The sequence below is a fragment of the Metabacillus flavus genome, from assembly GCF_018283675.1.
Classification (GTDB): Bacteria; Bacillota; Bacilli; order Bacillales; family Bacillaceae; genus Metabacillus_B; species Metabacillus_B flavus.
On record NZ_JAGVRK010000001.1, the window covers coordinates 170856 to 226890 of the forward strand.

The window sequence follows — 56035 nt, forward strand, 5'->3', positions numbered from 1 at the left end:
TTTGATTTGGTTTATTTCCGTTATCAATTCTTCGGAGACTCAGGTTCTCTCCTTCCGTATATATGGCCGGCTGCCGGGTTTTTCGCTGTATGCCTGGTTATTGCTTACTTTAAGCAAAAGGATACAAATAAAGCAGCATTCATTCCAGCCCTGTTTTTTATGTTTGTAGGAACCGCAGTCGAGTGGTTTCCTGCCTTAAGAGAGAACGATCAAAACTGGCTCTACTTCATGCTCGTTTCCCTAGTATGCTGCAATGCCTATCAGCTTATTATGCTTCCGCGGTTCAGCGGTTCATCGCAGAAAAAGATGGGACAGCGTAAAGCAGCTGAAGGATAAAAAAGGTCTGACTCCGATAACCGGGGTCAGACCTTTTTTAACGGTCTAATTTGACAAGCTCCGCGTCTTCATTGGGTTTGTTCAGGATTAAATCCTTTAAAATATGGGAACCGAGCATACTGTAAACCGTTCCGTTTCCTCCATATCCGAGCAAATAATACTGACGTTTTTTATGCGGATGCCTCCCTATAAAAGGAAGGTTATCAAGCGATTCGCCGAAGCTTGCTCCCCATGCATAGGCAATTTTCAGAGGGAGCTCAGGAAATAGCTTCCTTAATTCATGAAGGAGCCGGTTTGCCCGGTTCGCAATCCATTCCTCGCTTTGAGGGGCTTCAGCTTTGTCTTCATCTAAACCTCCTGCAATAATTCTGTTATCAGCCGTTGTGCGAAGATACAGATAAGGGCGTTTCGTTTCCCAAATCATAGCTTTGTCCTCCCAGGAAGATAAATCTTCAATGGGTTCTGTTGCAATGGCATAGGAGCGGTTAATATCAGCACCAATTTTTTCATCAATAGGAGGGGAGTCATATCCTGTAGCAAAAATAACGTGAGATGCAGATAAGGTTCCTTTTGAGGTATGAAGTGTTACGTGATCCTCATGCTCTTCAACCTCAATTGATTCGGTGCGTTCGAACAAATGGACATTTTTCTGCTCCGCGTACTCCAATATTCCGTGGATGAAACGGTACGGGTTCACTTCAGCATCTTCATATGTAATAAGAGCGGCGTGTTTTTTGAAAGGCATGTGCGCCGCCACTTCTTCCTCCGTCCAATAATCAACGGGAAATCCATGCTTTGCTAAAGCTTCATATTCTTTTCGCAGTTTCGGTACATCCTCTTTAGAGCTTGCATAACAAATGCTTTTCCGCCGAATCAAGTCTGGATCCCTTGGCAGGGTTTTAGAGACTTTATCTAGCTGGTCCACCGCATTCCGGCAAAGCTTATAAAATTGAACCGCTTTTTGCTCTCCGATTTGATCAATTAGTTCATGAAGCATAATATCATTTGAAAATTGAAGCAGGCCGGTATTGGCTGAAGAACTTCCTGCAGCCATCTCTCTCTTATCCACTATGGCAATATGCAATCCTTCTTGTACCAAGGTATAGGCGGCTAAAGCACCTGACATTCCTCCCCCGACAATTACCACATCATAATGCTGATCCAAGTCTCTTTTTCCTCTTATCCTTTTATCGGGATTTAATGTTGTCGGCCAAAAAAGGTTTCCATTATGCAAGTCCATAAACTTAGTCCTCCTGAAATCATATTACGTTTGTACTAGTTTTACCCTGTGAATATAGAATATTAAACAGGAAGTATGCTTCAGTTGAAAAATAAAAACCCGCAGCGGGAGAATTCCTCTGTCGGGCAGGTGTGGTTATTTCACTTCTTTTGATTTGGATTCCGTATTGCTGACCAGTTCATTTACAGTCACATTTTCCAGACCTTTGCTTTTTAAGTCTCTGATGATCATTGGAATTGCGTCCTTCGTTTGTTTCGCTGAGTCTGAAGCGTGCAGCAGAATGATGTCTCCTCCGCCGGTTTGAGATGTAGCATTCTGGGCAATTTTCTGCACTCCCGGGTTCGTCCAGTCGTTCGTATCGATACTGTAATGCACAACAGAAAGTCCGTACCTATCCGCAATATCTATTACTTGCTTGTTGAAATTTCCTGTAGGAGGCCGCAAGTACTGGATCTTTTTGATATTGAGCTGTTCGAACGTTTTTTGAGCGAGCATGAGGTCCCTTTTAATTTCTTCCGGTTTTAAGGAGGTGTAATTTTTATAGGCATATCCCATGCTGCCGATTTGGTGGCCATCCTTGACTATTCTTTTAACGATGGCCGGATGCCGTTCAGCCCAGGATGCAGATACAAAGAAGGTGGCGTTGGATACTTTATTTCTCTTAAGTGTATCAAGGATCGGTACAGCCTTTTCGTCGCCCCAGCTGATATCAAAGGTAAGGGCGACTTTATTTCCTTTGGATTCTCCTTTGTAAATAGCCTTCGGTCCGGAAATAGCAGAAAATACGGGGTATTGAACCACATTCTCTACATATAAAATGCCTGCTGTAAATAGAGCTGCAATCGCTACGATAAATGTTTGCTTTATTTTCTTGCCCTGTATGATGTAGATCCGATTCATTATCAGGATGCCTCCTTGTCCTAGATGGTTCTTGTCTTATAGGTATGCAGAGGAGGAGACATCCATGAATCGAAACAAATATTTAGGGGAAGATAATTCAATTGCAGTAAAAATTAAAAAGAGTATTGACCCGGTTTCCGAATACATGGTATATTTATTTGCGTCGCTGTTAACAACGACTAAATATGTTTAAAAAAACATTTAAAGAAGTTGTTGACTGAGATGGAACATCATGTTATATTATTAAAGCCGCTAAACGAAGCGGGAAAAAATGATCTTTGAAAACTAAACAAATCGAAGTGCCAACGTTAATTCAAGAGCAACAAACAAGAGCTAGTCAAACTACTTTTTGGAGAGTTTGATCCTGGCTCAGGACGAACGCTGGCGGCGTGCCTAATACATGCAAGTCGAGCGGACCTCTTCGGAGGTCAGCGGCGGACGGGTGAGTAACACGTGGGCAACCTGCCTGTAAGACTGGGATAACTCCGGGAAACCGGAGCTAATACCGGATAACTTTTCGAACCGCATGGTTCGAAGATAAAAGACGGTTATGCTGTCACTTACAGATGGGCCCGCGGCGCATTAGCTAGTTGGTGAGGTAATGGCTCACCAAGGCGACGATGCGTAGCCGACCTGAGAGGGTGATCGGCCACACTGGGACTGAGACACGGCCCAGACTCCTACGGGAGGCAGCAGTAGGGAATCTTCCGCAATGGACGAAAGTCTGACGGAGCAACGCCGCGTGAGTGATGAAGGTTTTCGGATCGTAAAGCTCTGTTGTTAGGGAAGAACAAGTGCGGGAGTCACTGCCCGCGCCTTGACGGTACCTAACCAGAAAGCCACGGCTAACTACGTGCCAGCAGCCGCGGTAATACGTAGGTGGCAAGCGTTGTCCGGAATTATTGGGCGTAAAGCGCGCGCAGGCGGTCTTTTAAGTCTGATGTGAAAGCCCCCGGCTCAACCGGGGAGGGTCATTGGAAACTGGAGGACTTGAGTACAGAAGAGGAGAGTGGAATTCCACGTGTAGCGGTGAAATGCGTAGAGATGTGGAGGAACACCAGTGGCGAAGGCGACTCTCTGGTCTGTAACTGACGCTGAGGCGCGAAAGCGTGGGGAGCGAACAGGATTAGATACCCTGGTAGTCCACGCCGTAAACGATGAGTGCTAAGTGTTAGAGGGTTTCCGCCCTTTAGTGCTGCAGCTAACGCATTAAGCACTCCGCCTGGGGAGTACGGTCGCAAGACTGAAACTCAAAGGAATTGACGGGGGCCCGCACAAGCGGTGGAGCATGTGGTTTAATTCGAAGCAACGCGAAGAACCTTACCAGGTCTTGACATCCTCTGCCACTTCTAGAGATAGAAGGTTCCCCTTCGGGGGACAGAGTGACAGGTGGTGCATGGTTGTCGTCAGCTCGTGTCGTGAGATGTTGGGTTAAGTCCCGCAACGAGCGCAACCCTTGATCTTAGTTGCCAGCATTCAGTTGGGCACTCTAAGGTGACTGCCGGTGACAAACCGGAGGAAGGTGGGGATGACGTCAAATCATCATGCCCCTTATGACCTGGGCTACACACGTGCTACAATGGATGGTACAAAGGGCTGCAAAACCGCGAGGTTAAGCGAATCCCATAAAACCATTCTCAGTTCGGATTGCAGGCTGCAACTCGCCTGCATGAAGCCGGAATCGCTAGTAATCGCGGATCAGCATGCCGCGGTGAATACGTTCCCGGGCCTTGTACACACCGCCCGTCACACCACGAGAGTTTGCAACACCCGAAGTCGGTGGGGTAACCCGTAAGGGAGCCAGCCGCCTAAGGTGGGGCAGATGATTGGGGTGAAGTCGTAACAAGGTAGCCGTATCGGAAGGTGCGGCTGGATCACCTCCTTTCTAAGGAAGAATTATCAGCACCCATGCGGTGCACAATTAACGGACGCACTTCGACTTTGTTTAGTTTTGAGAGATCATTCTCTCTTTTTGATACCTTGTTCTTTGAAAACTAGATAACGATATGAATGTCAAACATTCACACGAGTAAGCAAGTAACCTTACGATTTTCTTCTGCGCTTGCGTATGAAGAGAACATCAAGTCTGAAAACATCTGTTTTCAGCTCTAACGAAGATAACTTCCGTTATCAGGTTAAGTTAGAAAGGGCGCACGGTGGATGCCTTGGCACTAGGAGCCGATGAAGGACGGTACGAACACCGATATGCTTCGGGGAGCTGTAAGTAAGCGTTGATCCGGAGATTTCCGAATGGGGAAACCCGCTGCTCGTAATGGAGCAGCATCCTGATCTGAATACATAGGATCTGGAAGGCAGACCCGGGGAACTGAAACATCTAAGTACCCGGAGGAAGAGAAAGCAATAGCGATTCCCTGAGTAGCGGCGAGCGAAACGGGATTAGCCCAAACCAGAAGGCTTGCCTTCTGGGGTTGTAGGACACTCAACATGGAGTTACAAAGGAACGGGGTAGAAGAAGCGGTCTGGAAAGGCCCGCCAAAGAAGGTAACAGCCCTGTAGTCGAAACTTCGTTCCCTCCTGAGTGGATCCTGAGTACGGCGGGACACGAGAAATCCCGTCGGAAGCAGGGAGGACCATCTCCCAAGGCTAAATACTCCCTAGTGACCGATAGTGAACCAGTACCGTGAGGGAAAGGTGAAAAGCACCCCGGAAGGGGAGTGAAACAGATCCTGAAACCGTGTGCCTACAAGTAGTCAGAGCCCGTTAACGGGTGATGGCGTGCCTTTTGTAGAATGAACCGGCGAGTTACGATTACGTGCAAGGTTAAGTTGAAAAGACGGAGCCGCAGCGAAAGCGAGTCTGAATAGGGCGATTGAGTACGTGGTCGTAGACCCGAAACCAGGTGATCTACCCATGTCCAGGGTGAAGTTCAGGTAACACTGAATGGAGGCCCGAACCCACGCACGTTGAAAAGTGCGGGGATGAGGTGTGGGTAGCGGAGAAATTCCAATCGAACCTGGAGATAGCTGGTTCTCTCCGAAATAGCTTTAGGGCTAGCCTCATGGTTTAGAGTCTTGGAGGTAGAGCACTGATTGGACTAGGGGCCCTCATCGGGTTACCGAATTCAGTCAAACTCCGAATGCCAAAGACTTATCCATGGGAGTCAGACTGCGAGTGATAAGATCCGTAGTCGAAAGGGAAACAGCCCAGACCACCAGCTAAGGTCCCCAAGTATCCGTTAAGTGGAAAAGGATGTGGGGTTGCTTAGACAACCAGGATGTTGGCTTAGAAGCAGCCACCATTTAAAGAGTGCGTAATAGCTCACTGGTCGAGTGACCCTGCGCCGAAAATGTACCGGGGCTAAACGGATCACCGAAGCTGTGGACTGTTCTTACGAACAGTGGTAGGAGAGCGTTCTAAGGGCTGAGAAGCCAGACCGGAAGGACTGGTGGAGCGCTTAGAAGTGAGAATGCCGGTATGAGTAGCGAAAGAGGGGTGAGAATCCCCTCCACCGAATGCCTAAGGTTTCCTGAGGAAGGCTCGTCCGCTCAGGGTTAGTCGGGACCTAAGCCGAGGCCGAAAGGCGTAGGCGATGGACAACAGGTTGAGATTCCTGTACCACCTCTTTTCCGTTTGAGCAATGGAGGGACGCAGGAGGATAGGGTAAGCGCGCTGTTGGATATGCGCGTCCAAGCAGGTAGGCTCAAGGGATAGGCAAATCCGTCCCTTGGTTAAGGCTGAGCTGTGATGGCGAGGGAAATTAAGTACCGAAGTTCCTGATTCCACACTGCCTAGAAAAGCTTCTAGCGAGGAAAATGGTGCCCGTACCGCAAACCGACACAGGTAGGCGAGGAGAGAATCCTAAGGTGATCGAGAGAACTCTCGTTAAGGAACTCGGCAAAATGACCCCGTAACTTCGGGAGAAGGGGTGCTCTTTAGGGTGAATAGCCTTGAAGAGCCGCAGTGAATAGGCCCAGGCGACTGTTTAGCAAAAACACAGGTCTCTGCGAAGCCGCAAGGCGAAGTATAGGGGCTGACGCCTGCCCGGTGCTGGAAGGTTAAGAGGAGAGGTTAGCGCAAGCGAAGCTTTGAATTGAAGCCCCAGTAAACGGCGGCCGTAACTATAACGGTCCTAAGGTAGCGAAATTCCTTGTCGGGTAAGTTCCGACCCGCACGAAAGGCGTAACGATCTGGGCACTGTCTCAACGAGAGACTCGGTGAAATTATAGTACCTGTGAAGATGCAGGTTACCCGCGACAGGACGGAAAGACCCCGTGGAGCTTTACTGCAGCCTGATATTGAATTTTGGCACAGCTTGTACAGGATAGGTAGGAGCCTTGGAAACCGGAGCGCCAGCTTCGGTGGAGGCATTGGTGGGATACTACCCTGGCTGTGTTGAACTTCTAACCCGCGGCCCTGATCGGGCCGGGAGACAGTGTCAGGCGGGCAGTTTGACTGGGGCGGTCGCCTCCTAAAATGTAACGGAGGCGCCCAAAGGTTCCCTCAGAATGGTTGGAAATCATTCGCAGAGTGTAAAGGCACAAGGGAGCTTGACTGCGAGACCTACAAGTCGAGCAGGGACGAAAGTCGGGCTTAGTGATCCGGTGGTTCCGCATGGAAGGGCCATCGCTCAACGGATAAAAGCTACCCCGGGGATAACAGGCTTATCTCCCCCAAGAGTCCACATCGACGGGGAGGTTTGGCACCTCGATGTCGGCTCATCGCATCCTGGGGCTGTAGTCGGTCCCAAGGGTTGGGCTGTTCGCCCATTAAAGCGGTACGCGAGCTGGGTTCAGAACGTCGTGAGACAGTTCGGTCCCTATCCGTCGCGGGCGCAGGAAATTTGAGAGGAGCTGTCCTTAGTACGAGAGGACCGGGATGGACGCACCGCTGGTGTACCAGTTGTCTTGCCAAAGGCATCGCTGGGTAGCTATGTGCGGACGGGATAAGTGCTGAAAGCATCTAAGCATGAAGCCCCCCTCAAGATGAGATTTCCCATCGCAAGAGTAAGACCCCTGGAAGATGACCAGGTTGATAGGTTCGAGGTGGAAGCGTGGTGACACGTGCAGCTGACGAATACTAATCGGTCGAGGACTTAACCTTTATTCAAGTAAGGCTGCTTTACTCGTGCAGCAATCGTTATCTAGTTTTGAAAGAGCAATCTTTCAACAAAATATCTGGTAATTATGGCAGAGAGGTCACACCCGTTCCCATACCGAACACGGAAGTTAAGCTCTTTAGCGCCGATGGTAGTTGGGGGTTTCCCCCTGTGAGAGTAGGACGTTGCCAGGTTATATTGTTCCGCAGTAGCTCAGTGGTAGAGCTATCGGCTGTTAACCGATCGGTCGCAGGTTCGAGTCCTGCCTGCGGAGCCATGCTTCCATAGCTCAGTAGGTAGAGTGCTTCCATGGTAAGGAAGAGGTCACCGGTTCGAGCCCGGTTGGAAGCTTACTAAAAAGTATATGGCCCGTTGGTCAAGCGGTTAAGACACCGCCCTTTCACGGCGGTAACACGGGTTCGAATCCCGTACGGGTCACCATTTACATATGGACAAGCTACCAGGCTTAAAAGAGCGAAGCTCACCGGAAGCCGAAGCAGCGATTATTGCCGTCCAGTGTAAGAGGGTTGGGAGGAGCAAGTAGTGCTAGGAGTCGAAGGAGCGACCACCGGAGCGCACATAAGTGCGTGAGGATGGAAGCTAGTGAAGACGACAGCGCAATACGCCGCTCATCACAAGCCGAAACCTAACCAAACAAAGTAAATGCAAGAGGGTTGGGAGGAGCAAGTAGTGCTAGGAGTCGAAGGAGCGACCACCGGAGCGCACATAAGTGCGTGAGGATGGGAGTGAGTGAAGACGACAGCGCAGTACGCCGCTCATCACAAGCCAAAACTATTGGAGGATTAGCTCAGCTGGGAGAGCATCTGCCTTACAAGCAGAGGGTCGGCGGTTCGATCCCGTCATCCTCCACCATTTATTTTATCGATAGATTTATATATATGCCGGTGTAGCTCAATTGGTAGAGCAACTGACTTGTAATCAGTAGGTTGGGGGTTCAAGTCCTCTTGCCGGCACTGTCTTTTCTTATTGTGGAGGGGTAGCGAAGTGGCTAAACGCGGCGGACTGTAAATCCGCTCCTTAGGGTTCGGCAGTTCGAATCTGCCCCCCTCCACCATTTATCTGTATCATGATGTTTAAAACTGAATGGTTTGGACATGTTAATATAGTACGAATTTGAAATAGGATTTTACATCATTGGGCTATAGCCAAGCGGTAAGGCAACGGACTTTGACTCCGTCATGCGTTGGTTCGAATCCAGCTAGCCCAGCCATCCGAGCCATTAGCTCAGTCGGTAGAGCATCTGACTTTTAATCAGAGGGTCGAAGGTTCGAGTCCTTCATGGCTCACCATTTACATTTTAATATGCGGGTGTGGCGGAATTGGCAGACGCACTAGACTTAGGATCTAGCGCCTTATGGCGTGGGGGTTCGACTCCCTTCACCCGCATCTTACTATTATTTTAACATCCAGGGGCCTTAGCTCAGCTGGGAGAGCGCCTGCCTTGCACGCAGGAGGTCAGCGGTTCGATCCCGCTAGGCTCCACCATTTTCATTTAACTGCTTATTGTCTTTCACATGGTGTAAGGCTTTTTTTGTGCATTCATTTTCCTTGTTCTGTAAGAATTTTCTGTATTTTTATACATAATTTTGTCGAGTTGAGTCATAGGCCTTCTTCTATGTAAAATAGGAGAATAGAGAGTAGAGGAGGAAGACAGATGGCTGCGGAAAAAATCAATATCATTGGGGTACCGATGGATTTGGGACAAACAAGACGAGGAGTGGACATGGGCCCAAGTGCCATCCGGTATGCAGGCGTTGTAGAACGGCTGGAAAATCTCCATTTCACGATTGAAGACAGCGGAGATATAAAAATCGGCAAAAGGGAAAAAGCTATGGAAGAACCTTTATATAATTTGAAAAATTTGAAAGCGGTATCAGAAGCCAGTGAACTGCTGGCATCCAAGGTAGACGAAGTGATTAAAACCGGGGCTTTTCCTTTAGTACTAGGCGGAGATCACAGTATCGCGATTGGGACTCTTGCCGGACTGGCGAAAAATTATAAAAATCTCGGTGTTATCTGGTATGACGCACACGGGGACTTAAATACAGCGGATACTTCGCCTTCAGGAAACATTCATGGCATGCCTCTTGCGGCAAGTCTGGGAATAGGCGATGAATCTTTAACAGGCATTGCCGGGTTTTCTCCAAAGATTAAGCCTGAGAATGTGGTGATCATCGGTGCCCGTTCCCTTGATGAAGGGGAAAGGGAACTGATCAAAGAAAAGGGAATCCGCGTTTACACCATGCATGAGGTCGACCGTCTTGGAATGACCCGTATTATGGAAGAAACCATTGAATATCTGAAAGACCGGACGGACGGCGTCCATTTGTCGCTGGACCTTGATGGGCTGGATCCGCATGACGCACCGGGTGTAGGAACACCTGTAATTGGCGGGATCAGCTATCGTGAAAGTCATTTAGCTATGGAAATGCTGGCTGAATCTGAAATGATAACGTCTGCTGAATTTGTAGAAGTTAACCCGATTCTGGATGAGAGAAACAAGACAGCATCTGTTGCTGTAGCCTTAATGGGGTCCCTGTTTGGAGAAAAGCTTTTATGACGATTATGCCCGCTTGATTCAATCAAGCGGGCATTTTGTGTCCTTCACATTGGATGCTCCCATACTCTTTTGATATCAGGAATGGAGCCTTCAAATTCCAATAAGTATAGATCAGGATTTGAGAGAGCTTTCCACTGCTCAAAACCGTAAGATTCATCGTAATGATTCAGAATCAAGGAAATCAGGTTTCCATGAGAGACGATGGCTGCTGTCTGATAAGAGCTATCCAGAAAAGACTGAATCACCTCTAATCCTCTTGAGGCTGCAGCCATACTTGATTCACCGCCTTCAAAGACAAGCGTTTTATCCTCAAAAGTTTGAGAAAGTTTGTCTATCCAATCCTGCAGGTTTTTTATAGAGAGAATTCTCTCAGCGAGTCTTTGATCCAGTATGACGTCCAAATTGCATGCCCGCGAAATCGGGAGGACAGAATCTATTGCCCGCTTAAACGGACTTGAGTAGATCACATCAATGCTTTTGCCGGCTAAAAACGCAGCCAAGGAAGCTGCCTGTGCTCTTCCTTCCTGTGTTAATGGAGCTTCTAAATCCTGTCCGCTTGCTTTACAATGACGTATTAAATAGATCTTTTTTTTCATGCTTTCCCCCTGTATATTATTATCCTCGCGATCTTCCAACTTTTCCAACTTATTTCCCCGAATATGTGTAACTTACCATCTACATATTGGAAAAAATTTGTTAAACTGATTTTATGTGAAAAAATGAAACCTTTTGGTCTTTAGAACGTATTCCTACAGACCCGTGAAAGAGAAGAGGGTAATATAGATGGAGACTATGGTAAAGAAAAGGATAAGAGAGGTTATAAAAGGAGATCAAAATGCTTTTGCAGAAATTGTTGATCTCTATAAAGATAAGATCTATCAATTGTGCTACAGAATGCTTGGAAATGCCCACGAGGCTGAAGATATAGCTCAGGAAGCATTTATAAGGGCATATGTAAACATTCACCGATATGATCTGGACAAAAAGTTTTCCACTTGGCTCTACCGGATTGCCACGAATCTTTCCATCGACCGCATACGCAAGAAGAAGCCTGATTATTATTTAGATGCAGAAATAGCAGGGACAGAGGGGCTAACTATGTATTCACAGGTTGCTGCAGACATTGCCCTTCCTGAAGAAGAAGTGGAGACGCTTGAGCTGCAGGAAACGATTCAAAAGGAAATTTTAAAGCTTCCGGATAAGTATCGCAGTGTAATCGTGCTTAAGTATATCGACGAGCTTTCCATTATTGAAATCAGCGAAATATTGGAGATTCCGAATGGCACGGTTAAAACCAGGATACACAGAGGAAGGGAAGCACTCAGAAAACAGCTGAGGCATTTATAAAGTGGGGTGTAATAAAAATGGCATGTGCTGAACATATTGTGTCATTGATGCATAAATATCTCGATCACGAGACGAATCACCAGGAAGAAACAGAATTAAGAGGGCATCTAAAGGAATGTGAAGCGTGTAAAGTTCACTTTCAGGAGCTCAAAAAAACGATTGCGCTTGTACAAAGCACATCGCATGTTGCCGTTTCGGATGATTTTACGGCACGGGTTATGGCCGATCTGCCGAAGGAAAAAAGACGAATTGGCGCTGGCAGATGGTTTAAGGCACATCCGCTGTTAATGGCGGCCTCTTTATTTGTTATCATGATGAGCGGAAGTCTTGTATCGGCATGGTCAAGTGATCATCAATTCAGCGTAACGAAAAATCCTAAACTTATTGTTCAAAATAACACGGTCACTGTACCTGAGGGAGAAGTAGTAGAGGGCGATATAACGGTCCGAAACGGAACGCTTCAAGTTGACGGTAAGGTAAACGGAAATGTAACGGTCATTAACGGGGAAGAATACACCGCGGCGGCAGGCGAAGTGACTGGGGATATCAGTGAAGTCAACGAGCTGTTTGACTGGCTCTGGTATAAAATGAAATCCTTCGGCAGCGAAGTGGTCGATGTGTTTCAATAGGTGGCAGGAGTTTTTTTCCCAATCCTTCAATAGAAGGGGATAAAATCAGATATACTAATGCAAAGGTCATCTTTTAGGGTGGCCTTTTGGTTTCTTTATTTACTAAAAAAATTTTGTGCTATAATGGGGTAGTTGATAACAGCACCGGATGCCTTTTATAGCTGCTGACAGAGGCTCGGGATATACATATAGGTGCGATCTGTCCTAGTCTTGCGGGACTCTGTGAATTTTACAATTTTATTGAACTTGATGGAGGAAACAAGTATGGCATTTGAAGACATATCTGTACTTAGGTACTTAGGCACTGCCATTGATATTCTCCTAGTTTGGTTCGTTATATATAAACTGATTATGGTAATTAGAGGAACAAAAGCCGTCCAGCTTCTTAAGGGTATTATTGTGATTCTGCTGGTAAAAACAATAAGCGGATTTTTGGGACTCAATACAATCTTCTGGTTAATGGATCAAGCTATATCATGGGGATTTATCGCAATCATTGTCATTTTTCAGCCGGAACTGAGAAGAGCGCTGGAACAGCTCGGACGTGGAAGACTGTTCTCGAAGAGTGCTTTTCCTGAAGAGGATGAACGGGTTAAACTGACAGACGATATAACCAAAGCTACTTCCTATATGGCGAAACGCCGTATTGGTGCACTCATGACGATTGAGCGGGAAACAGGAATGGGCGATTATATAGAAACGGGAATTCCTATGAATGCCAATGTTTCATCTGAACTGCTAATCAATGTGTTCATTCCTAATACCCCGCTTCATGATGGAGCTGTCATTATAAGAGGAAGCCAAATTGCAGCTGCAGCCTGCTATCTTCCGCTATCCGAAAGTCCGCTCATTTCAAAGGAACTTGGAACGAGACACCGGGCAGCTGTTGGAATCAGTGAGGTTACAGACAGTATAACAATCATTGTTTCTGAAGAAACCGGCAGTATTTCGGTAGCGCGAAATGGCGAGCTGCACAGAAATCTGGATGAGGATGCACTGAAAAACATTCTATCTTCTAACAACCGGCAGGGCCGAGCACGTTCTGCTTCCTCAAGCCGCTGGCAATGGAGGGGGAAGAAGAATGGATAAATTGATGAATAATACATGGTTTATGAGAATTATCGCTCTTTTAATTGCGCTGATGATTTATCTATCCGTGAATCCGGACTCTTCCAGAAACGCGAACCAGGTTAGCGAAAACCAACCGCAGAGCAGTCAGATTTTCCCGAAACCGCCAGGGACGAAGAAAACGGATCAGCCGGCTCCAAATGAATCATCTGCAACCATTGAAAATGTTGAACTGAAAGCAGAAACAGGCAACGAAAATTATGTGGTTTCAGGACTGCCGGATACCGTTTCAGTTGATATTTCAGGTCCATCCAGTCAGGTCACAATTGCGAAACAGCGCAGAAATGTTGAGGTTTATGCAGATTTGACAGGATTCGAACCTGGGGAGCATGAAGTAGAGTTGAAATACAGAAACCTTGACAGTTCTTTAAAAGTAGGAATTGATCCAGGTTCTGTAAAAGTGAAGATTGATGAAAAAACGACAAAAGAGTTTCCAGTAGAAGCTTCTTTTATAAATGAGGAACAGATTGCAGAAGGCTATAAGCCTGGTGATCCTGTTCTGAACCCAAAAACAGTTAAGGTAACGGCCTCTAAAGAGGTAATCAAGCAAATTTCATATGTAAGAGCCAGGGTGAACCTGCAGGGTGCAGATCAAGATTTAAAACAGCAGGCTCAAGTCATCGTATATGATAAGGCCGGCAATATCCTGCCGGTTCAAGCGTCGCCTGGAACCATTGAGGTGACCGTTCCAATTCAGAGTCCAAGCAAAACACTGCCTGTGAAGCTGAATCAGACTGGGGAACCGCCTGAGGGAGTGACCATTCGCTCGATCAGCATTTCTCCAAGCGAGGTGACGGCATACGGACCTCAAAATATTCTCGAGGGGCTTAAGGAAATAACCGGTCCTGATTTGGATTTAAGCAAGATCAAAGATGACAGTGTGGTTGAATTGGGTCTTCCGCTGCCGGAAGGAGTAAAAGAACTTTCAGAGCAGAAGGTCCAAGTAAAAATAGATGTAGATAAAGAAGGGGAAAAAGTGCTGAAAGGCATCCCTATTGAAACGGCGGGACTGGATGAAGGAAAGTCGATTGAATACCTTGATCCATCGGCACAAGCATTTGATATTACGGTAACCGGACTGGAAGAACAGCTGAAAAAGATATCTTCAAAAGATTTTCAGCTGCTGGTCAATGCATCCGGCCTGGAGGATGGGGAGCAAACAATTAAGGTTGAGGTAAAGGGACCGAATGATGTGAAATGGTCATTACCCCAAGAAGAAGCAACAATTCGAATTTCGGGAACTCAATCTTGAGGAACAGAAAAAAGGAGCGATTCTAACATGGGTAAGTATTTTGGAACAGATGGAGTAAGAGGAGTGGCCAACAGCGAGCTAACGCCGGAACTGGCTTTTAAAATCGGCCGTTTTGGCGGATACGTCCTTACTAAGGATAAAGATCGTCCAAAGGTATTGATTGGCCGTGATACGCGCGTATCCGGACATATGCTGGAAGGAGCGCTTGTTGCCGGACTTCTTTCCATCGGAGCAGAGGTAATGCGTTTAGGCGTAATTTCTACTCCAGGTGTTTCTTATTTAACCAAAGCTTTAGGAGCTCAGGCAGGTGTTATGATTTCTGCCTCTCACAATCCGGTTCAGGACAACGGAATCAAGTTTTTTGGACCTGACGGATTTAAGCTTGTAGATGAACAGGAGCTTGAAATAGAAGGGCTGATGGATCAGGCTGAAGATCACCTTCCAAGACCCGTCGGAGCCGATCTTGGACAGGTTAACGACTATTTCGAAGGCGGTCAGAAGTACCTGCAATTCCTTAAACAGACAGTTGATGAAGAATTTTCCGGCATTCACGTAGCTCTTGATTGCGCACATGGTGCAACCTCTTCTCTTGCCACTCACTTGTTCGCCGATCTTGAAGCGGACGTTTCGACTATGGGTACTTCTCCAAATGGACTGAACATAAACGATCGCGTAGGATCTACACACCCTGAAGCTATGGCTGCTTTTGTCCTGGAAAAAGGCGCTGATATCGGACTTGCATTCGATGGAGACGGAGACCGTTTAATTGCAGTAGATGAAAAAGGAAATATCGTAGATGGCGATCAGATCATGTTTATCTGTGCCAAATACTTGAAAGATCAAGGACAGCTGAATCAGGATACAGTTGTATCAACGGTTATGAGCAACCTTGGTTTCTATAAAGGGCTTGAAGCAGCAGCAATTCAAAGTATCCAAACAGCTGTAGGCGATCGTTATGTAGTAGAAGAAATGAAGAAGAATCAGTATAACTTGGGCGGAGAGCAATCAGGCCATATTATCTTCCTTGACTACAACACGACAGGTGACGGTCTTCTCACAGCAATTCAGTTAGTGAATATTTTGAAAGCAACAGGCAAAACCCTTTCTGAACTGGCTGAAGAAATGACGAAATTCCCTCAGCTTCTGATCAATGTCAGGGTATCAGACAAGCATCACGTAACGGATAATGCTAAAGTGAAAGCAGTCATTGAAGAAGTAGAAAAAGAAATGGCTGGAAACGGAAGAATTCTTGTACGTCCTTCCGGAACAGAGCCTCTAGTCCGCGTAATGGCAGAAGCACCGACTGAAGAGCTTTGCCGTCAATACGTAGAGCGCATCGTAGCCGTTGTTAAAGACGAAATGGGTATCGAATAACCTACATAGAATTCGAGGGAAACGGGGCCTTAATGGCCTCGTTTTTCGTTTATTCACCTTTTCTTATGTGATGATTTGAGCATTTAAATTTTCTTTCTTGCTGTGATGATTTTCCCTTGTAAAGGAAAAAAGAAGTATTGAAAATCCATCTATTTTTCAAAAATAGGTTAGAAAACCTCTCAAACAGGGTAAAAGTCATGTTGCATCTGTCCTTAACAAGACATCCTTTAGCAACATATACTAAAGGGGTCGGGGGGTAAAGAGCAAGCCGTGGGGAAATATTAGGATTGACGGTTTTCTCCGATGTATTGTAATATAAACCTTGTGTTTCGCTTTATGAACCCGGGCAATGAGTAAAGTGAAATACAGAGCAGCACAAAGCGCCTGAACTAAGCACGGACGACCCATCGCTTAGTTGACGAGGAGGAGGTTTATCGATGAATCGGCGGATACCTCCCGGCTGTACGATAGCAGCCGCAAGTCTTTCTTTAAAACAGCGGGGCAACCTGCTGGACAAAGAGAGGGACACTAATCGAATCCTATAGAATAAAACATCTAACATGTGTGAGGGGACAGTGAAGGTCCCCAAAGTTGCGGCATTCCTGTCCCCTTCGCAGAAGCGGGAGGAAAACGATTATGTGTGGTATTGTAGGTTACATTGGACTGAATGACTCGAAAGAAATTTTGCTTAAAGGTTTGGAAAAGCTTGAGTACCGCGGATACGATTCTGCTGGTATCGCTTTATCCGGCGAAGAAGGCGTAACAGTCTTCAAAGAAAAAGGACGCATCGCAGATCTTCGTTCCATCGTGGATTCAAGTGTGATTGCACCGGTTGGAATCGGTCACACGCGCTGGGCTACACATGGTGAACCAAGCCGTGTAAATGCGCATCCGCATCAAAGTGCATCTTCACGTCTGACTTTGGTTCATAACGGAGTTATCGAAAACTACGTACAGCTTAAAAAAGATTACCTTCAGGATGTTGAACTTCAAAGTGAAACAGACACTGAGGTAGTCGTACAGGTTATCGAAAAAATGATGGAAAAAGGCGCTGGCGTAGAAGAAGCTTTCCGTCAAACTCTTTCCATCCTAAAAGGATCTTACGCTATCGGATTGCTTGATAATCAAGATCCAAATACAATTTATGTAGCAAAAAACAAAAGCCCGCTTCTAGTTGGACTTGGAGAAGACTTCAATGTCATTGCTTCTGATGCAATGGCAATGCTTCAAGTGACGAACCAGTATGTTGAGCTTATGGATAAAGAAATGGTTATCGTGACTCGTGAACAGGCAGTCATTAAAACACTGACTGGAGAAGTCGTTGAACGTGCTCCTTACACAGCAGAAATCGATGCAAGCGATATTGAAAAAGGAACATACCCTCACTACATGTTGAAAGAAACCGACGAGCAGCCGCTTGTATTGCGGAAAATCGTTCAAAAATATCAAAACGAAGACGGCAAGCTGACAATCGATCAAAACATCGTTGATGCGATCGACGAAGCTGACCGTATTTATATTGTGGCATGCGGAACAAGCTACCATGCAGGTCTTGTTGGGAAACAGTTCATTGAAAGATGGGCAAAAACACCAGTAGAAGTGCACGTGGCAAGCGAATTCTCTTACAACATGCCTTTGCTTTCCGAAAAGCCGCTATTCCTTTTCATCTCCCAAAGCGGAGAAACAGCGGACAGCCGTGCCGTTCTTGTTCAAATTAAAGAACTTGGCTACAAAGCATTGACGCTTACAAACGTACAAGGCTCCACGCTTTCCCGTGAAGCTGATTTCACCCTTCTTCTTCATGCAGGCCCTGAAATCGCAGTAGCTTCTACAAAAGCGTATACAGCCCAGCTGGCGGTTCTAGCCATCACAGCTGCTGTAACAGCAGAAATGAAAGGCCACGAACTTGAGCTGGATTTAGTGAAAGAGCTTGGTATCGCTGCAAACGCAATGGAAGCCCTTTGCGACCAAAAAGAAGAGATGGAGTACATCGCACGCGAGTACCTGTCTACAACACGCAACGCCTTCTTCATCGGCCGTGCGGTTGACTACTATGTAGGCCTTGAAGGCGCATTGAAACTGAAAGAAATCTCTTACATCCAGGCAGAAGGATTTGCCGGAGGAGAGCTTAAACACGGAACGATCGCATTGATCGAACAAGGCACACCTGTTATCGCTCTAGCTACACAAGAACACGTTAACTTGAGCATCCGCGGAAATGTGAAGGAAGTTGCTGCCCGTGGAGCAAACCCTTGCATCATTTCCGGAAAAGGACTTGAGCAGGAAGACGACCGTTTCGTCCTTCCAGAAGTACACGAAGCCCTTTCACCGCTTGCTTCTGTTATTCCGCTTCAGCTAATTGCTTACTATGCTGCTCTGCATAGAGGCTGTGACGTGGATAAGCCGCGTAATTTGGCGAAGAGTGTGACGGTTGAATAAAAAGAGGTTCTAAAAAATCCTGTTGTATTTACGCAACAGGGTTTTTTTAGTATATTCCCCGACTGGATTTATTTGGAACGGGAGGCAGTCTCTTATTGGGCTGTCTTTTTTAGATTGTGTTAGAATAGTTTAGATATAAGCTGCCTGCTTTCTGATAGCTATTTGCAGGGGAGGTCCCATAATTACAATGAAAATGATAAAAACCATCCTATTTGCCTCAATCGGTGCGATCGCTCTCCTAATTGGAATCGCAGGAACCTTCCTTCCTGTTCTGCCAGGAGGTCCTTTTTACTTAATCGCGGCCTTTTGCTTTGCGAAAAGTTCAAAGAGGATCGATAATTGGTTCAAGAGCACCTGGATCTATAAAAAATATGTTTTGGCATTCCTGCAGAAAAAAGGGATGAGCCGAACGGAGAAAATCAGAATTAATGTGATAGCGGATATTTTTATTTTGGCCTCTGTGCTATATGTAGATATTTTGTTAGTGAGAATCTTGCTGATTCTTCTTGCTTTATATAAGCATTATTATTTTATATATAAAATTAAGACGATCCACCTGGAGGATGCTGAGGCTTCAAAGAAGTCCAAATCCATGTAAAATTCTCAGTGAATAAGGCTTGCTATGCTGGCAGTAAACGTTAGAACAACATTGGGTAACCATGGTGTTTAAACATATAATTCGCAAAAAGTAAGCGTCCCTAATAGTGTTTCACGAGGATTGGGTTTCAATGCCTGCAGTTTTAAGCTTTTTTGACGCTTATAATTTACGGCAAAAGACATAAGCTATAAAAGATATTCCTCCGAATATCAAGGCACTAGATCCTAACTACGAGGTGATTAGCGAATGAGTTACCGAGAACAGTTAGACCAGCATTCAGCCCAGTTTCATCATAATTGGACAAGGCCAAAGCGTTCAAAATCGCAAGTGTGCGGTCATACCGAGATGTCGCAGACCAACATCATTCTGCGCAGTAATGCCAAAGCCCATCGCTGGTAAGGAAATAGCGTTAAGGTAGAAGGATAGGAATTCAGCAAGACAGAAGAAGGCCTGGAGTTAATCCAGGTCTTCTTTTTGTTAGCCCTTCTTTTTTAAAACTGCTGTTATAATGAAAAGAACAAAAGCAAAGTGAGGAGGTTGTTTTTTTTGCTGCGTGCATGTCTCAGAGTGGAGGAAGGGCACGGTTTTGCTCAGGGCGCCTTCATCCCGTTTAAGCGAAACAGAATGCTGATTGGACGGTCGTCTGAAGGAAATCATCTGGACGTGCATTTTTCCAATCCGTACATATCCAGAAAACATGCGGTCATTCAATGCGAAAATGGAACCTATACCATTACCAACTTAAAGAGTAAGCACGGTGTAGAAGTGAACGGTCTTTCCCTGGAGCCGCTTCAGCAGATTCCGCTGGGGGATCAGGACTTCATCTCCCTTGCGAAAGGGGCAGTAAAGCTGACCTTTATTAATCAGTATGAAGACGAGATTGAAACAACAAAGGACCTGATTTGCCCTGAACGGCAGGTGTTTAAGATTTGCAAAGAAAAGCGCTTAGTGCTGATCCAGGGGCAACCGCTGCGGCTGAACGGAAAGTATATGGAGCTGCTGCTTTTCCTGGAGGAACATTGTAATAAAGTGGTCAGTTACGATGAAATAAAAAAACGAATTTGGCCTGAAAGATTTTCCGATAACAGCGGGATGCTTCATGAGGTCGGGCAGGAAGAGCTGAGTGCGCTCGTATACCGGCTCCGTAAAAAGCTTGGCAAATCCGGCAAAAAGATTGTTACGGCACCAGGAGCGGGATATATGCTAGAAAAATAATTAACTGAAAATTAAGAACTTTATTAGGTGTATTCTATTTTCCTTCTATGTTTTTATAGATTTCCGGCTGATAGAATGAGGCTGTAAAAACAAAAGAGGAGGAAGAGAAGAATGAAAAAATTAAGAAAGCAAATGATTTTTGCTGCTTTGGCAGCAGCAGTGATTCTGGCAATATGGGTGAAACCTGACGCAGAAGCACTTGCTGGCAAGGAGGAAATCAGAAAGCTTGAGGCAGAAGAGTTTTTTACCTCTCATTCGGGGACATTTGTTCTTCACGATGTGAAAAAAGACCGGACTTTTGTTTTCAACGAAAGTCGTGCAAAGGAAAAAACCGCTCCTGAATCCACATTTAAAGTTCCGAACGCTCTGATTGGCCTTCAAACGAAAGCCGTTGAGGATGAATACGACATCAAATACTGGGACGGAGTGGAAAGGGAGATTCCTGTATGGAATCAGGATCATACCTTAGGTTCTGGGATGAGACATTCGGTGGTGTGGTACTATCAGGCGATGGCCCGGGATATCGGAGAGCAAAGAATGAAAGAGTGGGTAGACAAAATCTCTTATGGTAATAAGGATATCAGCGGTGGAATCGATCAGTTCTGGCTGAACAGCACTCTTAAAATATCACCGCTGGAGCAGACTGAATTTATGGAATCGCTGTATAAGGAAGAACTGCCTTTCGATCAGGCAGTGATGAATACAGTAAAACGGATGATGGTTCAGGAAGAAGGAAATCATTACACGATTTATGCGAAAACCGGACAGGGGGGCGGAAAGGGATGGTATGTGGGAATCATTGAATCTGGAAAGAGTACCTATACGTTTGCAGCCCATATTGATGGAACATCAGCGGATGCAAAAAAGATAACGAGAGGCATTTTGCAGAAATATAAGCTGATTACGAATTAAATCTATTATTAAAAGCATTTGTAATCGATTGAATCCTGAAAAAGGGTCCGGTTTTTAAGCTGCACCCCAAAAGTTAGAGTGAAAACTAACTTTTGGGGTGTTTTATTTATGGCTAAGTATAGTGACCAATTTAAGTTGATGATAGTAAAGGAATTTCAGGAAGGGCATCTAGGATATATCCTGCTGGCAAATAAACATGGCATGCCTAGTAGTTCACCCATCAAGAGGTGGGTCAAACTCTATGAGAAGTTTGGATTGGAAGGTTTAAGAATGAAACATCATCTCATGTCATCAAGCTTCGGAATTTCTTCCCTTCAAGCAATGCCAGGGGAATCCATAAAGGGAAGCAGATGGCGCTCTCTATGCAGCCAAAAGAAATGGAAGAAATTGCGTTAAAATTTATGAGCAGGCAATTTGAGCGGCCAATTTAATTTATGGCTTCCTGTCTGCTCATGAGCCTTTTTCCAAATAAAAAAACCTGATCATGATGGATCAGGCCGTATCAGGTATCTTAATTTTTTGCTGCAGATGTATCATCATTGCTTGAAAGAACCGTATCTTTTTCTTCATCTTCATCATCATCATCAGATGCACTGCTGTTTTTTTCACGGCCCGTGTATTCTTCTTCGTCCTCGTCTTCATCTTCATCTTCATCTTCGTACTTGCTCATTTTTGCTTCAAGCTCTTTCATTTGCTCCTGCAGTCTCTTCTTTTCTTCTTTTAATGAATTGTAATCTTCGTTGTCCTCATCAGAATCGTAGCTGTTATCATCCTGAACATCTGTGTTTTCCTCATATTCACTGTCATCGTACTCTTCATCCTCAGAGCTCAATTCCTGTTCATCTTCATTCTCGGGGAATTCATTATCCTCTTTTTTGCGTTTTTTCATGAAATTTAGTTTGCCGATGGCCTTTTTGGATTTTTCTCCAACGCCTTTGAAACGGTCAAGCTTGCTTGTCACATCTTCCATGTCTGCGTCGATGCCTGCGTTCTTAAGTGCTTCATTTCCCATAAGGGACAGAAGTTTTTTGCTGCGTTCAGGTGTGGCAAAATAGCCGACTGTTGCTCCTAAGATTCCTCCGGCCACTGTCCGTTTCACCGTACCGCCCTTGAACATATCTTTTGCAAGTTTTGATTTATTCATTGTTTTTCGCCTCCGTAAGCTATTAGGTAATCATTTATTCAAAAGAGAAGGTCTTTTTCCAAGATCTCTTAAAACGAAACTTCATCCTGATTTGTCACGATTAATAGTACTTTTCCTTTATCCAATTCTTCTTCCAGCTCCTCGGCCTTTTTTGTGTCAAAGCCGATTTTTTGCATCTTAACGACGAGTTTGTCGTCTTTGCTTCTGAATATATTTTTTGTAGCCGTTCCAAGACCGGTCACCTTTACGCCTACCTTATTGGCGTCTGTTTCCTTTCTTGAACGTCTTACATGGTCATTGTCATGGGAAAGGATATAAATATCCTCATCGCGCACCCCGTCTTTGCGAATTTTATCAATGGATTCTTTTAAATGTTCGTCATTATGGAATAACTTGAATTTCGGACTCATATATATCGCCTCCTGAAAAAGAGTTTCCCCAATGCCCGGAACATAAACCCATAAAAGAGGTATTCCCAATACTTTAATAAAATATGAGTGAATAGTCCTTTGTCTTACCAGGAATATACTGTAAATTCAGGAAGATTTAGCAGAAGCAGAAAAAAGACTGCACGAAGGCAGTCTTTTTTTGAACAAGTTCTATCTGGCACCCCAATAATGAGGCGGCTGAAAATAGTCAATAGAAGCATTCGGCTGCAGCGCCGGGGGAGTTCTTTCCTCACCTGTACAGTCTTCATAAGGTCCGATGTACGTACTGGGCTTGACGGGCTCTGTTACCTGCTTCCATTCGTTTTCGCTGATGCAATACGTTTGAGACATGATGCTTGCCGGAGTGAATTTCAGGATGTCGGAGCCGAGCACCACTTCGGGGTTCGATGCATTAAAGATGGCAAGAAGATGTGTGTTATCCTCTATAGCTTGTTCATAGTGCCACCATCCTTGGGGGACATTAGCGACCTGCTGGGGGGAGATTCGATAGGTAAGGAGCTGTTTTGTAAAGGGGTTTAAAATGGAAACGTCAGCAGAGCCTGATATGCAGTAGACGAGTTCCGCTGCATTTTGGTGGTAGTGCGGTTCTACGAGGTTCCCTTTGCTTAAGAAGATATCAAGCAGGGACGTCTTAACGGTGTTCAGCTGTTTAGATCCCATAATTGTAATGTAATTTTCGTCGTTCTTTTTAAACAGGAAGCTATTGCGCATGTCGAACGCAAACTGCGGTGAAGCCTGGCTCTCGTACATAATCTGTTCCCTCCTGACAAAACCACTCTGAAGACAGAATATGTACATTCGCCCAGATTGGTTCCTGAACAAAAGTTTTGACACGCTATTCTGCGACAAAGTCATATTTCCTATTCGTTGAGTGGAAGCGTTTTATAAAGTACACTTAAATCAAGATATATGATATTTTTTCAGAAAGGAAGAGCGCATATGGCTCAAAATAATATAAAAGTTGGCGTTCAGAAGTTCGGCAACTTCCTAAGCTCGATGGTAATGCCGAATATCGGTGCGTTTATCGCCTGGGGTTTGATTACGGCATTATTTATTCCTACCGGCTGGCTGCCGAATGAAGGGTTCGCCAAGCTTGTAGATCCAATGGTTACTTATTTGCTTCCATTACTGATTGGTTACACTGGAGGTAAGCTTATTCATGATCAGCGGGGAGGCGTGGTCGGTGCGATCGCCACGATGGGTGTCATCGTAGGATCAGGCATTCCGATGTTCCTCGGTGCCATGATTATGGGACCTCTGGGCGGCTACGCTATTAAGAAATTTGATCAGTGGGTTGAAGGAAAGGTAAAAGCCGGCTTTGAAATGCTGGTGAATAACTTCTCTGTCGGAATTATCGGCGGTATTCTAGCACTTCTCTCGTTAGTAGGTGTAGGACCTGCTGTATCAGCGTTCACTGGAATTCTGGTAGCAGGAGTAGACTGGATGGTAGGATTGGGCATTCTACCGCTGACCAGCATTCTGATCGAACCAGCGAAAGTTCTTTTCTTAAATAACGCAATCAACCACGGCGTACTGTCTCCGATTGCATTGGAGCAGGCAAAACAGCATGGACAATCGGTTCTGTTCCTGCTTGAAGCGAATCCTGGTCCGGGACTTGGAATTCTTCTTGCTTATACGTTCTTTGGCAAAGGATCGGCTAAACAATCTGCACCGGGAGCAGCCATCATTCAATTCCTGGGCGGAATACATGAAATTTATTTCCCTTATATTTTAATGAAACCTATGCTGTTTGTGGCCGCAATCCTTGGCGGGATGAGCGGAGTATTCACACTTGTCCTATTTGGCGGAGGTCTTGCTGCTCCAGCTTCACCGGGAAGCATCATCGCCATTCTGCTTGCAACACCAAAGGACGGCGGAACATACATTGCTAACATTTTGGGAGTACTCGTCGCTGCAGCAGTTTCCTTCATCGTTTCTGCACTTGTCTTGAAAACAAGCAAAGACAAAGAAACAAGTATTGAAGATGCAGCGAACAAAATGCAGGAAATGAAGGGCAAGAAAAGCAGCGTTGCAAACACGTTTGCTGCTTCTGCTTCAGCCGGTGAATTCCCTAAGGATGTAAACAAAGTTATTTTCGCATGTGATGCCGGAATGGGCTCAAGTGCGATGGGTGCATCGATTCTAAGGAAGAAATTTAAAGAAGCGGGATTAAGCATTACCTCTGTAAACTCGGCGATTTCCACTCTTCCAAGCGATGCGGAAATCGTGATTACACAGGAAGAATTAACTCCGAGAGCGAAAAATAAGGTTCCGAATGCGCATCATATTTCAGTCGACAGCTTCCTTGCGAGTCCTGAATACGATAAATTGGTAGACCGTTTGAAAAATGGATCGAATGAAGAGGCTCCGGTTGAGGAAGCTCCTGCTTCAGCCCCTGTTGAAGAACCGGCTTCCGATTCAGATGTCCTTCTTAAAGAAAACATCTTCCTGAATCAGCGTTTTGCAGACAAAGATGAAGCAATTCGTTTTGCCGGCCGCGTTTTAGTAGATGGAGGCTATGTGAAGGAATCCTATATTGAGGCTATGATTGCAAGGGATGAAATGACGTCTACCTATATGGGGAATGATGTGGCGATTCCTCATGGTACAGAGGATGCCAAGAAAGATGTCATTAAGTCCGGTGTAACCATTCTTCAAATTCCGGAAGGCGTTGATTTTGGAGGACAAAAGGTACGACTTCTATTCGGAATCGCCGGAAAAGATGGGACGCACCTTGAGATTCTCTCAGGTATTGCCGTAACATGCTCGGATATGGAGAACATTGAAAAAATGGCTTCTGCATCCACGAAGGAAGAACTGATGGATGTAATCGGAGGACTAAATAAATAATAGAAGGGAATAGAAAGGTGAAATCCACCTTTCTATTCCTGTTTTACATATAAATTGTCCGCTTGAAATGAGGGATGTTATGTTTGTTACCGCTAGGGAAAAAGCAATAATAGAGCTCATTATTAAGACGTCAGGCAAACATACCGCTCATTCAATTGCTGCTTTTCTTCATGTCAGTGTCAGAACTGTGCAGCGGGATCTGAAAAACATTGAACCGATTCTGAACCGGTTTGACCTTTCCCTTGCGAAGTCACAGGACAAGGGGCTTTCCATTACCGGAAAGAATGAGAATATCTTCAAGCTTGTTCAGATGATGGTGAATATCAAGCTTGTCGATCTGACAGCTGAAGAAAGAAAATTACTCCTTTTGATTGAATTAATGGAAGAGAAAGAGGCCATTAAGCTTGCTCCGCTCGCGAATGATCTTGGAATAAGCGTTACGACCCTTGTCACCTATATGGACGAGCTTTCAGGCTGGCTCAGCAGCTTCGGAATGGAGCTCTCCAGGAAAAAAGGAGTAGGGGTGGAGATTGTTGCGCGGGAGGACTCCAGACGGAAAGCGCTGGCCAGCTTTTTCCTTATGTATTTTAATGAAGAACTGATTGAAAATGTTTTTCGCCTGAGTCAGAAGGAAAATGAGGATCAAAAGGTGCTTCATTACTTTGACCCGGCGTACTTAAGAGCAGTAGATGAACAATTAAGCTTTCAGAACAATGGCTATTTAAAGCTCGCGGATAGCGCTTATATCGCCCTCATTGTCCATATTTGCATCACGATCCAAAGGCATGAAGGCGGGTTCCGGCTGTCTGAGGGGGAAGAAGACCCTAACATCCATGAATATGAAGAGTATAAGAGGATTAAAGAGGTCAGCCGCGGAATAGAGGAAATTTTTTCAATCGTCCTGGATGAGGCGGAAATTCATTTTCTATCTGTCATCTGGAGAGGATCCCGAGTCCAGGAAGCCGAAGAGGTTTACTATGACAGCGTCGTGATTGGCCGTTCCATTAAGAGAATCATTCAGCATGTTTCTCAAAAATTGAACATCGATCTAACCTCGGATTTTTCTTTGTTTCAAGGGTTATTTGCCCATATGGAACCGTCGCTTTTCCGGATTCAGCAGGGACTTGGATCGTTTAATCCGCTGACAGACGATATAAAAAAGAAGTATCCGGTTCTTTATATGGCTGTAGCACAGAGTCTTGAATTAGAGTTTAACGATATCGAGTTTCCCCCCGATGAAATAGCCTATATTGTGCTGCATTTCGGATCGGCGCTTGAGCTGAGGAAAGAAGACCTATCCATTCGGGCTCTCGTTGTATGTCCGACCGGCATCGGAACATCCAAGATGCTCGCCAGCCGGATAAAGAAGGAAATGGCGGAGATTTCATCAATTGAGATCTCATCCCTAAAAGAAATTCAGGAAATCGATTTGCAGCAATTTGATTTAGTCATATCGACCGTCAGGCTGCCTTTTTTTCAGCAGAGCTACGTGCTGGTCAACCCATTGCTGAGCGATGAGGATATTGGTTCGATTCGGCACTTCTTAGGGGAGCACATTCAAACGTTCACAAGCAAGCAGCATTATGCAGACCAAAGTCCGCTGAAGGCTTTTAATGAAACAATGGAAGCATCCTCCTCCTTGGAAGCCCTTTTGCAGGAGATGGAGGACACCCACGCTTCCATTCGAATGATTTTAAAGAACTTAGCAGTGTCTGACCGGAAAAAGGCTGACAGTCATCATCGTCTTTTGGAAGAAATGGCAGCCGAATGCGAAGCCGAGGGCCTGCTGAACGGAGCGAAAGCAGTAGCGGAACAGCTGCTGGCACGGGAACGGCAAGCGGGTCTTGGCATTCCGGATACAAACATGGCCCTTTTCCATGCAAGGCATGAGGGCGTAAAGGAGCTCATCTTCCGTGTTGTCCATCTCGACGAACCCTATCAAATCAAAGGGATGGACCGAAACGATATGCAGGCGAGAAATATCCTGCTCCTTTTAGCACCGATGCATTTACGGCCCAAGCAGCTTGAAATTGTCAGCTTAATTAGTACCGCAATTGTAGAAAGCAAAGAAAATATGCTCATCTTTTCATCCTCGAATGAACAGATGATCCGCCGGAAATTAGGAGAAACGTTTTACGCTTACGTACAAAATAAACGGATAAAGGAATGATGAAGATGAAAAACACGATTCATTTTGGCGCAGGAAACATAGGCAGAGGCTTTATCGGGGCCCTTTTCTCTCAATCAGGCTACCATGTAACATTTGTGGATATTGCAGATGACATCATTAACAAGCTGAATGAGGAAAATGGCTATAAGGTAAAAACAGCGGCAGATCCACAGAAAGTGATGGAAATCACAAACGTTTCCGGCTTGAACAATATGAAGCAGGAAGATGAAGTAATCGAAGCGATTGGTCAGGCTGAATATGTAACAACAGCGATTGGCCCGAACATTCTTCCGAGAATCGCCCCGCTGATTGCAAAGGGTATCGTGAAGCGCTTAAAAGGAAATGAAGCGCCTCTTTATATTATTGCCTGTGAGAACCAAATTGGTGCGACTGATATTTTAAAAGGACATATCCTTGAGCAAATGGATGAAGAGACGAAGGGCAAGCTAGAAGGCCGGGTATTTTTCTTCAACTCCGCTGTGGACAGGATTGTTCCGATTCAAAACAACCAGGGGTCACTTGATGTCCTCGTAGAAACGTATTATGAGTGGGTCGTTGAGACGGACCAGGAAATTCCGAATGTAGATGGGATGATTACCGTTCCGGACCTTGCTCCATTCATCGAAAGAAAGCTCTTCACTGTAAATACTGGCCATGCTGTTACCGCCTATTTTGGGTGGCTTGCAGGGAAAGAAACCATTGATGAAGCTCTCAATGACGAAACCATTTCCGTTCAGGTCAAAAACACACTGAAAGAGACGGGTGCATACTTAGTAAAAACATACGGACTGGACCAGGGCGAGCACGACAAGTATATCGAAAAAATCATTGGCCGCTTTCAAAATCCTTACCTTCATGATGGCGTATCAAGGGTTGGGCGGTCCCCGCTCCGGAAGCTTGGATCAGAAGACCGCCTTGTCAAACCGGCAAGAGAGTCTGCCCGTCTTGGATTGCCAACTGAAAACCTGGCGAAAGCCATTGCTGCGGCTCTTCTTTTTGATGTGAAGGACGATTCCGAATCCGTTGAACTGCAGAAGATGATCAGCGAGCATGGTGTCGAGTACGTTCTGACTGAGGTAAGCAAGCTTGATCCGAACAGCTCATTAGTGAAAGAGATCGCTGCTCAGTACGAACAGCTGAAAAAATAAACAGCAGGCTTTGCCGCTTCTACCGGAGTATACGGGGGAAGCGGTTTTTTTATTCGCTCTGTTAAAGCCTGAGGTTGATTTTAACACCTGTTGATTGGAGTGGAAGGCGCGAGACTCCTGCGGGAGCAGCGGGACAGGTGAGACCCCGCAGGCGCAAAGCGGCGAGGAGGCTCACCGCCCGCCCCGCGGAAAGCGAGCGCCTGCAACGGAAATCAACAGCAAAGTTTAACAGAGCTTTTTTATTAGGACGTACAGCTTCCTTTTTTCTTTAATAAAAGCAGAGGTACATAAAAATTAGCAGAAGCAAAGGAGGCTATACGATGAATAAGGACCACCTTGATGCATTGTGCAAAGCTCAGAAAGGCACTTTCCATAATTACCAGCCGGATTGGCAGGCAGACCGCTATCATGTTGGCGGAAAAATGTTTGCTATGCTTGGAAGCGATGCAAAGGGAAAGCCGATTATCACATTAAAGTGCGATCCAGTTCGGGCTGAAGAATTAAGGGAAGAATATGAGGGCATTATACCGGGCTATTACATGAACAAAACCCACTGGATTTCCATCTGCCTTGATGCCTCTTTGCCGAATGATTTTGCCGAAAGTCTAATCGAACATTCCTATCAATTGGTTTTTGACAAGCTGCCGAAGAAAGTCCAAAGAGAAATTGTTTCTGAGTGAGGGCGGCATTCTCTTATCGTTTTTCTATTGATTTCCTACCAAACACAAAAACAGGATAAAACGCCTCACTCTTCCGCAATCTAAAGATGGACGAAAAACGGATAGGGTGATACGTCATGCAAAACGATTGGTTTTCGGTTATCCCATTTTTAATTGCCATTCCCATTGCCATCAAAACGAAGCAGGTGCTGCCGGGCCTGTTTGCCGGATTGCTCGCTGGGTCTTATTTATTGCAGCCTTCTTTAGTCGGAGGCCTCACGAAAATGATTGAAATCCTCGTGAAGGGAATCATTGATCCGGGGAACATCAAAATTTTTATGTTTTTGTATGCCTTTACGGGCTTAATCGGAATGATTAAAATAGCAGGTGGTATTCGCGGGTTCGTAGAAGCGGCATCTGCAAAGGTTCAGACAAAGAAACAAGCACTTTTTCTCACTTACATATCGACGATCGGCACCTTTGCGGCCCCGAGCTTCCGGTTCGTCACCATTGCTCCGATTATGAGAGCGCTATTGAAAAAGGTCAAAATGTCGACACAGGAATTGGGGTTTGTTATTGAAACAACGGCTACTCCGATTATTGTCCTCATTCCAATTGCGACTGCGTTTGTCGGATACATGACCTCACTCATCGACCTTGCCCTTGAAAACGAAAAAATCAAGGCGGACTCCTATCAATTGTTTCTCCAAAGCATCCCATTTAATTTCTTTTCCTATGTCCTGATTTTAGTCGGAATTTATTTGAGTTTTTTCCATCATTCAAAATCGACAGAGGAGAGCGATCCGGAAGAGATCGGCGATGGATCCGGTGAAGACGACTGGCACAATTGTGATCCATCGGTAGGAAAGGATCTCCCGGAGCGGCCATGGAATTTATTTGTACCGCTTATCCTCGTCATTGGCCTGACCTTTCTGTTCACATGGTGGGATGGACACCAAAAAGGAGGGGGCTTCTTTACAGCCTTTATTAAAGCAGACGTCCTCACCGCTATGCTGACGGCGCTGCTTGTCGCATTGATTTTAACTTTCCTTTTTTTCAGATTTCAGAAAATCAAAACAGGAGAACTGCTGAATAACTTTATCCTTGGCGGAAATGATTTAATGTCTGTCATTGTGCTGCTTTCTTTCGTTTGGGGGCTTTCGTCTGCGAGTGAGGAGCTTGGGTTTTCCCGTTTTGTTACGAGCCATTCACAATGGATTCCCTCATCCCTGCTGGTTCCGATTCTCTTTATGTTTGGAGCGGCGGTATCCTATTTCATTGGCTCCGCCTGGGGAACATGGGGAATTCTCATGCCGCTCGGCGTTTCCATTGCGATTGCCTCTGATCTGTCGCTGCCTCTGGTCATTGGGACAGTGTTTGCGAGCGGAACATTTGGAGCATTTGCCTCTCCGTTAAGCGACGATACCAATACGATTGCACGGATTCTTAATTTATCGGTGCTGAAGTATGCAAGATATAAGCTGAAGCCGGCTCTCATTGCGGCCGGGATAACGGTGGTTTTGTACGGAGCGGTTTCATTTTTTTTGTAAAGTAGTGGGTGGGATTGGGATTGGGGTCAGTCCCCAACTCCTTCACCGCAGAAGGGGACAGAGGCTTAGGGCGTTGAGGCCTTGTGTACCAACGGTTTGAAGAGCAGGTGCCGGAGCTTTCGTTCGCTAGCACACAGCGGGTCAGGCACGGTGCCAGTCCTCAACTCCTTCACCGCAGAAGGGGACAGAGGCCTAAGTCATTGAAGCCTTGCGTGCCAACGGCTTCAAGAGTCGGTGCCGGAGCTTTCGTTCATTAGCAGACTGCGGGTCAGACACACATACGTAAAAACTTGAGGCCTCGCTGATGTACTGGCTGAGCGAGGCCTTTAGTATTGGCGGGAGAAGAGAATTACCTTTTTAAAAAAGGACTTTTGGAAGGAATCTTGAAATGATTAAAAATGAAAGGAGTGTATGTGCATGTCCAATCCAATTACACCATTCCTCATGTTTTCCGGCCAGGCAGAGGAGGCGATGAACCACTACCTCTCCATCTTTGATGATTCGAATATTCAGCAGATTTTTCACCATGAAGATGGCAAAGTGATGTATGCTATTTTCACACTTAAAGGACAAACGTTCATGTGCATCGATAACACGAATGGCGACCATCATGCCTTTACCCCGGCTTTGTCATTGTTTGTGGCCTGCAAATCTGATGAAGAAATCGAGACCGTTTTTCGAAAGCTATCTGATCATGGAAAGGTGCTGATGCCGCTTGCCCCAACACCCGTGAGCGAGAAGTTCGGATGGGTGGAGGACAAATATGGTGTCTCATGGCAGCTGAATCTGGAGAAAAAACAATGAGCCCAGTAATAGAGGACCTCTTAAAGCATAGAGGACCATTAGCGGTCATGATGTGCGGGGTCGCGGGCTCAGGAAAGACGACCTTTGCCCAGCAGCTCGAAAAGGAAGGTTTTACTAGGCTCTCCATTGATGAAGAAATATGGGCTGTTCATGGGCGGTTCGGAATTGACTACCGTGAAGAAGAGTACGAGAAGTTCAAAGAGGAAGCAGAAATAAAGCTTCGGAAACTACTAGAGGAGCTAATACAAAATGGGCAATCTGTAGTCATTGACTTTAGTTTTTGGCAGCGTGCGAGAAGAAATGCGTATAAACAGCTGATTGAAGAAACAGGCGGTGAGTGGAAGCTCATTTATTTGAAGGTGCACCCGGAGGAACTGCGAAAGAGGCTGAAGATACGAAGCAAGCGCTTTGATGCCAACGCAGCCTTTCCAATTACAGAAGAGATTTTAACTAATTTTTTAAATGGTTTCGAAGTACCGTCAGGAGAAGGGGAAATCGTGATTGAACCGTAGGCCCTGAATGGGGCTTTTTTTGTATTAGCTATGTTAAAGCTTGGTGTTGTTTTTTAACACCTGTTGATTGAAGCGGAAGACGTGAGACTCCCTCGGGAGCAGCGGGACAGGTGAGACCCCGCAAGCGCCTGGCGATGAGGAGGCTCACCGCCCGCCCCGCGGAAAGCGAGCGTCTGCAGCGGAAATCAACAAGCCAAATTTGACAGAGCCTTTATATTTATAAAATTCCTTATACATACTCTGCGATTTTCTAATTTGTATTATGGATCAGATGGGACTAGAATAGGGTCTGTAAAACAAATTCAACCATTCACATGAGGAGGAACCAAATCATGGCGAAACATATATTAATGGTCGTAACAACGGCTGACAAAATGAATAATGGTCACAGCACAGGCTTGTGGCTTTCAGAGTTCGGAGAAGCGTACGTAGAGTTTGCAAAACTCGGATATGAAGTAACGGTTGCAAGCCCGCTTGGGAAAAAAGCTCCGGTTGACGACCGCAGTCTGGAAGGCGGAGAAACTTCGCAGGAAATTCTGGATACAGCGAAATATCTGGAAAACACTGTGAAGCTTGAGGACATTGAGGACCTGTCTGTATTCGATGCGGTCTTCATGCCCGGCGGACACGGTACGATGTTCGACCTTCCGGACAACATTAAGCTTCATGAAATTGTCCGCGATATGTATGAAGCGGATAAAATCGTGGCAGCTGTTTGCCACGGTCCGGCTGGTCTTGTTGGCGTGAAGCTTTCTGACGGAACACCTCTTGTAGCCGGCAAAACGGTAACAGCTTTCACAGATGAAGAAGAAAGAGAAACGACATTGGATCAATACATGCCATTCCTGCTTGAAACACGTCTTCGCGAGCTTGGTGCGAACGTTGTGACAAAAGATAATTGGACGGATCATCTTCAAGCGGATGGGAACCTGATCACAGGCCAAAATCCGCAGTCCACAATCAGCGTGGCAAAAGAAGTTATTAAACAATTGAGCTAAGAAGAAATCAAGACCTCTTGCACAGCAAGGGGTCTTTTTTTGCAGCCGAAGGACATATGCAAACCAATCCTTCCTGTTTTTTAATAAGAGGCGGGGATTGTGGTTTATAAGTGGCAGGTGCACGGAAAAGTTAGTGAAGACAAGGAACAAATTCAATCAGTACAAGAATGAAAAACCGGAGAAATGGATCTCCGGTTTTCGTCTTCATACAGCCTGCGGCTGGCTCAAATCCACAGCCGGCCCAAAAAACTCATAATGAATCCTGTTTTCCTTAATACCCAGCAGTGATAAAGCTTCAAGCATCGCCTTCAAAAATGGAACAGGCCCGCACACATAGAAGTCTCCTTTTTTCGTAAGAAGGATTCGCTGGAGCTGTTCGAATGAAAGTCTTCCATCCGTATTCTCATAGAAAACAGCAGCCTCCGCATTTGTCATGCTTTCTATTAGGTTATTTACTTCCTTCTTAAAAGCATGAACCTGTTCATTTTGGGCTGCGTGGATAAACTGCACATTCCGTTCCGGGTCTTTTTTTGCAAGATCGTTCAGCATGCTGATGAATGGAGTCACTCCTACTCCACCGCTTAAAAAGGTAATGGGCTCCGTACCGTTATCAACGAGGGTGAAATCTCCAGCGGGTGCACTGACCTCAATGAAATCCCCAATGTTCAATTGATTATGGAGGAAGCCGGATACCGTTCCTAGCTGTTCTTTTTTAACTGATATTCTAAAGGTTCCGGTGCCGGGCGCATTTGATAAACTGTACTGCCTGTTATGCCAGAAAGCATCTCCGTCAGGTTTGACTCTGACTGAAATATACTGTCCCGGCAGAAAATCCGGAAGGGATTGGTGATCAGCCGGGGTTAAGTAGAAGGAGGTAATAACGTCACTTTCTTCCACCTTATTTGCAATCTTAAAGGTCTTGAAACCGCTCCAGCCGCCATCTTGATTTTCAGCTTGGTAATACATTTCCTCTTCTTCTCCAATGAAAACTCCAGCAATGACTCCATAGGCTTCTCCCCATGCAGAAATGACTTCGTCTGTTGCTTGATCACCTAAAACCTCCTTCATTGCTTCTAATAAATATTTTCCTACAATCGGGTAATGTTCTTTCTTTACTCCGAGACTCCTGTGCTTATGTCCTACCTGCTTGACGACGGGCAAAATTACCTCAAGATTGTCGATGTTCGCAGCGGCTGCAAGTACAGCTTGAGCAAGTGCTTTCTGCTGTCTTCCCTGCTTTTGATTCGATTGATTGAATAAGTTTAATAGTTCAGGATGATCGTGAAACATGTTTTTGTAAAAGCAGGATGTAATGGCTGTTCCATGTTGGATTAAAACAGGTACGGTAGATTTAACAATATATTTGGTTTTTTCGCTTAGCATGAGAATCTGCTCTCCTTTATAAACAAGTATTTTTAATACATCTTAAAAATACTCTTGTAAATAGATTAAAACAATATTGTAAATACATCTTTAAAACAACTGACACAAACCTATGACAATTAGGTGAAATATGGAAGGGTAAGTCATTTTTTCACAGTTTTCCAATTTTCATATTGACAGCATAAGGAAAATATTCTAATGTACTAATTGTACTATTTGTAGTAATACAGTTAACACAAATAAGATTATAGGGAGTGTTCATTTTGACCTTTCGCAAGCTGGCGCTGAATAACGTTCTCCGCAATTGGAGGACGTATGCCGCCTATTTTTTGAGCAGTGCCTTCTCTGTGTTTGTATTTTTTACTTATGCTGTTCTTGCGTTTCATCCGGAATTAACTGCTGCGAGGCTAAGAGATGCTTCTACAGGAATGCATTTTGCCGAATCGATTATTTATGTGTTTACGTTCTTTTTCATTTTGTATTCCATGAGTACGTTTCTGAAAACAAGGAAAAAAGAGTTCGGGCTCCTAATTATGCATGGGATGACGAAGCTTCAGCTGAGAAAGCTCGTTTTTCTGGAAAATATGATCATCGGCATGCTTTCCGTTTTATCTGGAATAGGAGCTGGACTGCTTGCATCAAAGGGGCTGCTGATGCTCGGATCGTCTGTCATCGGACTTACTCCGAGCCTGCCGTTTTATTTTCCTCAAAGCGCCATTGCTCTGACATTAACGGCCTTTACTATTTTATTTTTAATCATTTCGTCTTTCACTGCAGCCGTCCTGAAAGGAAATAAGCTGATTGATTTGCTGACAGGCACTGAAAAACCGAGACCAGAACCGAAGGCATCTAAAATCCGGACAGGGCTTGCGGCTATTCTGGTTCTCGGAGGATATGCAGCGGCCATTGCTGCGAAGGGAGTCATGGTGGTAACTGCGATGATTCCCGTTACGATCGCGGTTGTCATCGGTACGTATTTCCTGTTCACGCAAGCCAGTGTCTGGATCATTTTAAGGCTGAAAAAGAATGAGCGCATCTATTTGAAGCGGACGAATATCGTGACTTTTTCAGACCTTTCCTATCGAATGAAGGACAACGCTCGGATGTTTTTTATCGTCTCGATTGTCTCGACGGTTGCCTTTGCTGCGATTGGTACGCTTGTCGGTTTCCGGGCGCTGATGACAAACGGAGTGACGCAGCAGCAGCCTTATACGTTCGTCTATCAATCGACTGCAAAGGATCAAAAAAAAGCCGAGCGGATCAGCCAAATTGAGAATGGGCTGAAGGGATCGGTTTATGAAAAACTGAGCGTTGCCTATAAACAGCTTAATGATGAAAATCAGGCCTATACGTTTATGGGACAGACCGATTACAATCGTGCGGCCGCTCTGTGGGAAGAACCGAAGCTTTCCCTTCAAGAAGGGGAGACCGCTATTATGCAGGATGACCTTCTGTACCCGCGGGGTCTGAGTCAGAAGCAGCAGCCGGAGCCGGTAAAAATCGATGGAGTTTTTGGAGCAGCCAAACCGCAAGTATTGAATAAACTGCTTTTCTCCATGGGTTTGTTTGCCGGAGACTTGGTCATCCTGCCGGACCAGCAGTTTGCTGCAATAAAAGCAGATGAAAAATCCTACACAGCGTATCGGACAGAAAATCCCTCTGCCACACTTGCTGCCGGGAAAAAGCTTGAACTGGCCTTCAGTCAGAAAGAGGATCCAGCCTTTCTTTTTACATCGTCAGCTGTACAGATTGAACAAGTGACACAATCAATCAATATCTTTTTATTTGTCGGACTGTTTATCGGATTTGTTTTCTTCGCAGCTGCCGGAAGCTTCCTTTATTTCCGCCTCTATGCCGATTTCGAAGGGGATGTGAAAAAATATCAGGCGATTTCAAAAATCGGATTGACCGACAAGGAAATGAAGAAAATTGTAACCGTTCAAATGTCGCTGCTGTTTTTCGTTCCCGCGGGGGTAGCAGCTGCACACGGATTTGTCGCGCTGATTGCGCTTGGCAATATGTTCGGTACGAGAATTTGGATGGAAATTACAATGGTGCTTGGAAGCTTCATGCTGATACAGACTGTTTACTTCCTTGTCATTCGCATGGGTTATGTAAGTAAAGTGAAGCAAGCCATTTAAAGGAGGAGCTAATATGCTTGAAGTGAAAAATGTTTCGAAGGTGTATGAAGGGAAGGTTTCCTATCGGGCGCTTTCCAAAATTGATCTGACCGTTCAGCAGGGAGAGTTCATTGGAGTGATGGGTCCATCGGGAAGCGGGAAAACAACGCTTTTGAACATGGTGTCAACAATCGATTCCCCCACATCCGGCGAGATTTTAATTGATGGCAAGAATCCAAACCGCTTATCGTCCAAAGAGCTGGCGCTGTTCCGGAGACGGGAGCTTGGATTTATCTTTCAGCATTTTAATCTCCTGCCGACTCTCACTGTGAAGGAAAACATCGTCCTGAGTCTCACACTCGATGGCATGAGAGTGAAGGAAATGAATGAGAAGGCTGAGAGGATTGCAGAAAAACTCGGAATCGCTCCTATTTTAAATAAACGAACCTATGAAATTTCCGGCGGACAGGCTCAAAGAACGGCAATCGCACGGGCGATTATCTATCAGCCGAAACTGATTTTGGCGGATGAACCAACAGGGAATCTGGATTCGAAATCAGCAAGAGATGTCCTTGAAATCATGGAATCAATCAATAAAGAAGCAGGAGCTACCATGATGATGGTTACACACGATGCTTCCGCCGCAAGCTACTGTGACCGCATCGTTTTCATCAAGGACGGAAAGCTTCATAACGAATTGAAGAGGGGGGAAAGCAAGGAGCAGTTTTATAAGAAAATTATTAAGGTTCTTTCTCAAATGGAAGAGGAGGCCGGGGAACCAGCAGTAAGCTTTTAGAGTTGAGAAGAAGTTCGAAACCAGTTTTTCATCATAAACCTTTGAAAATTCATCATAAATATGAAAATTTCATCATAAACCATTGGAAATTCATCATAAATGCGAAAAATTCATCATAAATAAACTAAAATTCATCATAACCTCTAGTTCAACAGGCGTTTATGATCCAGGCATTCACCATTTTAATAAATCATACTCAAAAAGACAGCCCGCAGGCTGTCTTTTTAGCTTTCCTTCAATGTTTCCTTCAATGCTTTATTCTGATAGTCCGCTACATTGATCGGCCGATTGTTTAGGACCTTGACGCCTTTAATGTTTTTGCCGGCGAAGATGCCATAACGTCCATTTGCAAGGGTGTTGTTGGAAACAGTGATGTTTGCAGCATCCCGTTTTGTCTCGGATGTAATCGATACCACAGAGGAGTCGGCGTAATTGGCCCTGCTGCCATTCTGTATATAATTCGAGTCGATTTTAACATGGCTTGCATTGGCGACATCGATGATTCTTCCATAATCTCCGGCACCGCTGATGGAGTTCTGCTGAATAACCGTATGGTCGGCGTAAACTGAAATCGCGGCCCACATATCATATTTTTTTGGATCGTAGTAGGTGGTGTAGTAGTTGTTTTTCCGGAAGCTGTTGTAAATGATATTCTTTTTGATCACAGCTCCTGGAGACTGTATTTTAATGGCTCTTTTATGGATATTGGTAAAGGTGTTGGCAAGGATGTTCACGTTCACTTTTTCTTTAAATCCCTGAACGACAATTCCATCTCCGTCATCCTTCGGTCCGATGCTTGAGAAGGAGGAGTTGGAAATCGTCACGTTTTTCGCAGCTGACTGTTCCTTTGAAGCCGGGCTGATCAGAACACCGCGTGATACATGATGATCCCAGCCCTCGATCGGGTTTCGGGCCATTACATTAAAAATTCTGCTTTCATCTAATGTAGTATGATTTGTACCGCCCTCAATCCTCACAGCACTTACGGTTTGCCGGGACAGTTTCTTAGGTTCCTCAGGCTGATTGAAATTTTGAAGTATGCTTTTTGAAATATGGGCATAGGAAGAACCGGCCTCGACGGTAATGCCTCTCAGCGCCTTCGCCTTACCATCCACTGTCAGATCGTGAATATGTACATGGTCGCCTTTTATTCGGAAAACGGATGCTAACCCGAAGTCAGCAAAGATGCGAGCGTGATCTCCGTAAACCTCTGTATTTCCTTTTACGGTCAAGTCATCGCTCACCTTATACTTTCCCTTTGGAAAAAACACTTTTTTATGGGTTCCGTCCCTTAATGCCTTTTGAATGGCTTTTGTATCATCCTTGACCCCGTCTCCAACAGCACCATATTTTTTAACATTGATGAAGTCCGTGCTTTTTTCATCATCCTTTTGCAAAACCATGATAATCAAAAAAAGAATGGAAACGGCCAAGACCACAAGCCCTGCTTTCTTTTTCACCAAAAGCCCTCCTTACCATACTTCCTCTTCCACTTTAACTCATTCCCCTGCAAGGCGAAACCAAACTTGGTCTTAGGAAGTGGGGGCTATTTTCCTTAATAGGTTTAATCGCTTATTGAATGCTTTTAGTAAGTCGCGGAAAATAGAACTAAAAGACCAGAACATTGGAAATGGATTTAATTTTTTTTATAGTTTATAATACTATTTAATTAGATAAATAGACCTATTTTAGAGGATTTGAGGAGGAATATAATGATGACATTGCAAAAATTGTCTCTTTTTCAAGAATGTTTCGGAGCGGTAGAAGGCGAAACAGAACGGCTGGAAAATGCCCCTCTGTCAAGGCTGAATGCACAATCCTTAAAATACGAAACGAGTGTTCCGCAGCTTGAGTACATGTGCTTGATGATGGAAAATATGGTTTTAACCAAAAAGCTTAAAGGAAATGTATACGCTGGTTTTCAGAAGTTTTCCCGTGCGAAAAATGTACTCGATCGTTTTCAAGCGATGACGGAATTTTCTCAAGTTCATATATTCGGAGAAAATGATGCAGACATGGATCCGGCAGATGGAATTGACTATATCGCATTGCCTCCTAAAGCCGAGTTAATGAGAGAATGGTTCCTCGTAATTGATTCGCCGATGTTTAAGTCGATGATGGTAGCGTTTGATATGGAAGGCTTCGGGCAGCATGAAGTAGAAGAGAGCCGTAAATTCAAAGGAATCAAAAGCTCCAGCCCTGCTGTAGTCAAACAGGCAGTGAGTCTCCTTGCACCACATGTTAAAGAAACGACGACCGTATAAATGATAGAAAAGACAGCTTACGAAGCTGTCTTTTCCTAAATTAAAGGAGCTTAATACCATGTCCAAAACACAAAGAATGACCTCCATTGCCATTCTGGCTTCATGCAGCATGCTATTGTATTATTTTAAAATTCCACTTCCATTTTTCCCGCCATTTCTTACTCTCGACCTAAGTGATATTCCAGCGCTGATTGGCGCAATTACAATGGGGCCTTTGGCAGGGATTTTGGTTCAGCTTGTAAAGAACATTGTGGAGTATGTGCTGCATGGCAGCTATGTAGGTTTTCCGGTAGGTCAATTTGCCAATTTTATATCCGGATCTCTAATTGCAGGATTGATTGGATTGTTTTATTTCTACCGTAAAAAACTGGACTGGACGAGCTATGGCATCTCCATTCTTATTTTTTTAGCGGCGATGTACGCAGTTAACTACTATTTTATTCTGCCGTCCATTATGAATCTTCTCGGTTTAAATGCTGTAGAGTATACAGCATCTTTTTCCCAGTTCAATCCAATGGTAAAAGATATGAGGACGGCAGTGCTGTTCGTCATCCTGCCCTATAACCTCATAAAAATCTCAATGGTCTACTTGATTGGCATTCCGTTTACTTTCAAGCTTGTTCGGATTCTGCAAAAAAGGAGCTTTGCAATATGATGCAATCAAGAATACCGATGATCGCAGGAGGATCACTCTTTGCTATTGTTCTTACGTTTTATCATTATTTCGTGATGTCTTTCGCTGCATCCTTGGCTGGTACGGCGGTCATGACCGGTTTGCTGTTTGTCTTCCTTTTTAGAAAAAAGTCAGTACCTGCCAAAGAAGCGGAAGAACCGGTGGCGGAAACTCCGTTTGTGGGTTCACTAGAGGAATTAAGGCACCTGGAAGCTCATGGGGGACATCTTCAATTGATGAACTCTCAGGTGAGTGCGTCTTCAGAACAGGTGGGTACACAGCTTATGGAGATGGTCCAGGATATTAATTCCCAAAAAGAGATTATCCAAGTATTCGGTGACCGCTTAGGTAAAATTAACGGGATGATTCAAAATTTGGATTCAATTATTGAAGTAACCTCTCATACAGCAGCGGATGTCACCGTTTTATCAAAAAGCGGAATACAAAAAGCTGCAGCTTTCAGCCAGGTTTTCTCAAGGATTGTGACAATTTCGGATGAATTCGCAGCCTATAATCAGTCGCTTGTTGTAAAAATGAGAGAAGTAACCAAAGCATTAAGTTCTATTGATTATATAGCCAATCAAACGAACCTTCTTGCACTGAATGCAGCGATTGAAGCGGCAAGAGCAGGGAAACATGGAGCCGGATTCGGGATTGTGGCCGATGAAATCCGCAAACTTTCGGCTCAGGTAAAGGAAAGTGCGATTGCCATTGAATTGATCGTAGAAGATGTGCACAAAAGCATCCTGTCACAGGAAACGGCCTTTGATTTGAATCAGGAGATTCTTCAAGAAGGAAGAGAAAAAGGCCATGAAATGGACGGGATATTTAAAGAAGTCATGACGGCTGTTGATCATTTGGCGGAGCAGTCAAATGAAGTGCAAAGAGACTCAGCCGAAGTGGAAATGGAGAATCAGCTTCTAATCGACCGGATGAATGAGATTCTGGAACTGACTGAAAAGTTAAGCATGAGGACTGAGGGATCTGCTGAGATTACAATGGAGCAGCAATCCCATTTAATGGAACTGGAGATGACGGCCTCTACCATCAAGGAGCACATTCAGGCAATCCAGGAGAAGTTAAAAGAACAAACCGGTGTCCATGAAAATGTGGCCTGGATCCGTCCTGCCGTTATAAGAGAAAGGGATGAGCTAGAGGAGGCAAAATAAAAAGGACTCCTCAGTTTGAGAAGTCCTGAAGTATTTATTTTTCACCAGCAATCAAGTCTTTACCCCGGGCGCTTTTTGGCTATTGAAAAGATTTTGTTTTTCCGTCTGCAAGGCCTTCCTTGACCAGCTTGACCCGCAGAAATCACACGCCTTCCAATCCAGCCAACAGGGCGCTTTAAGAGAGCATAAATAAAAAAGCCAGGGAATCCCCTGGCTTAGCCAATAGCTTGAAGTCCTGCCTGGTTTAGAAAGTTCCAAGGCTTGTTATAGTGAGGCTGGAAGAAGAAGTCGACGAAGCCGAGTTCATCAATCGTCATCTCATTTTGAATGCAGACAGAGAGAGTGTTGACGGCTTGGGTTACATCAGTTTCTGACATTACTTGAGCGCCGACGATGCGGTTCGTTTCTTCCTCATAAACTACTTTCAACATGATTTCATTGTATTCAGGCATGAATTCAGGCTTGTCGTTTTCTTTGATTGTGATGGATTTCACATTCATATTTAAATGAGAGGCCGCGGTTTCGGTTACACCTGTGGAGGCGATGTTCAGGTCATAAATTTTAATCCCTGATGTACCTTGTGTTCCCATATAGCGGACCGTCGGCTTCATAATATTTTTCGCAACAAGAGTGCCCATCCGGACTGCGTTGGTTGCAAGCGGAATGTAAGCTGGCTGTTTTGTCGGGTTGTAGCGGATTGCACAGCTGTCGCCTGCAGCAAAGATGCTTTCATCACTCGTTCTCATATATTCATCCACAATAATTGCCCCGTTAGAAAGCATGTTAACTTCGCCTTTTAAAAGACCAGTATTCGGCTTGAAGCCGATGCAGAGGATGACAAGGTCTGCTTCGTACTCACCTTTGGATGTAATGACTTTCGAAACGCTGCCGTCAGTACCTTCGAAACGCGTTACGGTTTGTCCGAGGGCAAGAGTTATATCTTTAGCAGCAAGCGTACTCTCAATCTGATTCGTATATTCAGGATCCAGGTACTTGTTTAAAATCCGTTCTTCTCCATCAATCAGCGTCACATTTTTCCCATAATGCTCAAACGCCTCTACAAGTTCGATTCCGATGTAGCCTGCACCGACAACTGTAATGTTTTTGGCATTCTTTGATTTCTCAATGATTGTTTTAGCATGGGAGTAATTTTTGCAAAGCTGAATGTTATTTAGCTGAATGCCTTCCAGCGGAGGAACGACTGGCCATGAACCGGTTGTGATAACTAGTTTATCGTAAGAATCCTTAAAGGATTCACCTGTCTTCATATCGGTTACTGTGATTTCTTTTCCGTGACGATCGATATTGGTCACTTCGTGTTTTAATTTCATATGGATGCCCTGATCGGCTAGCTGTTCTGGTGAAGAGTAGAATAAGCTCTCCGCTTTTTCTACAACTCCGCCTACATATAGCGCTATTCCGCAGGAAAGGAAGGACACATTATCATTTTTCTCGTAAACGGTAATCTCTGCTTCAGGGTATTGTTTTTTCATATTTGAAACGGCTGCAGTACCAGCGTGTGTACATCCAATAACAATAACTTTCATTAGAAAAGACCTCCTAATATGTTTTGTGAAGCAATTCACAAGTATATGTGAATTGCTTCACATGACTTACCTTCAGTATACTCCGCTTAATTGAAAATGCAACATATTGTGAAGTATTTCACAAAAAAGACAAATTAAAATTTTCAAAGTGGATTCGGCAAGAATGAGCTGGAAGGACTTGATAATAAAAAGAGGCCGTCTCATCCCGGCCTCATTTGCTATTTCAATTTAATTTGAACAGGCTTGCTTTCCTGCATATGAATCGTCTTTGGCTTCGAATTTTGAGCAGTTGCTCTTTTTACTGAACTTGTAACGTTCTGAATAACCTCGCCAACATCATGCACAGATTCAATCAGAGGATCCACCGCTTTGACCTTCCCTTTTACATCAACTGAAATTTGATTAGCGGTGTGAATCAGTTCCTCCGCTTCCTCCGTCAGACCGTTCACAGCACTCCTGGCATCCGATAACGTTTTCTTGGTCTCAGCGAGAGTAACCATCACCTTGCGCAGCGTCATAATCAGGAAAACAACGAGAATCGTAAAGGCCACCGCAGCAATAGCCGCACTCCATTCAAGCATCCGGACCAGCTCCCTTCGTATACTCTCATTCTATGAGCGTAGTCGTAAGGACATTCCATTTCCGGGTATTGGAATATTTAGAGTATGATAGAGTGGTTAAAGAATAGAAAAGAGGAGCGGATTCCGTGCTTTCATCATTAAACGCGATCAACCAGCTTAAATCAGGGAATACTCTGCTGCTTCGGGAGCACAAGTGGCTGAAATTCCTAACCCTGACGAAAGAGAAAAATGTGAATCTTGAACAAATTGACTCGCTTGAGCATATGACAGAAAACCCTGTACTGGAGTATGTGGAAAGAACGCTCATCACGCTTGATGGCTTGCATCTTCCGGAATACCAAAAACAAGCAGTGGAAGAAGTCCTCATCTGGAGTGAAACAGCTAAATGCGGCCTTCCCCACCAAAGGCGTGAATGGCTGAAAAAGGGCTATCAGCTTGCCATACACAATATTGGATCTGCGCAAATTTATGCTTCCGAAATGGAAAAGCTGCCGGAATCAAAACGGGATCGTGAACGGGAAGAACTAATATACCTCCTCATCCTGACTCACGGATTAGCGGGACAATACATAAGAGGAGAAGTTCGATATGCTTCACTCCTCCCTCTAACACATGTAATCAAGAATGATTTGTTCTCTATTTTATATGCCTTAAACCAATGCATCATCGAAGGGGTGTCTCCCGGCATATGGAAATCTGTTGAAGAGGAAATGAAAGAAGTGATCACTTGGATCTGCGCAGGTGAAACGAGCAGGGAGCAGAACCTTTATGAGAGGATAAAAAGACTTAGAACCAATGCAGCCATTTTCGGAGAGGACTTTGCAGCAGTCTATAAAGAATTTGTGAAGGAAATTCCTCTAGCTGAACCCCGGCTGGACGCTTTTTTTCAAACGATCGACATGTGGTATGTGGAAGCCGCGCTGTATGATTTCAGTTTTGAGGAATTTATCAAGATATTCTTGCTAACAGAGAAGCAGGCGCAGGATTCTGCTCTTAGTCAGATTTCCTTTGAACCAATGATGAAGGAACTGTATTACGACTATAAAGGAAGAAAGACTGTTAATGTATACAAAAAAAGAATTATAGAATCCTATCTTGATGAATATTCGATCGAAGAGCTTCTGAATGGAAAGCAGCCGGAGAATGAACATGTCCAGCTAATTTCCGCAGCTTTGAACGAGCATGAGGAGATGGCGGGCATTTATTTCTCCTTTTCAGCCGCAGCCGAAAAGCTGATCGAGTTTTGCCAGGAGGCTGAAAAATCTCCGCTCTATGACCGGGCAATCGTGCTTTTATACGATTTGTTCAATTTCAGGAAAGATGGATATGATAGACTGAATAACGAACAAACGTATTTAAGCGATATGAACAGTTCGCAGGATTTCAAGAAAAAAATTGCCGATTACGCAATAGGAGAAACAATGATTGATATTGGTCCGGGAGGCGGGGTGATGCTCGATCTGTTAACCCAGTACCATCCAGAGGCTAAAATAATTGGAATTGATATTGCTGTAAATGTAGTAGAAGAGCTGAAAAGGAAAAAGCAAAGAGAGCAGGCCGCATGGGAAGTCATGCAAGGGGATGCATTGGAGCTCGAGCATTATGTGGGAAAAGAAGGTGCAGACACAATTGTTTTCTCCTCCATCCTGCATGAAATGTTTTCCTACATTCCTTACGAAGGTAAAAAGTTTAATCATCTCGTCATCGCTCAAGCGTTGAAAAGCTCCTTGAAAGCCCTTCGGCCAAAAGGGAGAATCATTATCCGGGACGGCATCATGACTGAACCTGCGGAACAAAAAAGAATCATTCGGTTTAAAGATTCGAAGGGCCTTTCTTTTTTCAAAAGGTATGTACAGGATTTTGAGGGGAGAGCGATTGAATATACATTAGCTGGAGAGGATGCCGTTCTCCTGAATGTAAACGATGCGATGGAATTCCTCTACACGTATACATGGGGAGAAGAAGCCTATCCGCATGAAATTCAGGAGCAATTTGGCTACTTTACACCCACGTTATTTAAAGAGTTTATAAAGACTGCTCTCGGAAGTGAAGCCGAAATTCTGCTCTTCGAACATTATCTGCAGGAAGGCTATGAAGAGCATTTGCTGAAGAAAATAGAGCTAACGGATGAAAACGGTATTCCTGTCAGGCTTCCAGACAGCACCTGCTTTATCGTTATTGAAAAAAAATAAGCTGGAAAAGGGTGGGCAGTTGACATCCTTTTTTCATCGTGTTAATTTGTATATACAAACGTAATGGTTGTATATACAAATAAGGGAGCGGAATCAATGAATAAAACGATGATCATTGTAGGGGCTGGCGAAGGAATCAGCATGGCAGCCGCAAAAAAATTTGGGAAAGAGGGATACTCTGTAGCCCTTATTGCCCGGCGTAAAGAGGCGCTAGACCAATATGTATCCGAACTTGCTGAAGATGGAGTAGAAGCAAAAGGGTTCCAGGGGGATGCTTCTAATGAGAACAGTTTATCAGCAGCAATTTCCGCTGCTATCGAAATGTTTGGCAGCATCCATGTGCTGCTCTATAATGCAGCCGCGGGAACGCCCGGAAAGCCGACAAGCTTAGCAGCCAGCGATTTGATTCGCGACTTCAGCGTGAGTGTTGGCGGTGCATTAACCAGTGTGAAGGCTGTACTTCCTGCCATGGAGAAAACAGGCGGGGGATCGATCCTATTAACAGGAGGAGGACTTGCTCTTTATCCTTATGCGGATTATTCCTCGTTGGCAATAGGGAAAGCGGGCATCCGGAATTTAGCCTATAGCCTGAGCCAGGAACTTGAACCAAAAGGAATATATGTTGGAACGCTGACCATAAAAGGATTCGTACAAGAGGGAACAAGCTTTTCCTCTGAAAAAATCGCAGAAAGATACTTTCAGATGCATGCCGAAAAAAAGGAACTTGAGGCTGTTTTTGAAGGGGAATAATCAGAGAAGCCGCCTCAGCGATTGCCGGGCGGCTTTTTTTAATAACTTTTAGATTCATGCATTGGTGTGACAGCGGCTTTCCGTCTGCTCATTATGTGTACTTTTATAAGCATAGGAATACCAAGCGCTGTCATCACCGCAAGAGCCCCAAAAAGAAGAATCGGCTGCGTCGTTCCGAAGGAGTCAAGCAGAATGCCCCCTGCAAATGGGCCAATAACACTCCCGATCCCCGTGAAGCCCATGGCGCCGAAATACGAGCCCTTCAATCCCGGTTTGGCAAGCTGATCCACAAACATATCCGTCATGCAGAACATCAATACTTCCCCAACCGTGAACAAAACCACGATTCCCAGAATCCCGAATAAACTGTCCGTCAGACTAAAAGTCAGCAGGCTGATTGAAACAAGCAGATTTCCAGCCAAAATCGAAAGAATAGGGCTGTACTTTTTCCCAAACTGAATGAGCGGATACTGAAACACGATGACAACAATTGCGTTTAACGTTAGCATCAAGGAGAAAAATTGGGCTCCATTCTCGATTTTCGGCGACATCGCAAAGAACTGAGGCAGCGTCGAACTAAATTGGGAATAACCTGCAACAGACAATACAATTCCAACCAGTCCCAGCAGAAAAACGGTATCCTTTCTCAGCACGCCGAATGCTTCCCTCACCGTTACAATAGGTTTCGCAGTGGAAGGTGTTCCAATTTTATGTACGGATAGCATATAAACAAGCGACAATCCATACAGCAGACTGGCTCCCGCTGCATAATAAAACGCAGAAAGGGAGGTAGAAGAACCAAGCTGAAGGCCGATAATCGGCCCGAACACGACACCGACATTGATCGCTGTATAGCGGAGATTGAAAAGAACCAGCCGGTTTTTCTCCTCTGTCACGTCCGAGAGAATCGCCCTGGATGTAGGCTCAAATACGGCCCGGCAAAGTCCGTTCAGCATATTCATCACAAAAAACATCCATACAGCAGAGGACTGGGCAAACCCGATAAAAACGAGACTCCAAGCGAAAATAGATACAAGCAGAACCGGCTTTTGTCCAAAACGATCAGATAAATACCCTCCATAAAAACTCGCTGCAATCCCCACAAGAGAACTCGCTGCAATAATCGCCCCTGTTACAGAAGCAGAAACCCCCATTTCACTAGTCAGGTAAATGGCCAGAAAAGGAATGCTCATCGAAGTGGCCATTCGGCTGAACAAAGTTCCGATAATGATATTCCAGGCAATAGGATGAACCATACGCAATGTATTCATGTAAAAAACTTCCTTTCCATTCTCTGATCCTATTTTATCCCAGGTCATCGCTTCCGTCATCCATCGTTGGATGGAGAGTTTGGTTTGTCACATTTGTAGAGGAGCAAGCAGATAGACTAGTAAACCGATAAGAGAGTGAGTTTGTGGGTGGAGAAATGAGTTATCAGACAAACGGGGGCAGAATGAGTTCGTCAGACAAAATCGTCAGACAAACCATCCCCCACCCCACCCCTCCCATGCCTTAAACAAACGTTTAATTAACACCCCGCCCAAACAGCATGTTTGAAATAGATTCACGTTTTTGAAACAATATGGACAAGATAAGAACAGCTGAAAGGAGAGATGCAAGATGAAAGTAATCATAGCAGGTGCAAACGGTCAGATTGGAAAGCAGGTAGTGGAGCTGCTTCAAAGCGGCGGGGAGCATACTCCGATTGCAATGGTGAGGAAGCAGGAGCAGGCGGATGCTTTTGCTGAGAAGGGGATTGAAACGGTGCTGGCTGATTTGGAGGGAACGGTTTCCGATCTTGAAAATGCGGTGAAGGGCAGCGATGCGATTGTATTCACCGCCGGTTCCGGTGGAAGTACGGGTTCAGATAAAACGCTTCTCATTGATTTGGATGGGGCAGGAAAGCTGATTGAAGCCGCAAAACAGACTGGCGTTCAGCGGTTTGTGATGGTGAGTGCGCTTCAGGCTCATAACCGGGAAAACTGGAATGAGCAGCTGCTTCCGTATTATGCAGCGAAGCACTATGCGGATAAGGAGCTTGAACGGAGCGGTTTGGATTATACGATTGTCCGTCCGGGCGGATTGCTGAATGAGCCGGGGACGGGAAAGGTTTCAGCAGCAGAAAATCTCGAGCGCGGTTCGATTCCTAGAGAGGATGTGGCGAGGGTGATTGCGGCATCGCTTGCAGAGAATCACACGTTTAAGAAGTCCTTTGATTTAATCAGCGGGGACACATCAATAGATGAAGCCATTCGCTCGATTTAAAAGGAGAGCCAGGGAGCAGCCGCTTCCTGGTATTTTTTGTTTGCTTTCGTCGTGAGCGGGTATAGTTGTACTAAGCAAATGAGACCTTCAAAAATGGCTTGGGAGGTGTGAACTGTGGCTCAGGACGTGTTATGTGATGTGGGCAACTGTGTCTATAATGAAAAAGGCAGAAAGTGCGGCGCTGCACAAATCTACGTAGTCAGTCATAAGGGATCGAAAGCCGAAACCAGTCATGAAACAGATTGCCAAACATTTAAGCCTGAAAAATAACGACAATTAGAAGGACAGCCTTTTTTAGGGGCTGTCTTTTTTTTGAAGGCTATGTTAAAGCAAGGTGTTGATTTTACACACCTGTTGATTGGAGTGGAAGGCTTGAGACTCCTGCGGGAGCAGCGGGACAGGTGAGACCCCGCAGGCGCTAAGCGGCGAGGAGGCTCAAGCAGCCCGCCCCGCGGAAAGCGAAAGCCTGCAACGGAAATCAACAGCCAAGTTTAACAGAGCTTTTTTGAAAAGGTTTCCGCCGAGCGGAAGCCTTTATTGCGTTTTTAAATGAATTCATAAAAATGAGCATTCAGGTAAATCTAACAAAAACAGGCAGAAATGAAAGGAATGGGAACACTTGAAAAACACGCTTGAAGCCATTGAACAGTTTTTTAGCGAATATCTTACGTCCCCTCATAAGATTCCTTCTGTTGAACCGGATGATGAGGGATTCCGCGCATTGGTCGAAATCATTGAAGAAAAAGAGTATATGAGAAAGTATGCGCGGGATGAGATGGTGGGAGTGTACGATGTGAAATTAAACAGCCAAAACGAGGTCATCTCGTATTCGCGAAAATACTTGAAGCACCGTGGAGAGACGGGCCAATGGGATTGACTTCTGATGCAGGACTGTACGTTTTTTGCATTGCCGCAAGGCCGGACTGTGAAGTGGACAGGAGAATTTATTTTGAGGGAATGGACCGTGAATTGCTGATTATCCCGTATAAGGATCTGTTCCTGGCAGCCGCGCAGGTTCCGTTGCTGTTAAGACCATCGAAAGAAAATCTGCTTCTGCATCAAAAGGTCATCACATCCTTTATGGATGGCAGCGAGGCTGTCTTTCCGTTCAGCTTCGGGCACATTGTACATTCTTTGAAAGAGGCAGAAGGTCTGCTTAAGCGTCTTTATCCCGAGCTTCAGGGGATTCTACCATCCCTTAAAGGAAGAGTAGAGGTCGGTCTGAAGGTGATTGGGAAAAAAGATTGGCTGGCGCAGGAATTGGATAAAAAAGTGAAGCCTGCTAAAAGCACGCTTTATAAAGACCGGATTAAACAGGGAGAGCTTGCTGAACGTTTTTTTCTTTCTTTAAGAAAGCAATTTAACGAGAGCATTCATCAAAAGCTTCATGACGCTGCGGATGATTCCAGGCAGAATGACATTTTGACAGAAACGATGCTGCTGAACGGATCGTATCTCATTAGAAGAGAGCAGGAGGATTCATTTGATGAACTTGTTTCAGAGCTGTACGAAACATTCAAGGACCAGGCTGATTTTGTTTATACGGGACCATGGCCGCCTTATAACTTCATTAATATTCATTTGAGAGCAGAGAAGAGCTCATGATGCCTGTCCTGTTATTGCCGCTGAAGCTGTTCCTGCTAGCTGCTGAAAAAGTAAAGGAAGAAGCAGATAAGCAACTGTATGACGTTGGTATTATTCAGAAAAACCTGCTGATGCTTGAGCTCAGGCATGAAAAAAATGAAATTCATGAAGATGAGTACAGGCGGCAATATGAAGAATGGATCAGAAGATATGAATGCGCAAAAGACATGGAAAGACGACAGTGGAGCAAGCTGCTGGATGATGAGTCTGTGTAAGGGAGGTAAGGGGCGTGCTGTCTGAACAAACGAGTTCAATAGTCGATGTACTGGAAAGAATTCTTGATAAAGGCGTCGTCATCGCTGGGGATATCCGGATTAACCTGGCGGATGTAGAGCTTTTGACCATAAAAATCCGTCTGATTGTGGCTTCTGTCGATAAAGCGAAGGAAATCGGACTGGATTGGTGGGAAAGAGATCCTTATTTAAGTTCAAAGGCACACCCTATTGAAGAACGGCCAAAAGGAGAGCGTACCGGCCTGCTTGATGCACTTGATTTGAAAAGATTAATTTAAAGGGAGGCAGTCCATATGGATGACGATTCTCGGGAATCCTATAGACGGGATTCCATTCTGGAAACGCTTGTGATTACAGCCAATCGTTACGATTTTGAGCTGGATTTGATTTTAACTGTGGATGGCAAGGCGGTGACCGGGGGTCTTATTTCGGCTTCCGATTACTTAGAGGGATTAGGCCATTTATTTGAGCAGCGTGCCGATGAGCATTCGGCCAAATTGAGTGAGCGTTTTTACGAAGCAAGCAAAGGGGCGGGAGACCATGGGACGGCTGCGTTCATTCATTTGAAAAATGTATACATCGAAGGGGAAAAAGCGGCCGTTTCTGCATTTTGGAGAGGCAGGCTTGATCAGGTAAGCGGATTTGTCATTGGAAAGCCCGTTAGGAGAACACAGTAAAAAATAAGGAGGGGGTAAAGATGATGCTTGAAAAATGCAGGGATGGATCGAGCCTTGTAGAAGTCGTGGATCGCATATTGGATAAAGGAATTGTCATCGATGTATTTGCGCGAATTTCGGTTTTGGGGATTGAATTAATTACAGTGGAGGCAAGGATTGTCGTTTCAAGTATTGAGACGTGGCTGCGCTATGCTGATGCTGTTGATCTGCTGAAAAGTACTGAGGATGTTCATGATCCCAATAATGGACAATCATACCGGGAGCCTAAGGACCTTTTAGACAACTTATTATTCCAAATTTAAAAACGAGAGCCGGAAGCCCTCGTTTTTTTCCTATTCACCGTTTTTAGTTTTTATGCTTTGATCAATGGTGCCTGCTGCGTAATGGTGGCCAATTTGTTCGTGGGTCACTTCAAGACCAGTTGTTGTATGTTCCTTTTCCTTTTCGGCCGGATCGAATGATTTGCCTGCTACCTCTTCTGCCATTTCGGTTAGTTTGGTGCTCAAGCTGAATCTCTCCTTTCGATGTGCATGCATCCTTTTGATGCACCTACTTGTCCATTCCCGATTTCATCTATTCTTACACAGTTTTATTTCTTTGAAGGGACAAGTTGTGTATAATCCGAGTGAAGTGATTAATGGAAGGACGGTGTCAGGATGCTGACAATTACTAGCCACGAAGCGGAACTGCTTGAGGATCCGTTTGGGATATTGCCTGGTGAACGGTATGAATTTTTATTGGATTTGGATGTTCCGGAGGATGATGAGCTTTATTCTGAGAACGGGATCTACTTACGGGTGATTTTCCTGCTGGAGAATGAGCAGGCGCGGATTACTCAATATCAATTTTATGAAAAAGAGACAGAACAGAGCTTTGACTTCGGTTTGGATGAGGAAGAGGAAGCAATGGTTGCCTCTTATTGCCTTGAGCATTTGCCTGAGGAGCAGGAAGAAGAATAAGAAAAGGCTGCCGGACAGCAGCCTTTTTCTTATGCGGTTTTATTCCCGGCTTCCGCGATATGGAACATGAGGTGGGCAAGGTGATGAATGGGACCGTACACTTCCTCGTCGCCTTCTGCTGCCTGCTGTTCTTCACTGAATTCAAGGTCATTTAAGTAAAGAGCTGTAAACTGGTAGAAATCTTTCAATTCAAATCCATAGCATGCAACCGGATCCTCTTCGTTTTCCTCGTACTGCAGAACAAGATAGGATTCGCTGCGGTCTTTATCCTCGGCATCGAAAAATACAAAGTAGCCTACATTTGTATCAAGCTCGAATAAATGGCGGGTCCCGCCTTCCGTTTTGGCTGCAAAATCCTCTTCAGATAGCTTATAGACCGTCATGTCCTCTGTTTCGTCTTCTTTATGAAATGCTACTGTAAAAGTCTCCATTTGTAATCCTCCTCTGAATTATGTACGTGTTTAGTATGACCCTTTTTCGAAAAAAACGTGTTCGGCTTGAAGTGTCTCTCCAATGTTGATCAGCCCGAAGGAGAAGCGGGGCTGCCTTCTTTTATCAGTTGGGGATCCCGGATTAAAAATGAGAAGCCCCTTGTCCTGTTTTTTAACGGGAATATGAGAGTGGCCAAAGATCAGACAGTCTAGATGTTCGTCTTTGAAGGCATTCAGAGCCCGTCTTTCAGTTGAAGCCCCTTTTCCTTCATGGCCGTGGACAACACCGATCTTAAAGCCGTTCATGTCCAGGAGCAGACGGCGGGGGAGAAGGTGTTTAAGTTCCTCATCATCCGCATTTCCGTATACCGCATGAACGGTTCCGAGCCTGCACAATTCCCGGCAGGCGTCAGCGTTTAGAAAATCTCCGGCATGAATGATGGCATCAGCCGTTTGAAGCTCAACTAAAAGGCGGGGCGGAAGAGATTTTGCTCTTTTAGGAATATGGGTATCAGAGAGCACAACAATCTTCACCTTCATCACCGCCTGTTTTGTATGGCTAAAGAATACCACAAATCTCCGGCTGAAAGAAAAAAGCTGACAGGCATTGCTGTCAGCCTAAGGGATTAGCCCAGAGAGTGCATGTTTGTCCATTCCTCTTTGCTCGGTCCGTATACACCCGGTACGTTCAGGCCGGCCTGTCGCATCAATACCGTCATCTGTCCGCGGTGGTGAGCCTGATGCTGGATCAGCGTGCGCAGAACAGCATGAAGAGGTACTTCATCTCCGAAAAATTCACGTGTTTCATTTAACGTTTCATCCGCCCATTGTTCCTGGATCGCTTTAATCATAGAGTCACTTGTATTCTTGTAATCAGATGCAATCTCTGCTGCAGACTCAGGAATGGTTTCTACATGGGGAGGGTGCTGGAAATTCAATCCGGTTTGAGCAAGCATGGTGTGAAGAGCAACCGTGATATGCCACCCTAAGCCGCCAAGATAATTGTATCCCGGTGCAATTTCCTGACTTAGTGATTCGTCTGTCAGCGTCTGAAGGATTTTTTCTGTGGCTTGTGATTCGATTTTCCATTCCTCAATAAATTCTTGTCTGGATGTAAACATGGCTGGTTCCTCCTCTTTCTATCTATGGACTCTGTAACATACATATAGGTTTATTACCCGATTATTGTAAAAACAAGGCCAGTTCGAAAAAAATAATGTTCAGCTGAGATATAATGAAGCAAAAAAGGAGGGGACGGTTTGTTTTTACGAAGCATCCGGCTTAAGCCAATCAGCGGATCTATGCCTAATTATTACCCTTTCACCATACCGGCGATCCGAAATTTAAAAGAACTATCATTTCATAGTGATGTGACCTTTTTCTGCGGAGAAAATGGTTCGGGAAAATCAACCCTGCTTGAAGCGATTGCCTTTCAATGCGGGTTTCATACTGCAGGAGGCAGCCGCCATAACCGCTACGAGGTCCATGCATCGAATTCCGACCTTGGGGAGCATCTTCAGCTTTCATGGCTTCCAAGAGCGCAGGACGGGTTCTTTTTCAGGGCCGAATCCTTTTACCAGTTTGCGAGCCATATTGACGAAACAGATGAGGATGAATATAAAAGCTACGGCGGGAAGTCCCTTCATCAGCAATCGCACGGGGAATCCTTCCTATCGCTGTTTGCAAACCGGCTCAATGGAAAAGCAATCTATCTTCTGGACGAACCGGAGGCAGCGTTATCACCTCAAAGACAGCTCGCTCTGCTCAGAGTGATTTATGATTTGACAAAGGAAGGCGGTGCCCAGTTTATTATCGCGACCCATTCCCCCATTTTGCTTGGGTACCCGGGTGCATCCATCCGGTTATTTGAAGAGGGAGAGATTGTGGAAACAGAATATGAAAATACGGAGCATTACAGTCTGACTAAATATTTCCTGCAGAACAGGGAAAGGCTCTTGGCTGAGCTTTTTAAAGAGGAAGAGTAAAAAACCCAAGAGCCGGGGCTCTTGGGTTTCAGGTTAAAACGTAACATCTTCTCCATTGTAGGCAGCATGGAATAATTTTCGCATCTCATCCTCGGAGGTTTCACGGGGATTCGTTGATGTGCAAGGGTCAGCAATAGCGTTCTTGGCCATTTCATCCACATGCTTCTCAAACAGCTCCTCTGAAATGCCATATTCCTTCAAGGAATTTGGCACATTCATTTCTTTGTTCAACGAGCGTACCCACTCAACAAGAGAATCGGTCAGCTCCTCGCTGTTTCCGCCCTTCAAGCCAAGACGCTTCGCAATAGCAGCAAACCGGTCAGCGGATACGGTGCGGTTAAACTGGATTACATATGGCAAGTAAATGCCGTTTGCACAGCCATGCGGAATTTCAAACGTTGGACCGCTCTTATGGGCCATGCTATGAACGTTTCCGAGCACAGCGTTGGAGAAGGCCATTCCTGCCATCGCCTGTGCGTAATGCACTTGTTCTCTCGATTCTTTGCTGCCTTTATAAGAAGAAACAAGATGATCCTTTAGAATTTCCGCTGCTTCAATTGCAAGGGAATCTGTAAAAACCGTCCTTGGCTTCGCTACGTATGACTCAATACTATGGGTAACGGCATCCATGCCGCTGTATGCAATCAATTTTTGAGGAAGGTCCTCCACCATAACCGGGTCAATAATCGCGATATCCGGTGTCAGCTCAAAGCTTGCGATCGGGTATTTAATGCCAGTTTTCCCGTCTGTTATGACCGATAAATTGGAAATCTCGGAAGCCGTCCCGCTCGTAGTCGGAATGCCGATAAATTTAGCTTTCTTGCGAAGCGGAGGCAGATTGAACAGTTTGATGGTCTCTTCAAACGCAATCTCAGGATATTCATAGAAAATCCACATGGCTTTTGCAGCATCCATAGGGGATCCGCCGCCCACTCCGATAATCCAATCCGGTTCGAAATCACGGAGATGCTGGGCCTGTTCCTGTGCCATTTGGATTGTCGGCTCCTCGGTTATGCCTTCAATTACCTTTGTCTCAATGTCTTTTTCAGAAAGGTAAGATAGAATTTTATCAAGG

General features: G+C 45.0%; 55 protein-coding genes, 10 tRNA genes, 3 rRNA genes and 1 pseudogene (2 of these 69 only partly in view). 53 read left to right on the plus strand and 16 right to left on the minus strand.

Going from position 1 to position 56035, the window contains the following annotated elements; all coding sequences use genetic code 11:
• Positions 1–336, plus strand: partial view of a KinB-signaling pathway activation protein gene (locus J9317_RS00960; RefSeq protein ID WP_211555765.1) — the 3' portion only. It extends 291 nt beyond the left edge of the window; only the last 336 of its 627 coding nucleotides appear in the window; its start codon lies off the left edge, out of view; the stop codon is at positions 334–336.
• A 37-nt stretch (positions 337–373) separates the two neighbouring features.
• On the opposite strand, the gene J9317_RS00965 is transcribed toward J9317_RS00960, so the two are convergent.
• Together J9317_RS00965 and pdaB are read right to left on the minus strand one after the other, a co-directional pair.
• On the minus strand, positions 374–1576 hold the full coding sequence (locus tag J9317_RS00965; RefSeq protein WP_211555768.1) for an NAD(P)/FAD-dependent oxidoreductase: 1203 nt from the start codon (positions 1574–1576) through the stop codon (positions 374–376).
• A 135-nt stretch (positions 1577–1711) separates the two neighbouring features.
• The gene (gene pdaB, locus J9317_RS00970) at positions 1712–2476 is read right to left on the minus strand and encodes a polysaccharide deacetylase family sporulation protein PdaB (protein WP_211555770.1); all 765 of its coding nucleotides are present in this window, start codon (positions 2474–2476) and stop codon (positions 1712–1714) included.
• Positions 2477–2540: 64 nt separating this feature from the next.
• Here pdaB and J9317_RS20730 point away from each other — a divergent pair, with 64 nt between their 5' ends.
• The 15 genes from J9317_RS20730 to rocF all read left to right on the plus strand — a co-directional run bounded on the left by J9317_RS20730 (position 2541) and on the right by rocF (position 10113).
• Entirely contained in the window at positions 2541–2669 is a 129-nt protein-coding gene (locus J9317_RS20730) for a hypothetical protein (protein ID WP_284143248.1), read from the plus strand.
• A gap of 153 nt (positions 2670–2822) precedes the next feature.
• Positions 2823–4361 (plus strand): 16S ribosomal RNA (locus tag J9317_RS00975).
• Positions 4362–4609: 248 nt separating this feature from the next.
• A 23S ribosomal RNA gene (locus J9317_RS00980) occupies positions 4610–7537 on the plus strand.
• A 73-nt stretch (positions 7538–7610) separates the two neighbouring features.
• Positions 7611–7726, plus strand: a 5S ribosomal RNA gene (gene rrf, locus J9317_RS00985).
• The 16S, 23S and 5S rRNA genes sit together here with 10 tRNA genes alongside, the layout of an rRNA operon.
• Before the next feature lie 8 nt (positions 7727–7734).
• Positions 7735–7809: transfer RNA gene (locus J9317_RS00990), tRNA-Asn, on the plus strand.
• A gap of 1 nt (position 7810) precedes the next feature.
• A tRNA-Thr gene (locus J9317_RS00995) sits at positions 7811–7883 on the plus strand.
• Positions 7884–7898: 15 nt separating this feature from the next.
• Positions 7899–7973: transfer RNA gene (locus J9317_RS01000), tRNA-Glu, on the plus strand.
• A 356-nt stretch (positions 7974–8329) separates the two neighbouring features.
• Positions 8330–8405, plus strand: a tRNA-Val gene (locus J9317_RS01005).
• A 28-nt stretch (positions 8406–8433) separates the two neighbouring features.
• A tRNA-Thr gene (locus J9317_RS01010) sits at positions 8434–8506 on the plus strand.
• Positions 8507–8523: 17 nt separating this feature from the next.
• A tRNA-Tyr gene (locus tag J9317_RS01015) sits at positions 8524–8607 on the plus strand.
• Positions 8608–8688: 81 nt separating this feature from the next.
• A tRNA-Gln gene (locus J9317_RS01020) sits at positions 8689–8763 on the plus strand.
• Positions 8764–8766: 3 nt separating this feature from the next.
• Positions 8767–8842 (plus strand) — tRNA-Lys (locus J9317_RS01025).
• Between the two features lie 15 nt (positions 8843–8857).
• A tRNA-Leu gene (locus tag J9317_RS01030) sits at positions 8858–8939 on the plus strand.
• Positions 8940–8962: 23 nt separating this feature from the next.
• Positions 8963–9038, plus strand: a tRNA-Ala gene (locus tag J9317_RS01035).
• A gap of 169 nt (positions 9039–9207) precedes the next feature.
• On the plus strand, positions 9208–10113 hold the full coding sequence (gene rocF, locus J9317_RS01040; RefSeq protein WP_211555772.1) for an arginase: 906 nt from the start codon (positions 9208–9210) through the stop codon (positions 10111–10113).
• A 44-nt stretch (positions 10114–10157) separates the two neighbouring features.
• On the opposite strand, the gene J9317_RS01045 is transcribed toward rocF, so the two are convergent.
• Positions 10158–10709, minus strand: a complete 552-nt coding sequence (locus J9317_RS01045; RefSeq protein WP_211555774.1) for a histidine phosphatase family protein — start codon at positions 10707–10709, stop codon at positions 10158–10160.
• Positions 10710–10896: 187 nt separating this feature from the next.
• Between J9317_RS01045 and sigW the strand changes: the two genes are divergently transcribed.
• The 12 genes and pseudogenes from sigW to J9317_RS20735 all read left to right on the plus strand — a co-directional run bounded on the left by sigW (position 10897) and on the right by J9317_RS20735 (position 21403).
• Positions 10897–11460 (plus strand): RNA polymerase sigma factor SigW, encoded by a 564-nt coding sequence (gene sigW, locus J9317_RS01050; RefSeq protein ID WP_211555776.1) that lies wholly within the window; start codon positions 10897–10899, stop codon positions 11458–11460.
• Positions 11461–11477: 17 nt separating this feature from the next.
• Entirely contained in the window at positions 11478–12089 is a 612-nt protein-coding gene (locus J9317_RS01055; RefSeq protein ID WP_211555777.1) for an anti-sigma factor family protein, read from the plus strand.
• Positions 12090–12353: 264 nt separating this feature from the next.
• Positions 12354–13178 (plus strand): diadenylate cyclase CdaA, encoded by an 825-nt coding sequence (cdaA, locus tag J9317_RS01060; protein ID WP_211555779.1) that lies wholly within the window; start codon positions 12354–12356, stop codon positions 13176–13178.
• On the plus strand, positions 13171–14469 hold the full coding sequence (locus J9317_RS01065; RefSeq protein WP_211555781.1) for a CdaR family protein: 1299 nt from the start codon (positions 13171–13173) through the stop codon (positions 14467–14469). Before cdaA ends, J9317_RS01065 begins: the two co-directional genes overlap by 8 nt.
• 27 nt (positions 14470–14496) lie before the next feature.
• Positions 14497–15843: a phosphoglucosamine mutase gene (glmM, locus tag J9317_RS01070; RefSeq protein ID WP_211555783.1), complete on the plus strand. Its 1347-nt coding sequence runs from the start codon at positions 14497–14499 to the stop codon at positions 15841–15843.
• 636 nt (positions 15844–16479) lie between these two features.
• Entirely contained in the window at positions 16480–18282 is a 1803-nt protein-coding gene (gene glmS / locus J9317_RS01075; RefSeq protein ID WP_211555785.1) for a glutamine--fructose-6-phosphate transaminase (isomerizing), read from the plus strand.
• Positions 18283–18469: 187 nt separating this feature from the next.
• Positions 18470–18880, plus strand: coding sequence for a YbaN family protein (locus tag J9317_RS01080; protein ID WP_211555786.1), 411 nt, complete (start codon positions 18470–18472; stop codon positions 18878–18880).
• A gap of 246 nt (positions 18881–19126) precedes the next feature.
• Positions 19127–19279 (plus strand): YpzG family protein, encoded by a 153-nt coding sequence (locus J9317_RS01085; RefSeq protein ID WP_211555789.1) that lies wholly within the window; start codon positions 19127–19129, stop codon positions 19277–19279.
• 147 nt (positions 19280–19426) lie between these two features.
• The gene (locus tag J9317_RS01090) at positions 19427–20095 is read left to right on the plus strand and encodes an FHA domain-containing protein (protein ID WP_211555791.1); all 669 of its coding nucleotides are present in this window, start codon (positions 19427–19429) and stop codon (positions 20093–20095) included.
• Positions 20096–20206: 111 nt separating this feature from the next.
• Positions 20207–21007 (plus strand): class D beta-lactamase, encoded by an 801-nt coding sequence (gene blaOXA / locus J9317_RS01095; RefSeq protein WP_211555793.1) that lies wholly within the window; start codon positions 20207–20209, stop codon positions 21005–21007.
• 138 nt (positions 21008–21145) lie between these two features.
• A pseudogene (locus J9317_RS20965) lies at positions 21146–21265 on the plus strand (transposase); the annotation flags it as partial.
• A gap of 12 nt (positions 21266–21277) precedes the next feature.
• A complete protein-coding gene (locus J9317_RS20735) occupies positions 21278–21403 on the plus strand; it encodes a hypothetical protein (protein ID WP_284143249.1) in 126 nt (41 codons plus the stop codon).
• A gap of 115 nt (positions 21404–21518) precedes the next feature.
• Here the strand turns inward: J9317_RS20735 and gvpT are convergent, their stop codons facing one another.
• The 3 genes from gvpT to J9317_RS01115 form a co-directional block, all read right to left on the minus strand.
• Positions 21519–22151 (minus strand): GvpT/GvpP family gas vesicle accessory protein, encoded by a 633-nt coding sequence (gvpT, locus tag J9317_RS01105; protein WP_211555797.1) that lies wholly within the window; start codon positions 22149–22151, stop codon positions 21519–21521.
• A 68-nt stretch (positions 22152–22219) separates the two neighbouring features.
• Positions 22220–22561, minus strand: coding sequence for a YflT domain-containing protein (locus J9317_RS01110; protein WP_035410116.1), 342 nt, complete (start codon positions 22559–22561; stop codon positions 22220–22222).
• Between the two features lie 189 nt (positions 22562–22750).
• Positions 22751–23350, minus strand: a complete 600-nt coding sequence (locus J9317_RS01115; protein ID WP_211555799.1) for a cupin domain-containing protein — start codon at positions 23348–23350, stop codon at positions 22751–22753.
• 189 nt (positions 23351–23539) lie between these two features.
• Between J9317_RS01115 and J9317_RS01120 the strand changes: the two genes are divergently transcribed.
• The 8 genes from J9317_RS01120 to J9317_RS01155 all read left to right on the plus strand — a co-directional run bounded on the left by J9317_RS01120 (position 23540) and on the right by J9317_RS01155 (position 33291).
• Positions 23540–25450, plus strand: coding sequence for a PTS mannitol transporter subunit IICBA (locus tag J9317_RS01120; protein ID WP_211555801.1), 1911 nt, complete (start codon positions 23540–23542; stop codon positions 25448–25450).
• 79 nt (positions 25451–25529) lie between these two features.
• A complete protein-coding gene (locus tag J9317_RS01125) occupies positions 25530–27620 on the plus strand; it encodes a BglG family transcription antiterminator (RefSeq protein WP_211555804.1) in 2091 nt (696 codons plus the stop codon).
• A gap of 5 nt (positions 27621–27625) precedes the next feature.
• Positions 27626–28768: a mannitol-1-phosphate 5-dehydrogenase gene (locus J9317_RS01130; protein WP_211555806.1), complete on the plus strand. Its 1143-nt coding sequence runs from the start codon at positions 27626–27628 to the stop codon at positions 28766–28768.
• A 320-nt stretch (positions 28769–29088) separates the two neighbouring features.
• Entirely contained in the window at positions 29089–29448 is a 360-nt protein-coding gene (locus tag J9317_RS01135; RefSeq protein WP_211555808.1) for an MmcQ/YjbR family DNA-binding protein, read from the plus strand.
• Positions 29449–29564: 116 nt separating this feature from the next.
• Entirely contained in the window at positions 29565–30977 is a 1413-nt protein-coding gene (locus J9317_RS01140; RefSeq protein ID WP_211555810.1) for a Na+/H+ antiporter NhaC family protein, read from the plus strand.
• Between the two features lie 411 nt (positions 30978–31388).
• Complete coding sequence (locus J9317_RS01145) at positions 31389–31781, plus strand: VOC family protein (RefSeq protein ID WP_211555811.1); 393 nt, start codon at positions 31389–31391, stop codon at positions 31779–31781.
• Complete coding sequence (locus tag J9317_RS01150) at positions 31778–32293, plus strand: P-loop nucleotide/nucleoside kinase family protein (protein ID WP_211555813.1); 516 nt, start codon at positions 31778–31780, stop codon at positions 32291–32293. Before J9317_RS01145 ends, J9317_RS01150 begins: the two co-directional genes overlap by 4 nt.
• 332 nt (positions 32294–32625) lie before the next feature.
• On the plus strand, positions 32626–33291 hold the full coding sequence (locus tag J9317_RS01155) for a type 1 glutamine amidotransferase domain-containing protein (protein WP_211555815.1): 666 nt from the start codon (positions 32626–32628) through the stop codon (positions 33289–33291).
• Positions 33292–33495: 204 nt separating this feature from the next.
• Here J9317_RS01155 and hmpA read toward each other — a convergent pair whose 3' ends face one another.
• On the minus strand, positions 33496–34674 hold the full coding sequence (hmpA, locus tag J9317_RS01160) for an NO-inducible flavohemoprotein (protein WP_211555817.1): 1179 nt from the start codon (positions 34672–34674) through the stop codon (positions 33496–33498).
• 263 nt (positions 34675–34937) lie between these two features.
• On the opposite strand from hmpA, the gene J9317_RS01165 reads away from it, so the two are divergent.
• Positions 34938–36815 (plus strand): FtsX-like permease family protein, encoded by a 1878-nt coding sequence (locus J9317_RS01165; protein ID WP_249291936.1) that lies wholly within the window; start codon positions 34938–34940, stop codon positions 36813–36815.
• Between the two features lie 13 nt (positions 36816–36828).
• A complete protein-coding gene (locus tag J9317_RS01170) occupies positions 36829–37590 on the plus strand; it encodes an ABC transporter ATP-binding protein (RefSeq protein ID WP_211555819.1) in 762 nt (253 codons plus the stop codon).
• Positions 37591–37814: 224 nt separating this feature from the next.
• On the opposite strand, the gene J9317_RS01175 is transcribed toward J9317_RS01170, so the two are convergent.
• Positions 37815–39050: a glycosyl hydrolase family 28-related protein gene (locus J9317_RS01175; protein WP_211555821.1), complete on the minus strand. Its 1236-nt coding sequence runs from the start codon at positions 39048–39050 to the stop codon at positions 37815–37817.
• Between the two features lie 252 nt (positions 39051–39302).
• Between J9317_RS01175 and J9317_RS01180 the strand changes: the two genes are divergently transcribed.
• From J9317_RS01180 to J9317_RS01190, 3 genes are read left to right on the plus strand one after another with little or no spacing between them, the layout of a single operon-like run.
• Positions 39303–39854 carry a DICT sensory domain-containing protein gene (locus tag J9317_RS01180; protein WP_249291941.1) on the plus strand — a complete coding sequence of 184 codons (552 nt, stop codon included), beginning with the start codon at positions 39303–39305 and terminating at the stop codon, positions 39852–39854.
• Positions 39855–39879: 25 nt separating this feature from the next.
• Complete coding sequence (locus J9317_RS01185) at positions 39880–40509, plus strand: ECF transporter S component (RefSeq protein ID WP_347880545.1); 630 nt, start codon at positions 39880–39882, stop codon at positions 40507–40509.
• Complete coding sequence (locus J9317_RS01190; RefSeq protein WP_211555825.1) at positions 40506–41696, plus strand: methyl-accepting chemotaxis protein; 1191 nt, start codon at positions 40506–40508, stop codon at positions 41694–41696. Before J9317_RS01185 ends, J9317_RS01190 begins: the two co-directional genes overlap by 4 nt.
• Positions 41697–41911: 215 nt before the next feature.
• Here the strand turns inward: J9317_RS01190 and J9317_RS01195 are convergent, their stop codons facing one another.
• Together J9317_RS01195 and J9317_RS01200 are read right to left on the minus strand one after the other, a co-directional pair.
• On the minus strand, positions 41912–43243 hold the full coding sequence (locus J9317_RS01195) for an FAD-dependent oxidoreductase (RefSeq protein WP_211555828.1): 1332 nt from the start codon (positions 43241–43243) through the stop codon (positions 41912–41914).
• A gap of 218 nt (positions 43244–43461) precedes the next feature.
• Positions 43462–43824, minus strand: coding sequence for a DUF948 domain-containing protein (locus tag J9317_RS01200; RefSeq protein ID WP_211555830.1), 363 nt, complete (start codon positions 43822–43824; stop codon positions 43462–43464).
• Positions 43825–43949: 125 nt separating this feature from the next.
• Between J9317_RS01200 and J9317_RS01205 the strand changes: the two genes are divergently transcribed.
• Together J9317_RS01205 and J9317_RS01210 are read left to right on the plus strand one after the other, a co-directional pair.
• A complete protein-coding gene (locus J9317_RS01205) occupies positions 43950–46016 on the plus strand; it encodes a class I SAM-dependent methyltransferase (protein WP_211555832.1) in 2067 nt (688 codons plus the stop codon).
• A 96-nt stretch (positions 46017–46112) separates the two neighbouring features.
• Entirely contained in the window at positions 46113–46766 is a 654-nt protein-coding gene (locus tag J9317_RS01210; RefSeq protein ID WP_211555834.1) for an SDR family NAD(P)-dependent oxidoreductase, read from the plus strand.
• Between the two features lie 38 nt (positions 46767–46804).
• On the opposite strand, the gene J9317_RS01215 is transcribed toward J9317_RS01210, so the two are convergent.
• Positions 46805–48037: an MDR family MFS transporter gene (locus tag J9317_RS01215; protein ID WP_211555837.1), complete on the minus strand. Its 1233-nt coding sequence runs from the start codon at positions 48035–48037 to the stop codon at positions 46805–46807.
• Positions 48038–48386: 349 nt separating this feature from the next.
• Here J9317_RS01215 and J9317_RS01220 point away from each other — a divergent pair, with 349 nt between their 5' ends.
• The 8 genes from J9317_RS01220 (at position 48387) to gvpA (ending at position 51887) form a co-directional block, all read left to right on the plus strand.
• Entirely contained in the window at positions 48387–49031 is a 645-nt protein-coding gene (locus tag J9317_RS01220; RefSeq protein WP_211555839.1) for an SDR family oxidoreductase, read from the plus strand.
• Positions 49032–49145: 114 nt separating this feature from the next.
• Positions 49146–49301 carry a DUF1540 domain-containing protein gene (locus J9317_RS01225; protein ID WP_211555841.1) on the plus strand — a complete coding sequence of 52 codons (156 nt, stop codon included), beginning with the start codon at positions 49146–49148 and terminating at the stop codon, positions 49299–49301.
• Positions 49302–49650: 349 nt separating this feature from the next.
• The gene (gene gvpO, locus J9317_RS01230; RefSeq protein WP_211555843.1) at positions 49651–49908 is read left to right on the plus strand and encodes a gas vesicle protein GvpO; all 258 of its coding nucleotides are present in this window, start codon (positions 49651–49653) and stop codon (positions 49906–49908) included.
• A complete protein-coding gene (locus J9317_RS01235) occupies positions 49899–50636 on the plus strand; it encodes a GvpL/GvpF family gas vesicle protein (protein WP_211555845.1) in 738 nt (245 codons plus the stop codon). Before gvpO ends, J9317_RS01235 begins: the two co-directional genes overlap by 10 nt.
• Positions 50633–50890 carry a gas vesicle protein GvpG gene (locus J9317_RS01240; RefSeq protein ID WP_249291943.1) on the plus strand — a complete coding sequence of 86 codons (258 nt, stop codon included), beginning with the start codon at positions 50633–50635 and terminating at the stop codon, positions 50888–50890. The genes J9317_RS01235 and J9317_RS01240 overlap by 4 nt, the downstream gene beginning before the upstream one ends.
• Before the next feature lie 14 nt (positions 50891–50904).
• Positions 50905–51186: a gas vesicle protein gene (locus tag J9317_RS01245; RefSeq protein ID WP_211555847.1), complete on the plus strand. Its 282-nt coding sequence runs from the start codon at positions 50905–50907 to the stop codon at positions 51184–51186.
• 15 nt (positions 51187–51201) lie between these two features.
• Complete coding sequence (gvpU, locus tag J9317_RS01250; RefSeq protein ID WP_211555849.1) at positions 51202–51585, plus strand: gas vesicle accessory protein GvpU; 384 nt, start codon at positions 51202–51204, stop codon at positions 51583–51585.
• Between the two features lie 20 nt (positions 51586–51605).
• Positions 51606–51887: a gas vesicle structural protein GvpA gene (gene gvpA / locus J9317_RS01255; RefSeq protein WP_211555852.1), complete on the plus strand. Its 282-nt coding sequence runs from the start codon at positions 51606–51608 to the stop codon at positions 51885–51887.
• A gap of 30 nt (positions 51888–51917) precedes the next feature.
• Here gvpA and J9317_RS01260 read toward each other — a convergent pair whose 3' ends face one another.
• Positions 51918–52091, minus strand: a complete 174-nt coding sequence (locus J9317_RS01260) for a YozQ family protein (RefSeq protein ID WP_211555854.1) — start codon at positions 52089–52091, stop codon at positions 51918–51920.
• A gap of 150 nt (positions 52092–52241) precedes the next feature.
• On the opposite strand from J9317_RS01260, the gene J9317_RS01265 reads away from it, so the two are divergent.
• Positions 52242–52544: a DUF6509 family protein gene (locus J9317_RS01265; protein ID WP_211555856.1), complete on the plus strand. Its 303-nt coding sequence runs from the start codon at positions 52242–52244 to the stop codon at positions 52542–52544.
• Between the two features lie 29 nt (positions 52545–52573).
• On the opposite strand, the gene J9317_RS01270 is transcribed toward J9317_RS01265, so the two are convergent.
• The 3 genes from J9317_RS01270 to J9317_RS01280 all read right to left on the minus strand — a co-directional run bounded on the left by J9317_RS01270 (position 52574) and on the right by J9317_RS01280 (position 54096).
• Positions 52574–52975: a cytosolic protein gene (locus tag J9317_RS01270; protein ID WP_211555858.1), complete on the minus strand. Its 402-nt coding sequence runs from the start codon at positions 52973–52975 to the stop codon at positions 52574–52576.
• Positions 52976–53005: 30 nt separating this feature from the next.
• Entirely contained in the window at positions 53006–53515 is a 510-nt protein-coding gene (locus tag J9317_RS01275) for a metallophosphoesterase family protein (RefSeq protein ID WP_249291944.1), read from the minus strand.
• 86 nt (positions 53516–53601) lie between these two features.
• Positions 53602–54096, minus strand: coding sequence for a DinB family protein (locus J9317_RS01280; RefSeq protein ID WP_211555862.1), 495 nt, complete (start codon positions 54094–54096; stop codon positions 53602–53604).
• Between the two features lie 138 nt (positions 54097–54234).
• Between J9317_RS01280 and J9317_RS01285 the strand changes: the two genes are divergently transcribed.
• Positions 54235–54960 (plus strand): AAA family ATPase, encoded by a 726-nt coding sequence (locus J9317_RS01285; RefSeq protein WP_211555864.1) that lies wholly within the window; start codon positions 54235–54237, stop codon positions 54958–54960.
• A gap of 33 nt (positions 54961–54993) precedes the next feature.
• Here the strand turns inward: J9317_RS01285 and J9317_RS01290 are convergent, their stop codons facing one another.
• On the minus strand, positions 54994–56035 hold the 3' portion of the coding sequence (locus J9317_RS01290; protein ID WP_211555865.1) for an iron-containing alcohol dehydrogenase. Its footprint extends 125 nt past the window's final position; only the last 1042 of its 1167 coding nucleotides appear in the window; its start codon lies beyond the right edge, outside the window — the gene reads right to left on this strand; its stop codon occupies positions 54994–54996.

What these genes read in the sequence shown, in the direction of transcription:
- gvpA (WP_211555852.1), top strand. Translation starts at nt 51,606, where the DNA reads ATGATGCTTGAAAAATGCAGGGATGGATCGAGCCTTGTAGAAGTCGTG.
- J9317_RS01130 (WP_211555806.1), top strand. Translation starts at nt 27,626, where the DNA reads ATGAAAAACACGATTCATTTTGGCGCAGGAAACATAGGCAGAGGCTTT.
- J9317_RS01275 (WP_249291944.1), bottom strand. Translation starts at nt 53,515, where the DNA reads ATGAAGGTGAAGATTGTTGTGCTCTCTGATACCCATATTCCTAAAAGA.
- J9317_RS01265 (WP_211555856.1), top strand. Translation starts at nt 52,242, where the DNA reads ATGCTGACAATTACTAGCCACGAAGCGGAACTGCTTGAGGATCCGTTT.
- glmM (WP_211555783.1), top strand. Translation starts at nt 14,497, where the DNA reads ATGGGTAAGTATTTTGGAACAGATGGAGTAAGAGGAGTGGCCAACAGC.
- J9317_RS20735 (WP_284143249.1), top strand. Translation starts at nt 21,278, where the DNA reads ATGAAACATCATCTCATGTCATCAAGCTTCGGAATTTCTTCCCTTCAA.
- J9317_RS01080 (WP_211555786.1), top strand. Translation starts at nt 18,470, where the DNA reads ATGAAAATGATAAAAACCATCCTATTTGCCTCAATCGGTGCGATCGCT.
- J9317_RS01180 (WP_249291941.1), top strand. Translation starts at nt 39,303, where the DNA reads ATGATGACATTGCAAAAATTGTCTCTTTTTCAAGAATGTTTCGGAGCG.
- J9317_RS01150 (WP_211555813.1), top strand. Translation starts at nt 31,778, where the DNA reads ATGAGCCCAGTAATAGAGGACCTCTTAAAGCATAGAGGACCATTAGCG.
- J9317_RS01145 (WP_211555811.1), top strand. Translation starts at nt 31,389, where the DNA reads ATGTGCATGTCCAATCCAATTACACCATTCCTCATGTTTTCCGGCCAG.
- J9317_RS01220 (WP_211555839.1), top strand. Translation starts at nt 48,387, where the DNA reads ATGAAAGTAATCATAGCAGGTGCAAACGGTCAGATTGGAAAGCAGGTA.
- J9317_RS01200 (WP_211555830.1), bottom strand. Translation starts at nt 43,824, where the DNA reads ATGCTTGAATGGAGTGCGGCTATTGCTGCGGTGGCCTTTACGATTCTC.
- J9317_RS20730 (WP_284143248.1), top strand. Translation starts at nt 2,541, where the DNA reads ATGAATCGAAACAAATATTTAGGGGAAGATAATTCAATTGCAGTAAAA.
- J9317_RS01085 (WP_211555789.1), top strand. Translation starts at nt 19,127, where the DNA reads ATGAGTTACCGAGAACAGTTAGACCAGCATTCAGCCCAGTTTCATCAT.
- glmS (WP_211555785.1), top strand. Translation starts at nt 16,480, where the DNA reads ATGTGTGGTATTGTAGGTTACATTGGACTGAATGACTCGAAAGAAATT.
- J9317_RS01120 (WP_211555801.1), top strand. Translation starts at nt 23,540, where the DNA reads ATGGCTCAAAATAATATAAAAGTTGGCGTTCAGAAGTTCGGCAACTTC.
- J9317_RS01140 (WP_211555810.1), top strand. Translation starts at nt 29,565, where the DNA reads ATGCAAAACGATTGGTTTTCGGTTATCCCATTTTTAATTGCCATTCCC.
- J9317_RS01065 (WP_211555781.1), top strand. Translation starts at nt 13,171, where the DNA reads ATGGATAAATTGATGAATAATACATGGTTTATGAGAATTATCGCTCTT.
- J9317_RS01110 (WP_035410116.1), bottom strand. Translation starts at nt 22,561, where the DNA reads ATGAGTCCGAAATTCAAGTTATTCCATAATGACGAACATTTAAAAGAA.
- J9317_RS01210 (WP_211555834.1), top strand. Translation starts at nt 46,113, where the DNA reads ATGAATAAAACGATGATCATTGTAGGGGCTGGCGAAGGAATCAGCATG.
- cdaA (WP_211555779.1), top strand. Translation starts at nt 12,354, where the DNA reads ATGGCATTTGAAGACATATCTGTACTTAGGTACTTAGGCACTGCCATT.
- gvpT (WP_211555797.1), bottom strand. Translation starts at nt 22,151, where the DNA reads ATGAATAAATCAAAACTTGCAAAAGATATGTTCAAGGGCGGTACGGTG.
- J9317_RS00965 (WP_211555768.1), bottom strand. Translation starts at nt 1,576, where the DNA reads ATGGACTTGCATAATGGAAACCTTTTTTGGCCGACAACATTAAATCCC.
- blaOXA (WP_211555793.1), top strand. Translation starts at nt 20,207, where the DNA reads ATGAAAAAATTAAGAAAGCAAATGATTTTTGCTGCTTTGGCAGCAGCA.
- J9317_RS01115 (WP_211555799.1), bottom strand. Translation starts at nt 23,350, where the DNA reads ATGTACGAGAGCCAGGCTTCACCGCAGTTTGCGTTCGACATGCGCAAT.
- J9317_RS01235 (WP_211555845.1), top strand. Translation starts at nt 49,899, where the DNA reads ATGGGATTGACTTCTGATGCAGGACTGTACGTTTTTTGCATTGCCGCA.
- J9317_RS01240 (WP_249291943.1), top strand. Translation starts at nt 50,633, where the DNA reads ATGATGCCTGTCCTGTTATTGCCGCTGAAGCTGTTCCTGCTAGCTGCT.
- rocF (WP_211555772.1), top strand. Translation starts at nt 9,208, where the DNA reads ATGGCTGCGGAAAAAATCAATATCATTGGGGTACCGATGGATTTGGGA.
- J9317_RS01125 (WP_211555804.1), top strand. Translation starts at nt 25,530, where the DNA reads ATGTTTGTTACCGCTAGGGAAAAAGCAATAATAGAGCTCATTATTAAG.
- J9317_RS01280 (WP_211555862.1), bottom strand. Translation starts at nt 54,096, where the DNA reads ATGTTTACATCCAGACAAGAATTTATTGAGGAATGGAAAATCGAATCA.
- pdaB (WP_211555770.1), bottom strand. Translation starts at nt 2,476, where the DNA reads ATGAATCGGATCTACATCATACAGGGCAAGAAAATAAAGCAAACATTT.
- J9317_RS01270 (WP_211555858.1), bottom strand. Translation starts at nt 52,975, where the DNA reads ATGGAGACTTTTACAGTAGCATTTCATAAAGAAGACGAAACAGAGGAC.
- sigW (WP_211555776.1), top strand. Translation starts at nt 10,897, where the DNA reads ATGGAGACTATGGTAAAGAAAAGGATAAGAGAGGTTATAAAAGGAGAT.
- gvpU (WP_211555849.1), top strand. Translation starts at nt 51,202, where the DNA reads ATGGATGACGATTCTCGGGAATCCTATAGACGGGATTCCATTCTGGAA.
- J9317_RS01190 (WP_211555825.1), top strand. Translation starts at nt 40,506, where the DNA reads ATGATGCAATCAAGAATACCGATGATCGCAGGAGGATCACTCTTTGCT.
- J9317_RS01170 (WP_211555819.1), top strand. Translation starts at nt 36,829, where the DNA reads ATGCTTGAAGTGAAAAATGTTTCGAAGGTGTATGAAGGGAAGGTTTCC.
- J9317_RS01055 (WP_211555777.1), top strand. Translation starts at nt 11,478, where the DNA reads ATGGCATGTGCTGAACATATTGTGTCATTGATGCATAAATATCTCGAT.
- J9317_RS01215 (WP_211555837.1), bottom strand. Translation starts at nt 48,037, where the DNA reads ATGAATACATTGCGTATGGTTCATCCTATTGCCTGGAATATCATTATC.
- J9317_RS01045 (WP_211555774.1), bottom strand. Translation starts at nt 10,709, where the DNA reads ATGAAAAAAAAGATCTATTTAATACGTCATTGTAAAGCAAGCGGACAG.
- hmpA (WP_211555817.1), bottom strand. Translation starts at nt 34,674, where the DNA reads ATGCTAAGCGAAAAAACCAAATATATTGTTAAATCTACCGTACCTGTT.
- J9317_RS01195 (WP_211555828.1), bottom strand. Translation starts at nt 43,243, where the DNA reads ATGAAAGTTATTGTTATTGGATGTACACACGCTGGTACTGCAGCCGTT.
- J9317_RS01135 (WP_211555808.1), top strand. Translation starts at nt 29,089, where the DNA reads ATGAATAAGGACCACCTTGATGCATTGTGCAAAGCTCAGAAAGGCACT.
- J9317_RS01155 (WP_211555815.1), top strand. Translation starts at nt 32,626, where the DNA reads ATGGCGAAACATATATTAATGGTCGTAACAACGGCTGACAAAATGAAT.